At 42.5% G+C, this 57,671-nt stretch carries 49 protein-coding genes and 1 riboswitch (2 of these 50 only partly in view); of the genes, 22 read left to right on the top strand and 27 right to left on the bottom strand.

Annotation, left to right across the window (positions count from 1 at the left end):
• The 7 genes from rsxE to recG form a co-directional block, all read right to left on the bottom strand.
• Window positions 1–528 carry the 5' portion of an electron transport complex subunit RsxE gene (rsxE, locus tag BM156_RS09755; protein WP_093919669.1) on the bottom strand. 57 nt of this gene lie to the left of the window's left edge, so the window shows 528 of its 585 coding nt (coding positions 1–528); it begins with the start codon at window positions 526–528; the stop codon falls past the left edge of the window.
• Complete coding sequence (locus tag BM156_RS09750) at window positions 525–1,157, bottom strand: RnfABCDGE type electron transport complex subunit G (RefSeq protein WP_093919668.1); 633 nt, start codon at window positions 1,155–1,157, stop codon at window positions 525–527. The genes rsxE and BM156_RS09750 overlap by 4 nt, the downstream gene beginning before the upstream one ends.
• Window positions 1,157–2,140: an RnfABCDGE type electron transport complex subunit D gene (locus BM156_RS09745; RefSeq protein WP_093919667.1), complete on the bottom strand. Its 984-nt coding sequence runs from the start codon at window positions 2,138–2,140 to the stop codon at window positions 1,157–1,159. The genes BM156_RS09750 and BM156_RS09745 overlap by 1 nt, the downstream gene beginning before the upstream one ends.
• A 31-nt stretch (window positions 2,141–2,171) precedes the next feature.
• Entirely contained in the window at window positions 2,172–3,503 is a 1,332-nt protein-coding gene (gene rsxC / locus BM156_RS09740; protein WP_093919666.1) for an electron transport complex subunit RsxC, read from the bottom strand.
• A 9-nt stretch (window positions 3,504–3,512) separates the two neighbouring features.
• Window positions 3,513–4,445: a Fe-S cluster domain-containing protein gene (locus BM156_RS09735; protein ID WP_093919665.1), complete on the bottom strand. Its 933-nt coding sequence runs from the start codon at window positions 4,443–4,445 to the stop codon at window positions 3,513–3,515.
• 5 nt (window positions 4,446–4,450) lie between these two features.
• Complete coding sequence (locus BM156_RS09730) at window positions 4,451–4,882, bottom strand: SoxR reducing system RseC family protein (protein WP_093919664.1); 432 nt, start codon at window positions 4,880–4,882, stop codon at window positions 4,451–4,453.
• 297 nt (window positions 4,883–5,179) lie between these two features.
• On the bottom strand, window positions 5,180–7,279 hold the full coding sequence (gene recG / locus BM156_RS09725) for an ATP-dependent DNA helicase RecG (RefSeq protein ID WP_093919694.1): 2,100 nt from the start codon (window positions 7,277–7,279) through the stop codon (window positions 5,180–5,182).
• A 247-nt stretch (window positions 7,280–7,526) separates the two neighbouring features.
• Here recG and BM156_RS09720 point away from each other — a divergent pair, with 247 nt between their 5' ends.
• The 3 genes from BM156_RS09720 to BM156_RS09710 all read left to right on the top strand — a co-directional run bounded on the left by BM156_RS09720 (window position 7,527) and on the right by BM156_RS09710 (window position 9,101).
• Window positions 7,527–8,225 carry an ABC transporter ATP-binding protein gene (locus BM156_RS09720; RefSeq protein WP_170846919.1) on the top strand — a complete coding sequence of 233 codons (699 nt, stop codon included), beginning with the start codon at window positions 7,527–7,529 and terminating at the stop codon, window positions 8,223–8,225.
• Window positions 8,225–8,791 carry a cob(I)yrinic acid a,c-diamide adenosyltransferase gene (locus tag BM156_RS09715; RefSeq protein ID WP_093919662.1) on the top strand — a complete coding sequence of 189 codons (567 nt, stop codon included), beginning with the start codon at window positions 8,225–8,227 and terminating at the stop codon, window positions 8,789–8,791. Before BM156_RS09720 ends, BM156_RS09715 begins: the two co-directional genes overlap by 1 nt.
• An 88-nt stretch (window positions 8,792–8,879) precedes the next feature.
• Window positions 8,880–9,101 (top strand): DUF2795 domain-containing protein, encoded by a 222-nt coding sequence (locus BM156_RS09710; protein WP_073170646.1) that lies wholly within the window; start codon window positions 8,880–8,882, stop codon window positions 9,099–9,101.
• 40 nt (window positions 9,102–9,141) lie between these two features.
• Here the strand turns inward: BM156_RS09710 and BM156_RS09705 are convergent, their stop codons facing one another.
• The 6 genes from BM156_RS09705 to guaB all read right to left on the bottom strand — a co-directional run bounded on the left by BM156_RS09705 (window position 9,142) and on the right by guaB (window position 17,477).
• Complete coding sequence (locus tag BM156_RS09705; RefSeq protein ID WP_093919661.1) at window positions 9,142–10,674, bottom strand: OstA-like protein; 1,533 nt, start codon at window positions 10,672–10,674, stop codon at window positions 9,142–9,144.
• A gap of 10 nt (window positions 10,675–10,684) precedes the next feature.
• Window positions 10,685–11,647 carry an AAA family ATPase gene (locus tag BM156_RS09700; protein WP_093919660.1) on the bottom strand — a complete coding sequence of 321 codons (963 nt, stop codon included), beginning with the start codon at window positions 11,645–11,647 and terminating at the stop codon, window positions 10,685–10,687.
• A gap of 148 nt (window positions 11,648–11,795) precedes the next feature.
• Window positions 11,796–13,139 carry a peptidylprolyl isomerase gene (locus tag BM156_RS09695; RefSeq protein ID WP_093919659.1) on the bottom strand — a complete coding sequence of 448 codons (1,344 nt, stop codon included), beginning with the start codon at window positions 13,137–13,139 and terminating at the stop codon, window positions 11,796–11,798.
• Between the two features lie 6 nt (window positions 13,140–13,145).
• On the bottom strand, window positions 13,146–13,997 hold the full coding sequence (locus BM156_RS09690; protein WP_093919658.1) for a hypothetical protein: 852 nt from the start codon (window positions 13,995–13,997) through the stop codon (window positions 13,146–13,148).
• On the bottom strand, window positions 13,994–15,955 hold the full coding sequence (locus BM156_RS09685; RefSeq protein ID WP_093919657.1) for a peptidylprolyl isomerase: 1,962 nt from the start codon (window positions 15,953–15,955) through the stop codon (window positions 13,994–13,996). The genes BM156_RS09690 and BM156_RS09685 overlap by 4 nt, the downstream gene beginning before the upstream one ends.
• 49 nt (window positions 15,956–16,004) lie before the next feature.
• Window positions 16,005–17,477: an IMP dehydrogenase gene (gene guaB, locus BM156_RS09680; protein ID WP_093919656.1), complete on the bottom strand. Its 1,473-nt coding sequence runs from the start codon at window positions 17,475–17,477 to the stop codon at window positions 16,005–16,007.
• A 158-nt stretch (window positions 17,478–17,635) separates the two neighbouring features.
• Between guaB and BM156_RS09675 the strand changes: the two genes are divergently transcribed.
• The 5 genes from BM156_RS09675 to BM156_RS09655 all read left to right on the top strand — a co-directional run bounded on the left by BM156_RS09675 (window position 17,636) and on the right by BM156_RS09655 (window position 22,596).
• Entirely contained in the window at window positions 17,636–19,552 is a 1,917-nt protein-coding gene (locus BM156_RS09675; RefSeq protein ID WP_093919655.1) for a RecQ family ATP-dependent DNA helicase, read from the top strand.
• Window positions 19,553–19,608: 56 nt separating this feature from the next.
• A complete protein-coding gene (locus tag BM156_RS09670; protein ID WP_093919654.1) occupies window positions 19,609–20,235 on the top strand; it encodes a DUF5063 domain-containing protein in 627 nt (208 codons plus the stop codon).
• Between the two features lie 2 nt (window positions 20,236–20,237).
• Window positions 20,238–20,810 carry a 3'-5' exonuclease gene (locus tag BM156_RS09665; RefSeq protein ID WP_093919653.1) on the top strand — a complete coding sequence of 191 codons (573 nt, stop codon included), beginning with the start codon at window positions 20,238–20,240 and terminating at the stop codon, window positions 20,808–20,810.
• A gap of 2 nt (window positions 20,811–20,812) precedes the next feature.
• Window positions 20,813–21,997, top strand: a complete 1,185-nt coding sequence (locus tag BM156_RS09660) for a class I SAM-dependent rRNA methyltransferase (protein ID WP_093919652.1) — start codon at window positions 20,813–20,815, stop codon at window positions 21,995–21,997.
• A 326-nt stretch (window positions 21,998–22,323) separates the two neighbouring features.
• Window positions 22,324–22,596 carry an RNA recognition motif domain-containing protein gene (locus BM156_RS09655; protein WP_093919651.1) on the top strand — a complete coding sequence of 91 codons (273 nt, stop codon included), beginning with the start codon at window positions 22,324–22,326 and terminating at the stop codon, window positions 22,594–22,596.
• A gap of 100 nt (window positions 22,597–22,696) precedes the next feature.
• Here BM156_RS09655 and BM156_RS09650 read toward each other — a convergent pair whose 3' ends face one another.
• Complete coding sequence (locus BM156_RS09650; RefSeq protein WP_093919650.1) at window positions 22,697–23,458, bottom strand: glycosyltransferase family 2 protein; 762 nt, start codon at window positions 23,456–23,458, stop codon at window positions 22,697–22,699.
• A gap of 34 nt (window positions 23,459–23,492) precedes the next feature.
• Entirely contained in the window at window positions 23,493–25,475 is a 1,983-nt protein-coding gene (locus BM156_RS09645) for a tetratricopeptide repeat protein (RefSeq protein WP_093919649.1), read from the bottom strand.
• Between the two features lie 394 nt (window positions 25,476–25,869).
• Between BM156_RS09645 and BM156_RS09640 the strand changes: the two genes are divergently transcribed.
• On the top strand, window positions 25,870–26,907 hold the full coding sequence (locus BM156_RS09640) for an alpha/beta hydrolase (protein WP_093919648.1): 1,038 nt from the start codon (window positions 25,870–25,872) through the stop codon (window positions 26,905–26,907).
• A 98-nt stretch (window positions 26,908–27,005) separates the two neighbouring features.
• On the opposite strand, the gene BM156_RS09635 is transcribed toward BM156_RS09640, so the two are convergent.
• The 6 genes from BM156_RS09635 to BM156_RS09615 all read right to left on the bottom strand — a co-directional run bounded on the left by BM156_RS09635 (window position 27,006) and on the right by BM156_RS09615 (window position 33,821).
• Window positions 27,006–27,215, bottom strand: a complete 210-nt coding sequence (locus tag BM156_RS09635; RefSeq protein ID WP_093919647.1) for a cysteine-rich CWC family protein — start codon at window positions 27,213–27,215, stop codon at window positions 27,006–27,008.
• 36 nt (window positions 27,216–27,251) lie between these two features.
• Entirely contained in the window at window positions 27,252–27,944 is a 693-nt protein-coding gene (locus tag BM156_RS09630) for an anaerobic ribonucleoside-triphosphate reductase activating protein (protein WP_093919646.1), read from the bottom strand.
• Window positions 27,934–28,080, bottom strand: a complete 147-nt coding sequence (locus BM156_RS20690; RefSeq protein ID WP_170846918.1) for a hypothetical protein — start codon at window positions 28,078–28,080, stop codon at window positions 27,934–27,936. Before BM156_RS20690 ends, BM156_RS09630 begins: the two co-directional genes overlap by 11 nt.
• 126 nt (window positions 28,081–28,206) lie before the next feature.
• Entirely contained in the window at window positions 28,207–30,387 is a 2,181-nt protein-coding gene (locus tag BM156_RS09625; RefSeq protein ID WP_093919645.1) for a ribonucleoside triphosphate reductase, read from the bottom strand.
• A gap of 31 nt (window positions 30,388–30,418) precedes the next feature.
• Window positions 30,419–32,824, bottom strand: a complete 2,406-nt coding sequence (locus tag BM156_RS09620) for a ribonucleoside-diphosphate reductase subunit alpha (protein ID WP_093919644.1) — start codon at window positions 32,822–32,824, stop codon at window positions 30,419–30,421.
• 10 nt (window positions 32,825–32,834) lie between these two features.
• Window positions 32,835–33,821 carry a ribonucleotide-diphosphate reductase subunit beta gene (locus BM156_RS09615; RefSeq protein WP_093919643.1) on the bottom strand — a complete coding sequence of 329 codons (987 nt, stop codon included), beginning with the start codon at window positions 33,819–33,821 and terminating at the stop codon, window positions 32,835–32,837.
• Window positions 33,822–33,960: 139 nt separating this feature from the next.
• A riboswitch (cobalamin riboswitch) is annotated at window positions 33,961–34,165 on the bottom strand.
• A 119-nt stretch (window positions 34,166–34,284) separates the two neighbouring features.
• On the opposite strand from BM156_RS09615, the gene BM156_RS20880 reads away from it, so the two are divergent.
• Window positions 34,285–34,407: a hypothetical protein gene (locus BM156_RS20880; protein WP_262987307.1), complete on the top strand. Its 123-nt coding sequence runs from the start codon at window positions 34,285–34,287 to the stop codon at window positions 34,405–34,407.
• Here the strand turns inward: BM156_RS20880 and BM156_RS09610 are convergent.
• From BM156_RS09610 to BM156_RS09600, 3 genes are all read right to left on the bottom strand, one after another.
• Complete coding sequence (locus BM156_RS09610; protein ID WP_093919642.1) at window positions 34,401–36,644, bottom strand: TonB-dependent receptor; 2,244 nt, start codon at window positions 36,642–36,644, stop codon at window positions 34,401–34,403. The two genes, BM156_RS20880 and BM156_RS09610, sit on opposite strands and share 7 nt — an antisense overlap.
• A gap of 11 nt (window positions 36,645–36,655) precedes the next feature.
• On the bottom strand, window positions 36,656–37,018 hold the full coding sequence (locus BM156_RS09605; RefSeq protein WP_093919641.1) for a heavy-metal-associated domain-containing protein: 363 nt from the start codon (window positions 37,016–37,018) through the stop codon (window positions 36,656–36,658).
• A gap of 199 nt (window positions 37,019–37,217) precedes the next feature.
• Entirely contained in the window at window positions 37,218–37,604 is a 387-nt protein-coding gene (locus BM156_RS09600; RefSeq protein WP_139218252.1) for an HYC_CC_PP family protein, read from the bottom strand.
• Window positions 37,605–37,866: 262 nt separating this feature from the next.
• Here BM156_RS09600 and BM156_RS09595 point away from each other — a divergent pair, with 262 nt between their 5' ends.
• The 5 genes from BM156_RS09595 to cls all read left to right on the top strand — a co-directional run bounded on the left by BM156_RS09595 (window position 37,867) and on the right by cls (window position 43,303).
• The gene (locus BM156_RS09595; RefSeq protein ID WP_093919639.1) at window positions 37,867–38,826 is read left to right on the top strand and encodes a helix-turn-helix domain-containing protein; all 960 of its coding nucleotides are present in this window, start codon (window positions 37,867–37,869) and stop codon (window positions 38,824–38,826) included.
• A gap of 230 nt (window positions 38,827–39,056) precedes the next feature.
• Window positions 39,057–39,932, top strand: coding sequence for a glyoxalase III HchA (gene hchA / locus BM156_RS09590; protein ID WP_093919638.1), 876 nt, complete (start codon window positions 39,057–39,059; stop codon window positions 39,930–39,932).
• A 90-nt stretch (window positions 39,933–40,022) separates the two neighbouring features.
• A complete protein-coding gene (locus BM156_RS09585; RefSeq protein ID WP_093919637.1) occupies window positions 40,023–40,664 on the top strand; it encodes an NAD(P)H-dependent oxidoreductase in 642 nt (213 codons plus the stop codon).
• 10 nt (window positions 40,665–40,674) lie between these two features.
• Window positions 40,675–41,712, top strand: a complete 1,038-nt coding sequence (locus BM156_RS09580) for an MsnO8 family LLM class oxidoreductase (protein ID WP_139218251.1) — start codon at window positions 40,675–40,677, stop codon at window positions 41,710–41,712.
• Window positions 41,713–41,857: 145 nt separating this feature from the next.
• On the top strand, window positions 41,858–43,303 hold the full coding sequence (cls, locus tag BM156_RS09575; protein WP_093919635.1) for a cardiolipin synthase: 1,446 nt from the start codon (window positions 41,858–41,860) through the stop codon (window positions 43,301–43,303).
• Window positions 43,304–43,320: 17 nt separating this feature from the next.
• On the opposite strand, the gene ftsH is transcribed toward cls, so the two are convergent.
• Both ftsH and BM156_RS09560 read right to left on the bottom strand, forming a co-directional pair.
• A complete protein-coding gene (gene ftsH / locus BM156_RS09570; protein WP_093919634.1) occupies window positions 43,321–45,222 on the bottom strand; it encodes an ATP-dependent zinc metalloprotease FtsH in 1,902 nt (633 codons plus the stop codon).
• A gap of 465 nt (window positions 45,223–45,687) precedes the next feature.
• Window positions 45,688–46,377, bottom strand: coding sequence for a hypothetical protein (locus BM156_RS09560; protein ID WP_093919632.1), 690 nt, complete (start codon window positions 46,375–46,377; stop codon window positions 45,688–45,690).
• Between the two features lie 545 nt (window positions 46,378–46,922).
• Here BM156_RS09560 and BM156_RS09550 point away from each other — a divergent pair.
• The 4 genes from BM156_RS09550 (at window position 46,923) to BM156_RS09535 (ending at window position 50,999) form a co-directional block, all read left to right on the top strand.
• Complete coding sequence (locus tag BM156_RS09550; RefSeq protein ID WP_212733470.1) at window positions 46,923–47,762, top strand: ion transporter; 840 nt, start codon at window positions 46,923–46,925, stop codon at window positions 47,760–47,762.
• A gap of 104 nt (window positions 47,763–47,866) precedes the next feature.
• Window positions 47,867–48,088, top strand: a complete 222-nt coding sequence (locus BM156_RS09545; RefSeq protein WP_212733469.1) for a DUF5808 domain-containing protein — start codon at window positions 47,867–47,869, stop codon at window positions 48,086–48,088.
• 901 nt (window positions 48,089–48,989) lie between these two features.
• Window positions 48,990–49,976, top strand: coding sequence for a lipoate--protein ligase (locus tag BM156_RS09540; protein ID WP_093919630.1), 987 nt, complete (start codon window positions 48,990–48,992; stop codon window positions 49,974–49,976).
• A 222-nt stretch (window positions 49,977–50,198) separates the two neighbouring features.
• Window positions 50,199–50,999: an aspartate dehydrogenase domain-containing protein gene (locus BM156_RS09535; protein ID WP_093919629.1), complete on the top strand. Its 801-nt coding sequence runs from the start codon at window positions 50,199–50,201 to the stop codon at window positions 50,997–50,999.
• Here BM156_RS09535 and BM156_RS09530 read toward each other — a convergent pair.
• Entirely contained in the window at window positions 50,967–51,887 is a 921-nt protein-coding gene (locus tag BM156_RS09530) for an NAD(P)-dependent oxidoreductase (RefSeq protein WP_093919628.1), read from the bottom strand. The two genes, BM156_RS09535 and BM156_RS09530, sit on opposite strands and share 33 nt — an antisense overlap.
• A 520-nt stretch (window positions 51,888–52,407) precedes the next feature.
• Here BM156_RS09530 and BM156_RS09525 point away from each other — a divergent pair.
• The 3 genes from BM156_RS09525 to BM156_RS09515 all read left to right on the top strand — a co-directional run.
• Window positions 52,408–52,980: an RNA polymerase sigma factor gene (locus BM156_RS09525; RefSeq protein WP_093919627.1), complete on the top strand. Its 573-nt coding sequence runs from the start codon at window positions 52,408–52,410 to the stop codon at window positions 52,978–52,980.
• 105 nt (window positions 52,981–53,085) lie between these two features.
• Entirely contained in the window at window positions 53,086–54,261 is a 1,176-nt protein-coding gene (locus BM156_RS09520) for a FecR family protein (protein ID WP_093919626.1), read from the top strand.
• 97 nt (window positions 54,262–54,358) lie between these two features.
• On the top strand, window positions 54,359–57,671 hold the 5' portion of the coding sequence (locus BM156_RS09515) for a SusC/RagA family TonB-linked outer membrane protein (protein WP_093919625.1). It continues 236 nt past the right edge of the window; only the first 3,313 of its 3,549 coding nucleotides appear in the window; it begins with the start codon at window positions 54,359–54,361; its stop codon lies beyond the right edge, outside the window.

Below are 57,671 nucleotides of genomic sequence, written 5' to 3'. Positions count from 1 at the left end.
TCCAGGAGCAAGGACAAACAACAACATGCCATAATCTTCAGGGAAAATTGCGATGTCGAAGATTTTTCCGCTTCCCAGGAACTCGCGGGCTGCACCAAGTAGTGTTAGGGCAAATGAGAAACCAAGTCCCATACCTAAACCGTCAACCAAAGACGAAACCAAGTTGTTTTTTGACGCAAAAGCTTCTGCACGGCCCAGTACCAAACAGTTGACAACAATCAGGGGAATAAACAGCCCCAGACTCTCGAAGAGTGAAGGGAGGTAAGCCTGCATGGTTAACTCAACTACGGTCACAAATGCAGCAATAATTACAATGAAACTAGGAATACGAACTTTACTTGGGATGACATTTTTTACCAATGAAATTACCAAGTTTGACATGACCAAAACAAAGGTGGTGGCTAAGCCCATTCCTAAACCATTGAATGCGGAGGAAGTTACCCCCAAAGTGGGACACATTCCCAATAACAGTACGAACACCGGGTTTTCTTTGATAAAACCTTTGGTGAAGTTTTGCATTTGATTCATGATTGACCTCCTTTGCTTGTATGGTTGCTTGCTTGAGTTTGATCTTCGGCACTTGCCTGGTACGTTTTATAAGCCCGAACAACGGCATCCAGAAAAGCACGGCTGGTAATGGTTGATGCGGTAATGGCATCAACATCGCCACCATCTTTTGAAACCTGGAATTTTGTTGTTGAAGGATTTTTACCCAAAATGTTTTGCTTAGGTTTTGCTTCGTCCTTAAACCAAGCACCCATTTTTGAGCCTAATCCCGGGGTTTCTTTGTGCTCAAGCACCTCGTAGCCGGTAATGTCTCCTTCTGGCGATAACCCAGCCATAATGCTGATAAAACCGCTAAATCCATTCTTGGTGTAGGTTTTAACTGCAGTTCCTACCAGTTGTTGGTTGGCATCGTAAGCCGGAAAGAATTCCAGGCTGTCTGCACCATCTTCAGGTAGTAACTTATAAGCGTCTCCCAGTGAGTCAAAAGCTGGAAGAACACTTTCGATTGCTTTTTCCTGCGCCTTTTGTTTGGCCAGGGCAATGTCTTCTTTTGTTAAATCATGCACAAAACCCAATATGGTTGCAGCTACCAGAGTAACCACAAACAAGGTTAAGGTCATGCTTAGAAATGTAGATTCTTTTTGAGCCATTATTTCGTTCCTCCAAATCGTTTCGGTTTGATATAAACATTAAGGAGCGGAGTAAATCCGTTCATGATCAAAATCGCGAAAGAAATACCTTCCGGATATGCTCCAAAATTTCGGATTAAAACCGTTATTACTCCAATGCCAATACCGTAAATCAATTGTCCCTTCACAGTCATTGGTGAGGTTACCATATCGGTTGCCATATAGATTGCACCCAACATGGCACCACCCGTCAACAGGTGAAATACCGGCTCTATGAAATTTTCGGGGTTGAACATCCAAAGAATTCCCTGGAAAGCGAAGATGGTTCCCAAAATGAATACGGGGATGTGCCAGGTGATTACTTTTTTCCAAAGCATGTAAGCAAAACCCAGTAGCAGGAACAAGGCAGAAATCTCTCCAAGAGATCCGGGCATGTTACCATAGAGCAAATCCAGGTTGGCAGGCAATCCCTGCATCACTTCGCTTACTGGTTGACCTGCTTTTACACCTTCTTTTAAAAGAGCTAAAGGAGTGGCTGTGGTTAACGCATCAACAGTGGCGTGTTGCGTTACGGGCCAGCTAGTCATTTGAACAGGAAAAGAAATCAATAGAAATACACGTCCGACCAAGGCCGGGTTGAAAGGGTTATTTCCCAATCCGCCAAACGATAGTTTTCCAACGCCAATAGCAACCAATGCCCCAACAAGAATCATCCAGGTGGGCAAGCTTGCCGGAACGTTAAAGGCTAACAAAATACCGGTTAAGGCTGCAGAACCATCGGTTATTTGAGGTTCTGACTTCATGATGTATTTCTGAATTAAATATTCGAAGGCAACACAGGCTGCAACGGCAAGTAGTGTTACCCGGATGGCTTCGAAGCCAAACATGAAAACAGACCAGGCGAGAGCTGGCACTAAAGCCAGGATAACCCGGTACATGATCTTATTCACCGAATCACTGGTGTGTACGTGCGGTGAAGGTGATATGGTTAGAAGTTTACTCATTGCTTTTTAATCAGGATTATCATTTACAGTTTTATTTTTTCCGGGAACGAATAATGTTTCCAACCTTACCTTTTCCTAATCGGATATAATCGAGTAGGGGACGGTCGGCAGGACAGGTGTAGCTGCATGAACCACATTCAATGCAGTCCATAATCTTACTCGCTTCAGCCTTTTCCCAAATTTGCTTATCCGAAACAGTCATTAAAAAGTAAGGCTCCAGTCCCATGGGGCAAACGGTAACGCAACGAGTACAGCGAATACAGTTTTTCATTGGCTGCCTTTTGGCTTCGGCATCCTGCATCAATAGGATTCCTGAAGTTCCTTTGGTCACCGGAATATCGGTTGATGCAACAGCTTTTCCCATCATGGGGCCACCACTGATAATCTTACCGGTATCTTCGGGCAAACCGCCAGCAGCATCAATCAGGTATTGAATTGGCGTTCCAACGCGGACCAGAAAGTTAGCCGGATTTTTAACTGATTTACCGGTAATGGTAACTACGCGCTCCACTAAGGGCTTGTTCTTTTGAACAGCTTCGTATACAGCCAACGCTGTCCCGACATTGCTCACCACTGCGCCAACGGCAATTGGTAGAGCTCCTGAAGGAACTTCACGTCCCGTAACGGCTTTGATTAGTTGCTTCTCTCCACCTTGCGGATACTTCACCTTCAACGGAACGATTTCAATGCCACTTTCTTTGGCAGCGAGTTCTTTGAGGTGTTTAATCGCATCAGGCTTGTTATTTTCGATCCCGATATAGGCTTTATCAACTTCAAGGGCACACATTAACAAGCGAACGCCAACCAATAGCTCATCAGCTTTCTCGAGCATTACGCGATGGTCTGATGTTAGGTAGGGTTCACACTCCACACCATTAATAAGAAGCACTTCTGCTTTCATCCCTTGTGGTGGAACTAACTTAACATGTGTCGGGAAAGTTGCCCCTCCCAAACCTACAACTCCGGCCTCATTTATGCGGTCGATGATCTTTTTCGGATCGGTTTCAAAATTTTTTACCAGCGTAGAAGAGGTGTCAATTCCGGTTTCCCATTCGTCGCCTTCCACATCAATAAGAATTCCTTGCTTCGGATAACCGGAACTGTCCATGGCCAAATCGACCTTTTTTACGGTACCGGATACGGATGAATGGATATTGGCCGAGACAAAACCTCCTGATTTTGCTACTAACTGGCCAACTTTAACCTGATCGCCTTTTTTTACCAGGGCTTGAGCTGGTGCTCCAATATGCTGGGCTACGGGGATAAAAACACTTTTGGGTAAAGCCAGTTTTTCGATGGCTTTATCGGCCGAAAGCTTATTTTCAGCCGGATGTACCCCGCCGAGTTTGAATGTTTTTAACACGATGGCCTCCTATTTTTTTTCTATGTTATCGGTTTTATTTTCTTCTGTTGCCTTGACCTCCTTTTTCACCGGAGCTTCTTTTTTGACAGCTGGTTTGGGAGGTAAATCAGCCTTTATTTTGCGTGGTGGAAATCCAAGCTCAATAATCGCATTGGTCGGACACTCAACAACACACTTTCGGCACAGTTTACATTTATCCGAATCAATAAAGGCTAGGTTGTTTTTCATGGTAATGGCATCAAAAGGACAAACCTTGAAGCATTTTGAACAACCAATACAGGCCACTTCACATGATTTTTTGGCAATACCACCTTTGTCTTCATTCCGACACGAGACGTAAATCTTACGGTCTTTAGGACCACGCTTACGAAGCTCGATCAATGTTTTTGGGCAAGCTTCAACACAAGCTCCGCAAGCCACACATTTATCATCGATAACTTCGGGCAAGCCAGTTTCCGGATTCATGTGAATAGCATCAAAGTCACAGGCTGCAACGCAGTCACCATGTCCCAGACATCCGTATTGACATCCAGTATCACCGCTGTATAGCGAAGAGGCCACTGCACATGATGACGCACCATCAAACTGGTTGGTTTTGGGGCGGTGTTCACACGTTCCATTACATCGAACAACGGCAACTCTAGGATCTTTCGTAACAGCTTCAAGACCTAAAATGCCTGCCACATCAGTCATGCAATCGTTTCCACCCACTGGGCAAAACAATGCTGACAACTCATTTTCTTTCACACAGGCTTCGGCAAAAGCCCGACAACCTGCAAAGCCACAACCACCACAGTTGGCACCGGGCAGAGCGCTTTCTACTTCGTCGATCCGTGGATCTTCGTATACTTTAAACTTCTGTGCTACAAAGTATAAAATGACAGCTGCCAAAATACCTATAGCGCTTAAAGCAATCATCGTATAAACAATCGTAATACTCATAATATTTATGGTAAAGGCTTGATTTCAAATTCAAAACTCTTGCGTATCCGATTTCGGGTCAGGTACAAAATAAAATAGTAGGGAATAAGAACCGCGAGAGAGATTAGTCCACTGATTGCCTCGCTAAATTGCAGGCTGGTCAGTGTAATTAGAATGATCATGATTAATAGGAAGGGGAGGACGTAGCCATAAAACAAAGCTTTAAATCCTTGTGAGGTTTTGCCAATAACTTCGACGGGTTGGCCTACTCGAAAATCTCCATTGAAATGATTGATCTCAATTTCCTTGTCTTTCATGTCAGCCATTGAACATGCACCTTTGGCGTGGCAAGAGGAGCAGGCTGACTCATTGATAATCCCCACAATTATCTTTTGATCTGAAAGCTCTTTGATAATTCCTTTGTGTGAAATCTCTCCCGACATTTTTTCTTCTTCCAAGCTTTTAATATGAGTGCAAAACTAAAGATGTTTGGATAACTAGAATCCATTGAAATATCATTTTTAAAACATCTTGAGCTATTTATATTCGATTTAAATAATTTATTTTTAGGCGGTTTTGTAATTTGTTTATTTCTAGCTAGATACAGAGGTGGGTGATAAAACTCATTGTTTTCTCTCAATTTTTGCAATCTCTGGATTGCAGGATTATTTTCAAAAAACAATCTCTATTTGGCAAAAAAAGACGGATTTTAGTTTGTTTGCTGAACAGAAAATGGTGAAAAATGACAAGTATTCTTAACTAATCACACTCCAATTGAACTCTGTATTTTTCATTTTTTGGTAGTGATAAAGCAGCAATTTGTTCTCATCTTTTTCCAATCGAGGATCATCCGAAAGGATATCGGAGGCAACATTTCGGGCAATGCGAAGAATTTCTCCATCCTTTCCTAAATTGGCGATGTTCAGGTTAACTCCCAAGCCACTTTGTTGGGTTCCCTCAATATCTCCAGGCCCTCGAAGTTGTAGGTCAACCTCGGCAATTTCAAACCCATCATTTGTACGAACCATGGTTTCGAGTCGCTTTCTGCTTTCGTTGCTAATTTTATACGAGGACATCAGCAGGCAATACGATTGTTCGGCACCACGACCAACCCGGCCGCGAAGCTGATGGAGCTGGGAAAGACCAAATCGCTCCGAACTTTCAATAACCATTATCGACGCATTGGGTACATCTACGCCAACCTCAATGACGGTGGTGGCTACCATAATTTGAGTTTTCCCTTCTTTAAAGAGCTGCATCTCGGCGTCTTTTTCGGCCGGCTTCATTTTTCCGTGGACCATGCTTAATTGATAGCGCGGAAATACTTGCTTCATTAGTTCGTAGCCGTCTTCCAGGTTTTTGTAATCCATTTTTTCTGATTCGCTGATCAACGGATAAACAATGTAGGCCTGCCTTCCAACTTCTATTTGTCCCCGAATAAACTCGTACACTTGTTTCCGACGGTTCTCGAAATAATGCCGTGTATCGATTGGCTTCCGTCCCGGAGGGAGCTCATCAATGACCGAAACATCCAGATCGCCATAAAGTGTCATGGCTAAAGTTCGCGGAATTGGGGTGGCTGTCATCACCAGAATATGTGGTGGAATCAGCTTGTTCTTTTTCCATAGCTTGGCTCGCTGGGCAACGCCAAATCGATGCTGTTCATCAATAATTACCAGTCCTAAACGAGAAAAACTGACTGTATCTTCAATAAGCGCATGGGTGCCAATTAGCAGTTGCAGTTCGCCACTTTCTAATTGTTCGTGAATCTTTTTGCGTTCAGCTTTCTTGGTGGAACCGGTAAGTAGCGCAACTTTTACACCAAGGCCAGTCAGCATTTTAACAATGGTATTATAATGCTGGATCGCTAAAATTTCGGTTGGAGCCATCAAACTGGCCTGAAAGCCATTATCAAAAGCCAGTAGGGCTGTCATCAGGGCAACCAGTGTTTTTCCACTTCCAACATCGCCTTGCAACAGGCGATTCATTTGCTTGCCAGAGCCAAGATCTTTCCGGATTTCCTTGATCACTTTCTTTTGTGCTCCCGTGAGTTCAAACGGCAGGTTGTTGGCATAAAACTGGTTGAAGTTGTAGCCAACGTGAGAAAAAATAAATCCTTTAAAAGCCTCAAGTCGGCTATGCTTTAAACTCAGAATTTTTAGCTGAATGTAAAACAACTCCTCAAACTTAAGCCTGAAGGTTGCCTTTTGGAGATAATGGCTGCTTTCCGGAAAATGGATTTGCCGCAGTGCATCCTTTAGCGAGATCAACTTTAGCGGCTCTTTGATCTTTGAAGGTAACGTTTCATAGATTTTTCCCTGGAGTTGCTGTGCCAGATTGTATTGAATCTTGTTAATAGCTCGCGTATTCAGGAAGCGCTTTTTTAACTTTTCGGTCGTATTGTAAAAGGCTTGTAAAACCCCGGTTTTAAACTGCTCGCTGGCTTTATCTTCAACTTCTGGGTGAATAATGTTTACGCGTCCGTTAAAGACCGATGGTTTGCCAAATACAACGTAGGTTTTTCCTGGAACCAAATTCTCCCGGATATACTTTATTCCTTGAAACCAAACCAGGTCCATGCTCCCGGTCTCATCATAAAAAACAGCTGTTAAGCGTTGTTTTTGGCGTTCGCCAACCACTTCAAAAGCACGTATCTTTCCTTTTACCTGAATGTAGGTTTGGTTAGAACGAACCTCGGCAATGGCATGAAACTTTGTACGATCAATATATTTATATGGAAAATAGTACAGCAGATCTCGAAAGGTGCGAATACCCAACTCTTTCTTGAGTAATTCAGCCCGCTTGGGACCAACACCTGCCAAAAATTTAATGTCTTGATCCAAATACTCTGGCATGAAGCAAAGATAGAAAACAAAAGTCAGCAAAGGACGAGCAATAAAATCGAGTTATTAAGATTTTTTTGTTTGTAAATAGCGAAAATTGCATGGTTTTTGTTTAATTCGTATCAATCATTTCAAAAAAGAAAAATTTCGTATTGTAAAATTAACGATAATCAATCAACACCATATTTACTAACCCGGAAAATGGAAAGGTTTACCCCAAGTCTCTTTTCTGTCAATTACCAAAATCATGTCTAAACAAATGAAACAAGTAATCAACCTAACCGACATTGTTAAGAATTATAAGGTAGGAACCCAAGTTGTACGGGCACTTCGCTCAGTTTCTCTCCAAATTAACGAAGGAGAATATGTCGCCATTATGGGAGCTTCCGGTTCTGGTAAGTCAACATTAATGAATATCATCGGATGCTTGGATACGCCAACAAGTGGCAGGTATATTTTGAACAGTCATGATGCAAGTGATCTGACTGATGATCAACTGGCCGAAATTAGAAACCGGGAAATTGGTTTTGTTTTTCAAACCTTTAATCTTTTGCCTCGAAGCACAGCACTTGATAATGTCATGCTACCGTTGGTTTATTCGGGTATTAAAAAGCAAGAAAGAACAGAGCGGGCAATGGAAATCTTGACTAATGTTGGTTTGGCCGAGAGGGTAGACCATAAGCCTAATGAGCTTTCAGGAGGGCAGCGTCAGCGTGTTGCTGTAGCCCGGGCTTTGATTAACAAGCCAGCTATTTTATTGGCAGATGAGCCTACAGGAAACCTGGACTCAAAAATTTCGGAAGAAATTATGCAGCTATTTGCTGAGATTCATCAACAAGGAAATACCTTGATTGTTGTTACACACGAAGAAGACATTGCTCTGCATGCACACCGGATTATCCGGTTGAAGGATGGGCAAGTAGAATCAGATGAAATCAACCCAAATCCAGTGATTTAATGAAAGAAAAAGAAGCACGTATTTATACGAAGACAGGTGATGATGGAACGACTGGCTTAATCGGTGGAGCCCGTGTAAAGAAATACAATATTCGACTTGAAGCTTATGGCACCGTTGATGAACTCAATAGTCATATTGGGTTGATTGTAGCGATGAATGTTGATCAACATGTTCAGGACGTTTTAAAGCGAGTTCAATCCATTCTTTTTACCATTGGGGCCCAATTGGCGACTGATGATTCAATTGCAGACTTTAAAAAGCAAATTCCATGTAAGGTCGAAGACATTGAAATGTTGGAGAAAGAAATGGATCAAATGTTTAAAATACTTCCAAAACTCAACAGTTTTATTTTGCCGGGAGGAAGTCAGGCGGCAGCAAATGCCCAAATAGCACGAACCGTTTGTCGGAGATCGGAACGGCGGATTGTAGAATTAGCTGAGCAAACAGAAGTTAACAAAAATCTCATAAAATTTATAAATCGACTTTCAGACTACCTTTTTGTGCTTGGGCGGAAGCTGTCATATGATGATGGAATTGCTGAAAACATCTGGGAATCGGGAGTTTAAATGATAAAATATTTTTTTTAGGTTTTGCTTTATTTTTTTATATATTCGCAAAACTGAAAAAAGAATCAAACACTAAATTCCTTCGAATATGTACTGGACATTAGAATTAGCTTCAAAGTTAGAGGACGCTCCTTGGCCTGCGAGCAAGGATGAGTTGATTGATTATGCCATTCGATCAGGTGCTCCACTTGAAGTAATTGAAAACTTGCAGGAAATTGAAGACGAAGGGGAGGTATACGAGAGTATTGAAGATATCTGGCCGGATTATCCGAGCAAAGATGACTTCTTCTTCAATGAAGATGAGTATTAAAAAATGGCATGCAAGTAAAGAATATGAGTAGCAAGGTAGATTACCTTGCTATTTTTGTTTCCTGATGTTTCTTGAAAATATCTTCCATCCGTTTGGGGCGAATGGCATTCAGCCACTGAAATCCTGGAAGCTCCTTGTCTTCTTCCGGAATATCTAGAATTGGAAGAAGCTCTCCGTCGGGCGCTTTAATGAAAACAATCTTTTTCACCTTACTGCTATCCAAGTATATTTCAATATTGCTGCTTTGTGCTTTATTCAGGCCGATTAAGCCTTTACTGTCGCGTGCGTAGTACACCGACTGTCCATTTCCATCAACATTGATTTTATAGAGCTCGTTGTTGCGAATGTAGCCCAGCATATCGCGTCCTTTAATCTGATTGTAGCGACCGCTGTCTTCCATGGCTACGATGAATGCATTTTGCTCCATTCGCACCAAATCAGGGCCGTTGGCTTGGGTAATCATCTCAATGTATTCTGAGGTCATTTGGTTGTTCTCGGACCATACAACAGGCTCGTGGTATAATTGAATGGTTGAATCTTTGGACCAATACACCATGGAGTCGCATTTTCCTTGCATATCATCTCGGAAGAATTTGACTTGAAAATAGGCTAATACCAATTTTTCGTCTGGAACGGTGTCGGGTACTGACTTTAGGGTATCGGCATGCAGAAACAAGGTATCTTTTTCGGAATATAGCATGAAGAGGGCCGAGTCTGTAGCCATTGCAGTTTCCTGCAGGTCGTTGTAAACAATCCGGTTTCCTTTGACAATCATCCGGTTTCTAAAATCTTCGATACGGGCATTGCCAACAGCTTTCCCATCACCGGTGGGTTTATCATAGAAAATAGAGTCGGCATTGACTTTTTGTTCCTTCCCAATAATCTCTGGGTTTTCGAATAGCTCAGCACTTCCTGTTATGCTGTTATAAAAGCCACTCTCGGCATATAAGGCAGTTTCTTCATCACGAATACGAGTCGGGCCTACAATGGACACAATCTTTGTTTTCGTGTCGTAAATCAGCGTATCTGAGTCCAGGGTGTAGTCTTCGGAGAGCACTTCGACATCAGTCTTAAAATAGGCTTTATTGTCGTCTACATAGTATTCTCCAATTTTACTGTGCAAAGTACTTGTACTGTCAATGATGGTTCCATAGTCATTGTAATAACCAACATTACGGGTCATATCAAAGTCTAAGGTGTCAGAAGTAAGCGTGGTTGATTTATTCACCAATTTCACGTTCCCCGTGGCTCTGGCCCATTTTGTACCACTATTGTAGTTCAGATAATCTGAATACATGTGTAATGTGTCGTCTTTTAAGATATGAACATGCCCGAATGCATCAACCATATTGGTATCGGTATACGAATAGGCGCTATCGCACCACATGCGTACATTGTTATGGCTAATAATTACATTGCCAATTAAACGCTGGGCATTTTTGACAATGTGCTCGTTAAATTCAAGGAATTCGGCTTGTTCAATATTTACCTTTTTTCTGGTCTGCGACAGGCCAATAACAGGTAACAGGAGAAGGATCAGAACCAACTTAATATTGTTGCTTTTCAAACTCATTCAATTTTAATTACAACAGTTCCTGAATAATTTGATCAACAGAAATGTTTTCAGCTTCAGCTTTATAGTTTTTAATAACCCGGTGACGAAGAATTGTCTTGGCAACAGCTTTGACATCTTCAATATCCGGCGAGTACTTTCCGGAAAGAACTGCATGTGTTTTGGCTCCTAAAACCAAGTATTGCGAAGCCCTGGGGCCGGCTCCCCACTTCAAGTATTTATCAGTGATGCTCGCTGCCAGTTTAGTGCCCGGGCGTGTCTTTGATGACAGCTCAACAGCGTACTTTAATACGTTATCATTGATCGGGATTTTAAGAATCAGTTTTTGGAAAAATTTAATTTCCTCTGCAGTGATGACTTCTTTTAAATCTGTATTGTAATCTGATGTTGTGTTCCGGACGATGGTAAGCTCATCCTCAAACTCAGGATAGTCCAGCCAAATGGAAAACATGAAACGATCCAGCTGTGCTTCTGGCAGGGGATAGGTTCCTTCTTGCTCAATCGGGTTTTGTGTAGCCAGAACAAAGAAGGGTTTTTCCAGCTCGAAACGTTCTCCCGAGGCGGTTACTGCTCGTTCTTGCATGGCTTCAAGCAATGCCGCCTGCGTTTTAGGTGGAGTCCGGTTAATCTCGTCGGCCAAAATGATGTTGGCAAACAGTGGCCCCCGAATAAATTTAAACTCCCGGTTTTTATCCAGAATCTCGGTTCCGATGATGTCTGAAGGCATCAAATCCGGAGTGAACTGGATGCGGTTATATTTTAAGCCCAATACCTCTGCGATTGTGTTTACCAATAAGGTTTTTGCTAATCCTGGTACACCAATTAACAAGCAATGGCCGCGGCTAAAAAGCGAGATCAGCACCTGTTTGATGATTTCATCTTGGCCGTAAATTCGCTTTTTAATCTCGGATTGAAGTAAATCGATTTTTTGGTTTAACGCATCAACCGCTTCAACATCGTTTTTGAAATTCATTTTTGCTTTATTTCAATAGTTTGTCAAATTTTTACAACCGTGTTATCTCTCGTGTTCTGCAATTCAAGTGGGCATTTGATCGGCCATCCTGAATGAAGATCTCACAAAGGTCTGACAGTTTGAAATCTGGAAATCTAACGATCTATTGTTATTTAATCCAACCTTTAAATTTAAAGTTACAGTTGATGTAACTGTCATCAATACTGATGTAGGTTTTTGCTTGCTGTTCCGAAATCCATTCATCCAAGGCTTCTTCTTGCTTTTTCTGCAAGTAAATGTCGTTTAGCATTTGGTAATCCTCTTGCATATTGGCTCGGTGTTTTTCAGTCCGGTTGATCAGCTTCACGATTTTATAGACGGTGCGTTGTTTGTCATCAATGGTTTTAAATGGCTCGGAAATCTCATTGATCTTCAATTTATCCAATACCTTACTCACATCAGGATCCAATTCTTCTTTTCGCCATTTGGTTGACATGGTATTTGGGTTGATGACAACTCCACCGCTGTTTCTGGAGTTTTTGTCGAATGAATAGCGTAAAGCTGCATCAGAAAAGGAAAGATCTTCTTTACGAATAAAATTAGCCAAGCTGTCTAAGCGGTTATAAGCTTCCTCCATAGCCTCTGGAGTTGCTTTAGGTTTTAAAATGATGTGGCGGGAATTCACCTGTTCTCCTTTGCGGTCAACAAGTTGAATAATATGATAGCCAAACTCACTTTTAACAACATTTGAAATCCGGTCTCCTTTCAGGTTGAACGCAGAAGCCGCATAATTGGGGTCCAATTGTGCACGGCCCATATAGCCCAGTTCGCCACCATTTACGGCAGATGGACCTTCGGAATAAAGTACGGCTAAGGTTGCAAAGTTTTCACCATCTTCAACACGCTTTTTAAACTCACGCAAACGTGCTTTAATGCGGTTTTCTTCTTCCAGTGCAATCGGAGGGAAGAGGGTGATTTGTGCATACTCAACCTGAGGTTCGATCACCGGAATCTCCTCTTTCTTGAGGTTTCGGTAATGGTAACGAACTTCAGCAGGAGTTACCTGAACTTTGTCTACAATCTTTCCCTGCATTTGTCCTGTTAAGGATTGATTGCGGATGACTTCCTCCAAGTCGGCTTTTATCTGGGTAATTGGCTTTTTAAAGTAGTTTTCTACTGCTTTTTCTGACCCCAGGTGCTGTACGAAATATTGCATACGCTGATCCAGGTTTTGGTTAATCTGGCTGTCGCTTACAATAATATTCGTATCCAGTTCGGCTTCGGCTAACAATAGCTTTTCAACCAAAAAATCTTCCAGGATTTCGCATTTCATATCTCCATCTGAAACAATTCCTTGAGCTTGCTGCTGGATATACATGCTTTCGATATCCGATTTCAGGATAATGTTACTACCGACAACGGCTACAATTTGATCGATAATTTTATCCTGAGCCATGGTTGCCGTGCTGAAACAACTTAAGAACAGAATACCAATGAATACTTTTCTGAACATATTGGTCTAATTTTGAGTATTATAAAGTTTAAACTTATTCGATTCCAATCCTTCTTTATACACATCAGTCTCAATTTTCTTCAGGAAATTGATTTTACGCTGATTTAAAAGAATGTTTTTGATGGATGAGCTAACAAAGTCAATTGGTGCATATTCTCCTTCAAATCTGAAATCGCGGATACAAATAAAATAATAATAATCTGTATCATCACTTTCAATAAACTTGTTTCTGCGCAAAAAACGCTCCAAGTCATCAATTTCTCCGGGAATCTGCGCCAAAACCTGGCTGGCATCAATCCATTTATCATCAAAACGATCATATGATTTTGCATACCGAATACCGTATTCGTCCAGTTCCTGAAGCTTTTGTGGATCATTTTCGAAACACAAATTCTTAATCGTTTCTTCATTGGCTACTTCCAATGGAATTTTCAGGTAGATGGCTTTGACGATATCACTTTGTAAAACAAATTCTTTTTTATTCGCCTCGTAGTATTGGCTTATTTCATCATCATGGATTGTGGTGTCCATCTTCTGCTCCATAAGTGCTTTCTTATAGCGATAGGTAAGGAGCGAGTTCCGGTACTCTTGCAATTCATGACTAACGTCTTTTTGCTCCTGTGTCAGGTTTTTTTCAGCATTCAGGATCAATAGTTCTTTTTGTACCCATTTATGAATGAAGTCTTCCATCCACAGCGTACTGTCCGTATCTGAAATATTATCTGGTAAAACCTTTTGCACATCTTCCAGGTACAAGTATTTTGTTCCAACTTGGGCAAGTGGAACTTTGTCTTCAACTTGGGTACAAGCTGAAAACCAAAAAACAAGCAATAATAATGTCGTTTCTCTCAGTTTCATTTCAGTGACTCAACTTCGCGTAATACCTTCTTTTTTACTTTAACCCGATAAGCTTTTCTGAGCGACTTCAGCCATTCTTTTTCCAGATGGTTTTGATAGTCGGCTACATGCAGCCCTTTGGCTTCATTCAGAGACTTGGGTTGTGGTGCGATTTTATTTCCTCTCACATAATCTAAACCATCCTGATGGTCGTCCGGTTTTGGCTTGTTCCACACCAGGTAGTCGATGAGCGGATCTTGCCCTTTTTCAAAATAACCATGGGAAAGCGCAGCCTGGCCTTCTTCAAAGTGTGCTTTTAAAACATCATGCAACTCGTGATAGCGAATGTCTGGATCCTCATCAAAAACCGCATCAATAAAATCTCGAACCTCTTGGTTTTGACAACGAATTGACCATCCCTGAAAACGCTCGCCCCAATTGTGATTTTTTTTGTTTTTCTGATAAAATGACTGTAGCCCAATGGTGTCGTTAACAGCAGCTTGCCAGATTTTATCTTCAGAAATATTAAACAGCAAAATGCCATCGTGGTATTCCTGCAATAAATATTTAAAATCCGGGTGCTTTTCTTCTAAGTGTGCCTTTTCGTAATTGGTGAGCGACTGGGTAACAAAGGAGTTGTAATGATCTTCAATGTCCTGAATTGTTGGGTTTTTACTTTGAGATTTTGTTGACACTCGAAGCCATTTCCAAAAGTCGCTTTTACGCTGAGACTGATCAGCAAAGTGAAATAAAACTTGGTTAGGATGCTGCGGTGGCGTTAATTTCAACTGACCATTAGCAAATGCATTCGTTGCTTCTTTTAACGTTTGGGCTACAATCGAGTCGTTTGATTTAAGCTGGTACGTTTTTTTCAATTCTTTGATGAACTCTTCCTGACTATGACGGCTAATTTCTGGATTCTTCCTGATTTTGTCGACAATGAAATCGCGCATATCCTTCAAGGATGGAATGGGGCGATGGGAGATACGTTTGATCAAGTGCATGCCGTAAGGCGTTTTAATTACTGGTGAAATTGCACCATCTTTTGTTAAGGCAAAAGCAGCTTCTGCAAATTCCGCAGGCATCATTCCCGAGTAGCCAAACCATGGCAGTTCTCCTCCTTTAGCCGCAGAACGCTGATCATCCGAATATGTTTGAGCTAATTCCGCAAAATCAGCCCCGTCTTGAATGGCAATAGCTAAGCTATCGAGCTCCTGTTTTGCCCGTTTTATGTGCTCTTCGCTGGCATTTGGTCGCAAACGTTTCATAATATGGGCAACCTTAACTTCTCCTTTGGCTGGCCTTTTGTTCGAAACGAAAATCAGGTGATAGCCAAAGTTCGTTCGCACGGGCATGGATATCGCTCCAAGGTCCAAACGATAAGCAGCATCTTCAAAAGGATAGACCATCTGAAAAGCTGAAAAGTACCCTAAATCTCCTCGATTTTGTTTTGCCGAAGGATCTTGAGAGTTAGCTACAGCTAACTCGTTAAAATCAGCCCCATTTAAAACCTCATTTCGAACTTCAACTAATTTATTCCATGCTTTTATGGTATCTGCAGGTGAAGCATTCGGAGCAAGTTGAAGCAAAATATGGCTGGCCCTGACCTCTGTCAACATTCTTTTATAGGCTGTCTCCACCATTTGATTGCTATACTCAACGGCTGTGAGGTAAGGTTTGGCAAGCTCTTCGCGGTAATTGGCCATCTCGCGAATAAAGCCGGGTAGGGTATCGTAACCCAATCGTTCAGCCTCAAGTACCTTTAGTTTGAAATTGATGAAAAGCTCCATGTATTCTTCGGGATCCATCCTTTCTGAGTCTTCACGAACCTGCTTATTATTTTTATTATATAGGTAGCTGAATTCTTCTTTAAGGAAAGAACGGTCGCCAAGTTGAAGAATGACTTCCTCATCTGTTATTTGTGTGGAGGCTGAATAGCTTACCAACAGTAAAAAAAACAAGCAAAGGAAACGATTCATAAAATGGTAATCAGTTTTTATAGCATTGATAAAGACAAGCCAGGAAACGCTAACGCGTACTGTAATTGGGGGCTTCGCGGGTTACTGACACGTCGTGAGGATGGCTTTCCTGAATTCCGGAAGCCGTTATTCTGGTAAATTTAGCATGCATCAATTCTTCAATATTTTTTGCTCCACAGTAGCCCATTCCTGCACGTAATCCTCCGATTAGCTGATAGAGCACTTCGTATAAAGTACCTTTGTAAGGAACACGTGCGGTAATTCCTTCGGGTACCAATTTCTTTAAATCATCTTCTACATCCTGAAAGTAGCGGTCTTTTGATCCGGCCTGCATGGCTTCTACAGATCCCATTCCCCGGTACGACTTAAATTTGCGTCCCTGGAAAATGATCGTTTCACCGGGAGATTCCTCTACGCCGGCAAACAGGGAGCCAGCCATGATGGAGTTTGCTCCGGCAGCAATCGCTTTGACAATGTCGCCAGAATAACGAATTCCGCCATCAGCAATAACTGGGACATCACTGTCTTTTAAGCTTCGAGCGACTTCGTAGATTGCAGTAAGTTGGGGAATTCCAACACCGGCAACCACGCGGGTTGTGCAGATGGAGCCAGGCCCAATTCCAACTTTAACGGCATCCGCACCGGCTAAAACCATATCGGTTGCAGCCTCGGCAGTTGCAATATTGCCCGCTACAAAATCAATCTCAGGATACTTGGCTTTGGCTTGACGCAACATTTCGAGCACTCCTTTGGTGTGCCCATGAGCCGTATCAATAACGATGGCGTCGGCTTGTGCTTTTACCAACTCGTCAATTCGTTCCATGGTGTCAATTGTCACGCCAACACCGGCAGCTACCCGCAACCGTCCTTTCTCATCTTTACAGGCAAGAGGTTTATCCTTCGCCTTGGTAATATCTTTATAAGTTACCAGTCCAATCAGCTCTTTATTTTGATTGACAACCGGGAGCTTTTCGATTTTATGTTTTTGTAGAATTTCTGAAGCTTTTTCCAAATTGGTTGACTCGGTTGTATAAACCAGATTCTCCGAGGTCATCACTTCTGCAATTGGACGATCCAAATCAAGTTCAAATCGTAGATCCCGATTGGTGACAATGCCAACCAGTATGTTTTGAGAGTTGACAACTGGAATTCCTCCAATTTTATAGAGTTTCATTAACTCAAGGGCATCCCGAACCTGCTTTTCGCGCTCAATCGTAATTGGATCGAAGATCATACCGTTTTCCGCTCGTTTTACAGACATAACCTGGCGGGCCTGCTCTTCGATGCTCATGTTTTTATGAATCACGCCAATACCTCCTTCACGGGCAATGGCAATAGCCATTGTTGCTTCGGTAACCGTATCCATGGCCGCTGTAACAATGGGCGTATTTAGCTTGATTGAGCGAGTGAATGAAGACCTTAAGTCGACATTACGTGGTAATACATCAGAATAGGAGGGAATAAGCAGGACATCGTCAAAGGTTAATCCCTCTGAAACTACTTTTTCTGTGTAAAACGACATGGCGGAATTGTTTAGTTTATTTACTAGGCCAAAACTACAAAAAATAACCGGATTAAGCTTGAGGGCTTCCGTTGGATGTCTGCCCTAAAAAAATTAAATTTCATTAAAATTTGTTAAGTTGAAATGGATTTTATAATCATTGCAGAAAAATAGAGGAGTTGAGTGATTTCAGAGCCATATTGACGCGTTATTGGGGCTATTCCGAATTTCGTCCATTACAGGAGGAGATTATTGAGTCGGTAGCCAAAGGGAATGATACGCTTGGCTTGATGCCTACTGGTGGCGGAAAATCCATCACTTTTCAGGTGTATTCGTTGTCAAAGCCAGGGCTTTGTTTGGTTATTACACCGCTGATTTCGTTGATGAAAGATCAAGTGGAAAACCTGAATAAGAAAGGCATTAAAGCGTTGGCGATTCATTCCGGCTTGAGCCAGCAAGAGATTAAGATCACTCTGGATAAAGCTTGTTGGGGTGATTATAAGTTTCTCTATCTATCGCCTGAGCGGGTAAGTACTGAGCGCTTTCGGAATCATCTCCCTCAAATGGATATCAACCTGATTACGGTGGATGAAGCACACTGTATCTCGCAGTGGGGCTATGATTTCCGGCCTTCGTACCGACGGATTACCGAACTGCGGGAATTGCTTCCGAATGTGCCGGTGTTGGCATTGACAGCCACGGCTACGCGCGAAGTCGAAAAAGACATTCAGAAACAGCTTAATTTTAAAAAGGAGAACGTTCTGCGGAAAAGCTTTTTCAGGGAAAACCTGATTTACATTGTCCGTGAGCGTGAAGATAAATTACAATATCTGCTTCAATCGGTTCAGCGAGCGAAGGGTACAGGTATTATTTATGTCCGTAGCCGAAAGCTGACCAAGGAGATTAGTGAGTACTTGAGGCGCAACCAGATAACTTCAGACTATTATCATGCTGGCTTAAGCAGCATGGTGCGCGAACGTAAACAAGATGATTGGAAATCGGGGAAGACGCGGGTGATTGTAGCCACCAATGCTTTCGGAATGGGAATTGACAAAGCCAATGTTCGTTTTGTGATTCACTTTGGGCCGGCAGATTCGCCCGAAGCCTATTTTCAGGAAGCTGGCAGGGCTGGTCGGGATGGTAAAAGAGCTTATGCGGTACTAATCTACGGAAAGTCGGATATTTTGGCTTTGAAAAAAAATGTGACGAAGTCTTTTCCTGAAGTTGACGTAATCAAAAGAGTGTATCAAGCTATTTGCAATACCTTTCAACTTGCTGTTGGCTACGGTAAAAATCAAACTAAGGATTTTAAGTTGGGAGAGTTTGCGTCTAAATATTCGATGCAAATTCAGCAAGTCTATAATAGTATCAAAATTTTGCAACGTGAAGGCTACTTGGAATTAACCGAAGAAGCAGATAATCCGGCACGGGTGAATTTTATTGTTAATCGCGATGAACTGTATAAATTTCAGGTGGCTAATTCTAGCTTTGATGGTTTTACCAAGCTGCTGTTGCGGTCCTACTCGGGGCTGTTTACAGACTATGTGCCAATCAACGAAGAGGTTCTAGCCAAGCGAGCGAATTTGTCGGTCGCAGTGGTGTATCGTTTCCTTAATCACCTGAATGCCCATAAAGTCATTCACTACATTCCTCGAAAAACAACGCCCTACATTTATTTCCCAAAAGAACGGGTTGACATCAGCCGGCTAAAAATTACCAAAGAGAATTATGGCGATCGCAGACGGGAGTACCAGAAGCGGATTGATGCGATGATTTACTATTCAACTCAAAAGCTGAAATGTCACAGCCAGGTGTTGCTCGAGTATTTTGGTGAAACAGAATCAACCCGTTGTGGAAAATGTGACGTTTGTCGAGAGCGAAATGAACTAGATTTAAGTCAATTGGAGTTCGATCGTATTGCTGAGGATATCAAAAGTAGTTTAACTGAAGCATGTACGTTTGAGGAGCTTCTAATGAAGCTTAAGGGCAATGAAACGCAAAAAATCAAAGTGATTCGTTGGCTGATGGATAATGGAAAAATTGTCCATCGGATCGACTATAAGCTAGAATGGCGAAAGAAAGAAGCTACAAATTGATTGAAAAACGGTCAAAAAAGAAAATCTTATTACTTTTGCAGGATTAATCACATTTTATGACCGAAGAAAGTTTAAATCCGATTGTTTATTCGAAGAATGTTATTGAGTTTGTCACGGTTGCCAATGAGTTCTGTAATCTTGTTGAGCATGCAGGACAAGAGGCCACGCGTTCGTTTTTGAATAAAACACAAAAAATTTTACCGCTCCTTTACTTAAAAGTGTCCGTTTTAGAGGACCTTAATAGCTATGAAGAGTTGGGACTGGAGAAATTTGTTTCTGAAGTGGATTACAACTACCTGCAGCAAAAAATGATGAATTTGCTGGGGGAATTTGATGATTTTCAAGAGGTTTTTGATCCGGGAATGCAGTTTAGCGATGAACCCCTATCTGCTAGTATTTCTGAGTGTTTAGCCGATATTTACCAAGATTTAAAGGATTTTTTGATGACTTTCCGTACGGGGGATGAATTGGTCATGCAGGAAGCTTTGTGGGTTTGTCAGGATAATTTTAAAAATTATTGGGGACAGCGATTGGTCAATAGCTTGCGTGCTGTTCACAACTTGATGTATGGCGACTATGATTTAGATCAGGCGATGAATCAAGAAAGGAAAAGCGAAGATGTTGAAGCAGAAAGCAATAAGCCGGAGTGGTTAAATCAATTATTTAAGGACCAGGGAGAGTAGTTATGTTTGAAGAAAGTATCACAAAAGAAGCACTGGCGGAACTACCACTACATGCTTTTGACGGAAAGATCGTTTTAGTTGATCGGATTGATCAGCTAGAGGCAGCTGTAAATTACCTAAAAAAGCAAGATATTCTTGGATTTGATACCGAAACCAAACCTTCGTTTAAGCGAGGGCAAGTTAATAAAGTAGCCTTGCTGCAGTTGTCCACTAGCGAAAAAGCATTCATTTTCAGAATAAATAAATTAGGTCTCCCTGATGAATTAAAGGCGATTTTGGCTGATCCTGAAATAGGAAAGATAGGAGTGGCTATTCGCGACGATATCAAAGCTCTTCAAAAAATAAATCGCTTTGTCCCAGGCGGATTTGTTGAATTGCAAGACGAAGTTAAAGAATATGGAATTCAGGATTTTAGTTTAAAAAAGATCACGGGAATTGTGCTTGGTTTCCGTATTTCCAAGTCGCAAAGGCTGTCAAACTGGGAAGCAGAACACTTGACTGATGCTCAGTTGAGTTATGCCGCAACTGATGCTTGGGTTTCTTGTGAGATTTTCAATTCATTAACGACCGCATAATCATGACATTACCGATAGTAACGCTGAAACCAGGAAAAGAGCAATCACTTAACCGGTTTCATCCCTGGGTGTTTTCCGGAGCAATTAAACACATCAGCCAAGAGTTGGAAGAAGGAGAACTGGTGACAGTTGTTTCCAATAAAGATGAGTTTTTAGCGATTGGCCATTTTCAGATTGGTTCAATAGCTGTTCGCATCCTTTCGTTCGAAGAACTACCTGTCGATAATGTCTTTTGGGAGAATAAACTGGCAAGTGCCATTCAGCTTCGTCGGGATTTAGGCCTGCTAGGGAGCGAACAAACCAATGTATTTCGCTTGGTGCATGGAGAAGGTGATGGACTTCCCGGATTGATTATTGATTTTTATAATGGAACGGCAGTTTACCAAGCCCACTCGGTCGGGATGTATCATGTTCGTCATCAGTTGGCCAAACTTCTGAAGAAACTCCTTGGCGACCAATTAATAGCTGTGTACGATAAAAGCGATAAAACGCTACCTTATAAAGCAGATATTTCACCAGAGAATGGTTATTTATTGGGCGAGTCAGCTCCTTGTGTTGTGAAGGAGTACGGGCTATCGTTTCAGGTTGATTGGATTCAGGGGCAAAAAACAGGCTTTTTTATCGACCAACGCGAGAACAGAAAGCTTGTTGAGCAATTTTCAGCCGAACGCGATGTGTTGAACATGTTCTGTTACAGCGGAGGCTTTTCGTTTTTTGCGATGCAAGGAGGGGCTAAAACGGTACACTCAGTGGATGCATCGGCTAAAGCCATTGAACTGACTCGTCAAAATGTTGCGCTTAACTTTGTTGATGACAAACGCCATGAAGCTTTTGTTGCTGATGCATTTGACTTTATGCGAGACATTAAAGATCGATACAATCTAATTATTCTGGATCCACCAGCATTTGCAAAACACCGCGGAGCTTTGCGCCAAGCATTACAGGCCTATAAAAGGCTTAATGCAAAAGCGTTTGAACAAGTTCGCCCTGGAGGAATTATCTTTACTTTTAGCTGCTCACAAGTGGTTACCAAAGATCAATTTCGTGAAGCCGTATTCTCGGGAGCCGCCATTTCCAAGCGTAAAGTTCGAATCTTACACCAGTTGCATCAGCCAGCTGATCATCCAATCAATATTTACCATCCCGAAGGAGAATATCTAAAAGGCTTGGTACTACAAGTTGATTAACTGGAAGATAACAATCCAAAAACTTAACTTTCTGCTGACGTAAAAAAAGCGTGTAAAAGATTTGCAGATTCAAAACAATATTTATTTTTGTAGGTAAGTATGGTTGTGATTTAGCAGCTTGCTACACAGTAAGCCAACTATTTCTCGCAAAATGAATGGATATTCATCCCCAACTGAAGCGTTATTTTTATGTATTTTAAGGTGGGGGCAAACTTGCTCGGTTTCTGTGATTATTTCATTCTCCAATTAAATTTTCCGGTCCACATTTTTACACTTCACCTTTTTAATGTTTTTTATTTTATTTCAAATTTTTTATTCTTTTTATTATGAACATTTACGTAGGTAACCTGGACTACAATCTGGGAGAAGACGAACTAGGTGAAATCTTTGCTGAATACGGAGAGGTTGTTTCCGTAAAAATTGTTAAGGATCGTGAAACAGGCAGAGCTAAAGGATTTGGCTTTGTTGAAATGGCTGTTGAAGCAGAAGGCGACAAAGCCGTAGAAGAATTGGATGGAGCAGAAGTGAACGGAAGAAATATAAAAGTGAACAAAGCCCGGCCAAGACCGGAAAGACCTCCTCGTAGAGATCGTTACTAAACACATCACTTTTAGACGACATTAGAAAGGCTTGTACCAGAAGGTGCGAGCCTTTTTTTGACGGTTTATTTTTAGAAATAAACGATCTAATTGAACGTGATTATTCTTTTTTTGACGGCTGGAGTTTGAAGTAATTTGACTTTTTTAAACGCCATTTGTGGAGCCGATATTGGATTGAAGTTCTTAGAACTCCGAAGGCATACATCGTACTGTTCCTTAAATTGATACTTGAAGCGTCGTCAAAATACTTAGTGGGGCAGGTGATTTCCGCAATTTCGTATCCGGCATACCAAATCTGAGCCAGCATTTGGTTGTCGAAAACAAAATTATCAGAGTTCGCATTGAAGTTGACCTTTTCCAGAACCTCACGCGAAAAAGCACGGTAGCCGGTGTGGTATTCCGATAAATGCGCATGCATAAGTAGATTCTGAAACATGGTCAATCCACGATTAGCTAGGAATTTTATCAGTGGCATGCCTCCTTTTAATGCTCCACGTCCTAATATTCGCGATCCTAGTACGGCATGGTACAGTCCACTGCCAATAAGATGGCTCATCGCCGGAATTAGCATGGGCGTGTATTGGTAGTCGGGGTGAAGCATAATGACAATATCAGCCCCTAATTCGAGTGCTTTGTTGTAGCAACTTTTCTGATTTCCCCCATAACCTTTGTTCTTATCGTGGCGGACAATATGTTTGATCCCCAGTTGCCGACCAACCTTAATGGTATCGTCATTACTGTGGTCATCAACAAGAATGACATCATCGACAATTGAAAAATCAATTTCGTCGTAGGTGATTTTTAGTGTCTTTGATGCGTTGTAAGCAGGAAGAACAACAATGACTTTTTGATTTGCTATCATAGGCTTAGTAAAAAATCATAATTGAATTGTTCGATTACAATTTATTGTTATTTTTTAATTGATTGACTGTTTTTAGGTATTTTCTTGCCTCTGGTAAGTCTAATTTTTGGGCACAAGCTGTTAGATTATTCCAGTAAATGATATTCTCAGGCTGCTGTTTTACTAAAAGCTTAAAATCATTCATCGCTTCAGAATAGGCTTGTCTTTCCCAGTTAATTGTAGCTCGTAACTCGATGTAAAGCCGTTCTTTGGCTTCTATTTTTAAAGCTTTGTTGATCCATTTTATACCATTCTTGTAATCTTTGGATCCGGCATAGAGCCGGGCAAGCAGAAACATCGCATAGCTATTTCTTGGAGCAACGTATAAGCCTGCTTTTAATCGGTTGATTAGTTGATCTACAGGAAGCTGCTCTTCTTCTGGATGAATTTTGAATAAAACAGCATGCTCCGAATGCCCGATTTGATAGATCGGTTCAAGAATGTAGGGATACTTATGCAGAAGAATCTGGAGCGTGTGACGAACCGTTGTTATTACAGCTCCTGTGTTTTTGCTGGGAATCCGTCTTAAGCTTCCCACGATAATATAGTCGATATTTCGTTGTTGGAAGAATTGAAGAACGCTATCCGGGGTATGGTGCGGAATTTTATAAATTCCAGCAAAATTCCCTTTCCCATAAATTGAAGCGATATTGGGCTTTCTACAAGCAATTTTGGTTTTTTCGGGTAAGTTTGAACTTGCCCAACGGCACATTTTTAAGTAATTATTCCAATCAGGAGTGTAGGCAGAAAATGGGTCTTTGGAGAAATTCCGTTTGATGGTTGCCAATTCCAGTTTTGAGGTGGTATGAATCGCATTGATGCTCATGGAACCAATCGCTAGAACGAAAAGGAATATGGTGAGTTTTGGAGCTTTCAGGTTCTTGTCAATCAAATCATAAAGGAAGGTTCCAATTAAAACGGTTATCAGTGGAAGGTAGATTAGAACAAGCCTTTCCTGATCCCAGGCAGTTTGCTGGGTAATAAATGTTCCGCCCATGGATATTCCCAAATAGAATGCGATAAAAAGCAAGTGTTTCCGAGTTTTGAATCCTTGCCAAAGTGCTCCGAAAAAGAGCAGGTACAAGAGGATGGTTGTTAACGCAGATGTTTTAGTGCTCATCAAAGATTTAAACCCATAAAATTTCAATAAGTGTTTTGAAATGTATAATTCTGAATTTTCCCAGAAACGTTTTAATAGGCCAATAAAGCTTTCATTGCCTTTTGACGGATGGTAAAAATCTTTATAAAGAACATGATTTAATTGACCTTCAACTCCTAAACTATCAACTTGCCAGACTAATTTTTTATAGATGAAGAAACTAACTGTGAGCACAAGGAAGAACAAGAAGATTAAAACTGATTTTTTGAATTGTCCTTTTACCAAAAAATAAAACAACCCGGCTAGAATTGCGGCATAACCAATATTACGGGTAATGGACAACAAAAAGCAGCAGAAACTAAAGAAGAACAGTTTCAGAAGTATTTCTCGAGAAGGAGTTTGGTTGATGTCTAATTGATCAACTTGGTAAAATGAAAAGAAGACCAAAGCTTGAATCAGGAGGAAAAATGGTTCACTATAGGTTGTGCTCGAGTAGTGAATCATTTGAAAACTGAGGGCTGCTAAACCAATTGTAAAGAACCAAATAAAAGGAGGTATTCGTTTCCGCCAAATTGCAGCGAGCAGAAGAATCTCCAAAGCAATAAAAAATACAGAAAGCAACTTGAAAGCTGGGACATTGATGCCCATAATCGCTACAAGTGGACTTAATACAATGGGGTATAAACTGCCATGCCAAGTGGGGAATGAAATTCCATCTAAAAATTTTTTAGCGGCTAGAAGGTACCAGGAGTCGTCGCCTCCTGTACTTAGTTTAGTGTCGAAACTTAAAAGAGCTAAAATGAGATAAAGCAATAAAAAAACAAGTAAAATAACTTTTGATCTGCTTTTTATCCATTGCTCGATGGGTAGGTTGTTCATGTTTAATTTGTGTCATGTATATGTTATGTAGCCAGTACGACTGAAATGGACAAAATGCTGCATCTTAACCGATAAATTTCAGAAAAATTACTTAAAATAAATAGTTGCGGATCTTATTATTTTATTTTATCTTTTTTTTGAATCTGTGCTCTCATCTTTTGTAAGATGCTCTGCTTATTGCTACTACGCTAAAGCTGCAATCCTTCATTTTAGGATAAAACAGGCAGCTGAACGCTGTTATTCTATTTATCTCCCTTAATTAAAATTTGGCCTGATATGCCATTTTTTTAAATGCAATTATCATCCTTCAAAGACAAGCTGCACCTAGACATTGCTGCTTTCAACTCCACTTTTAACGACTTCTAAATTCATTATACAAAACCTAAATTGAAAAATGATGCAACAGTTTATCTTCACAAACAGGACAATTATTAAAAAACGGGGTGTTGAGCAAATTGACACCAGTGATTCATGTGGGAATACCCAAAATCTGCGATTTGGCTACTTGGATGTTAGCAAAAAGAAAGTGGCTCTTATTCCTGATCCGGATATTGTGCAGGAGCATGGGATCAAGACCTATGAACCGATTGATTACAAAGATTCCAAACAGAAGGGATCTTCGGAGTGGTTTAACCGTATTTATGCTGAAATGAAAGAAGACAAAGAGAAAAACGATACGCTTGTTTTTATTCATGGCTTCTACTGCGGGTTCAAGTGTTTTATTAGCAATATGGAGCATCTGGTAACCAATTATGTAGATAATCCGGAGTCTTCCATCGGACGTGTTGTTGGCTTTTGCTGGCCTTCGAACAACAACTTGCTTCAATATAAAAACGATCGGGAAGATGCACATTATGCCGGGGCAGCTTTAGCACGGGGATGGATTAAACTGATGCAGTTTTTTAGTGAGTTTGTTGGTGTGGATAAGCAGTGTGGAAAAAATATTCACCTGCTGGCGCACAGCCTTGGCAATGCGGTTTTCGAAAAGATGATTGCAAGTGTGTTGAGCTCACGTTATTCCAGCTTCGGACAGGTTTTCAAGGAGGTTGTTCTTGCTGCGCCGGATATTCAGCACGATGCATTTGAGAAAGGCAATCCTTTGTACCATATCAATGATTTTTGCGAGCGGGTTCATGTGTATACCCACAAAAGTGATGATGCCTTGCGAATTTCGAAGTACACCAAAAACTTTGAAAGCCGCTTGGGAAAGAATGGGCCAGTACGGCCTTTTCATATTCCTTCTAATGTAAGCATTGTCGATTGTTCGCTTATAAAGGACCAGCGTTCAATCAAAGAGAAGTTATTTGATCATTGGTACTACAAAAATAGCCAAACGGTAATTGATGACATCGGCCTCGTACTCAATGGCGCTGACTCTTTTGAAAACAGAAGCTATAGCACAAATCAAAACAAATTTATCTTAAAACCTTAACTCATGGAACGTATTATCGACCTTCATTGCCACCTCACATTAAAGGCTTTTGGCGATAGTTTTAAGAAATATTATATTGTACTTTCGTATGTCCTACTTTATATCTCCTTCAAGCCAGAGTAGTTTTTCATCTTTTCAATCATTTCAGCAATGCAGTTTCGGCATAGGCAACCATCGAAACTAGCAGCAATAAAATCCTGCACTTCTTCAGGAATCGTTAGTTCTAAACACCAACAATTAACACTTCCGGTGCATTCCATTAAGCAGCCACAATTGGCACATTCGTGTTCTTCGTATTTATTGTTCATTTTGTAATTTGCTTGTCATTAAATCAACTATTCGAATCAATCGCGAATGGCGACGTCTAATTGCTGGTTGGCTATAGCTAACCAGCCAGCTATTTCCTCATTTGAATAGGCCGAAAAGCGCATCGTTGTCTGCTTCTCAGCTGGTCGGTAATGTTGAATGAAATAGCGCTTAGCACCAGTCATTTCAGCTAAAATTCTATGCAAATTTTCCATCGAGATCAATTCTCTACAAACAGTTGTTCTAAATTCATGTTCAACGCCTGAACGAATAAGTAGCTGTATTGATCGGCGAATTTCATTTAAGCATGGAGTACTAACAGGAATTCCTGAGTTTTTGGAATAGTCTGCTGGACATAGCTCTGACTTGATGTCCATTGCGATATAATCAACTAAGCCTTCAGCTAATAATTGCTCCAAACGGTTCGATTGACTGCCATTGGTGTCCAATTTAACAGCTAAGCCCAGGCTTTTAATCTCACGAATGAAATCCGTCAGATCGCTTTGCATGGTTGGCTCTCCACCGCTAATGACAATGCCATCGAGCAGCATCTGGGTTTTGCGCAGGTGGGCCAACACTTCGTTTTCATCAATCCTGCCTTTTCCCTTTGGAATAAGTTCTGGATTATGACAGTAGGGGCAACGAAAATTACATCCTTGGGTAAAGATTACCGAAGCGATCTTCCCAGGATAATCCATCAGGCTTTGTTTAATCCATCCACTAATGTTCATGTGATGACTGGTTTTTAGGTGTTTCCTTTTGTTTTTGCTCTTGTTCCATACGAATTAGGTATTGTTGGTAGATGTCCCACGAAAGGAGTGGAGGGTAGCGTTTCTTGGACTTTTTACGGTCAGGATTGATGCGCATAATGAAAATTGTTTAAGCTTGATTGATCAGTTCAACTAAAAAGAACCGGCTACCTCCCCGAATTGGAGAAGCATAGATTCTTGGTGAAACTATCCGACAGAAAATGCCGGATAGTTTGCTGCTCAATTATGAAACAGGAACTTCTTCGGGAAGCTGAATTAGTTCCAGGGGCTTTTCTCGTCCATGAGATTGGTGATCGAATAATTTGCGTTCATCAAATTCCTGTCGCTTACCGTCGTTCCATTGATCGACCGGTCGCAAATAGCCCACAATGCGGGAAAATACCGTACAAGCTTGTTCAACACCATCTGCTTGGCATTTGGGGCACTGATGGTGTTCGCCATACAAATAACCGTGGCTGGGGCAAATGCTGAAGGTTGGGGACAGTGTGATGTAAGGCAACTTAAAGTTATTCATTACTATAACTAGCAGTCGTTTAATGGCATCACTGCTTAACTGGCGTTCGCCAACAAACGTATGGAAAACTGTACCTCCGGTGTAGCGAACCTGAAAGTCATCCTGCAGGCGCAAAGCTTCAAACAAATCGTCGGTGTAGGCAACCGGCAGCTGGGTAGAGTTGGTGTAATATGGTTCAGCTCCTTGGGCTACATGCTGCTCATTGGCAACAATGATGTCTGCATACTGCATTTTATCGATGCGTGCCAATCGATACGAAGTTCCTTCAGCTGGCGTGGCTTCCAGGTTGTAGATATGCCCGGTTTCAGCTTGGAAATCCTGCAAGCGTTCGCGCATGAAATCCATGATCTTCACGGCAAAGGCATGCCCTTTCTCTGAAATCATTTCCTTGCCCAGAAAATTCAGGCAACATTCGTTCATGCCAACCAAGCCAATGGTTGAGAAGTGGTTGTCCCAATAGCTGCCATTTTTCTGGTACAAGTGACGCAGGTAGAATTTCGAATACGGGTAAAGCCCTTGATGAGTCAGTTGTTCGATAACCTTCCGTTTGATTTCCAGGCTGCTTTTCCCCAATTCCATCAGGTGCGATAGCCGTTGAAAGAAATCTTCTTCGGAAGCCGATTCGTATCCTAAACGAGGCAAGTTGATGGTAACCACACCAACTGATCCAGTTAGCGGATTGGCGCCAAATAAGCCACCACCACGGCTTTTCAATTCGCGCTTATCTAAGCGCAAACGACAGCACATGGAGCGAACATCGTCCGGGCTCATGTCTGAATTCACGAAGTTTGAAAAATAGGGAATCCCATATTTTGCAGTCATTTCCCAAATCTTTTCATAGGCCGGATTGTCCCAATCAAATTCTTTGGTGATGTTGTAAGTTGGGATTGGAAAAGAGAATACACTGCCATTCGCATCGCCTTCAAGCATCACCTCGGCAAAAGCCTGATTGAAAACCTTCATTTCTTCCTGGTAATCGCCATAAACCGATGTTTGCAACTCACCACCAATAATAACCGGTTGCTGTAGCATGTGTCCCGGAATTTCCAAGTCGAGCGTTACGTTGGTGAATGGTGTTTGAAAGCCTACACGTGTAGGTACATTCACATTAAACATGAATTCTTGCAGGCACTGCTTTACGCCGGCATAGTCCAGTTTGTCGTGGCGAATAAACGGTGCCAAATAAGTGTCGAAGCTGGATAATGCCTGGGCTCCGGCAGCTTCTCCCTGCATGGTGTAAAAGAAGTTGACAAGCTGTCCCAAAGCGGTTCGCAGATGTTTGGGGGGCTTGCTTTGTGTTTTTCCTTCAACACCGCGGAATCCACTTAATAACAAGTCTTCCAGGTCCCAGCCTACACAGTAAACACTCAGAAAGCCCAAGTCGTGGATGTGGAAACGCCCGCTTTTATGGGCTTGTGCAATTTCCTCGGGGTAAATCTGGCTCAACCAATACTGCGAGCTGATGATGGTGGAAATATGCTGATTCAACCCTTGCAGCGAATAGGTTGAGTTGGCACTTTCTTTCACCCGCCAATCCTGAAGATTGATGTAATCTTCGATGAGGTCAATATTGGAAAAAATGTTTTTGGCCTCCCGAATATTTTGATGCTGATAACGGTAAATGATGTAGGCTTTAGCTGCATCAAACTCCTGATTATCCAGGAGCACTCGTTCAACAACATCCTGAATGTTTTCAACGGTTGGCGTCTCTTCTTGCAATTGCTCTAATTGCTGAATGACTTGAGAGCAATAGGTATTGGCATTTTCCCGGCTGGGCTTGCCGGTAGCTCGTAAAGCCTTAAAAATTGCAAATGCAATCTTTTCGGTATCAAAAGCTGCCGAACGGCCGTCACGTTTAACAACCGTTTGAATTTTGGTTTTTGTATTCATTTATAAAAAAGTTAGTTGATGTTTTGTTTTTTTATTCGCAGCTGGGGCAGAGCTTGGCCAGCAACGGATCAGTTGGGCAAGTCTCCTGGTTGCCTTTCTTTACCTCATCGACAAGTTCATCGCCAAACTTGGCTCGAGCCTCCAGTTCTATCGTCTTTAGCCCGTCGGGTGAATCATTTTTCAATCTTGAATCAGGCGTGGCAAGCTTTTGACGTCCGAAGCCTTTTCGGCTGCCTCGCTTGTTAACTTCTGAAGTATATTTTTCGCCTTTAATGACCTTGTCGATAAAACAATAATAGGTTGATTTTAATTGCTTTTTCCAGGCATACAGGTAGATATCTTCCATTTCAGCGCGTAGTTGCTCATCTATGTAAATTGATTTTGAAACAGCTTGATCCACGGTTTCCTGAAATGCCGCAGCCAGGTCAATCTGCCGTTTGGGGTGCACTTCGTAGGTGGTTTTATACAGGTTCACATCAATCTTGCCACGCAAAGCCTCAATGGTTTGCACCGAGCCGTTGTTGCTCTTAATTGCATCGGCAATTTCATCATTCCATAGTCCTTTGATCTCCAAATCCTCAATGAGTCGTTTGTTGATGACGATGTATTTTCCGGAAAGGGTATCGCGTGAGTACAGGTTGCTGAAATACGAGTCAATGGAGGAAGTGGTTCCGGCAATGATGGATATGGTTGCGGTGGGTGCAATTGCAAGCAATACCGCATTGCGTCGGGCAGGGTAGGCGTAAGCTTTCCCTGCTTTGCGAACCGCTTCGTAGTGTGGAAAGGCTCCTTTCTCCTTGGCTAATTGCTCTGACGTTCCGTAAGCTTTCTCCCGGAAAAATTGCCCCAGCTTTTGAGCCACTTCTACGGCTTGGCTGGAATCATAGGCAATTTTCAGTTGAACCAAGGCTTCAGCAAAACCCATCATGCCAATACCGAGTGGCCGTAGGTCCATTGTGTTCCGTTTACTGGCTTCGGATGGATAGTAATTTTTATCCAGCACATTGTCCAAGGCGCGGACAATAATTTGAATGGTGCTTTCCAGTTGCGTCCAGTTAAAGTCCGTTTTATCCGCATTGATGTGACGCGCCAAGTTAACGGAGGCCAGGGTGCAGACTGCCGTCGATTCTGGATTGTTTGGAATCGCAATCTCGGTACAAAGATTTGAGCTGTTGATGATTCCATATTGAGGGCAAGGGTTGTGCCGGTTGTGCGCATCCTTAAAGGTCAACCAAGGATGCCCGGTCTTCGCAAGCTTAAAGAGGTATTTCTTGTAGAAATCGCGGCCTGAAAGTTTCTTGAAAAGTTTGAGTTCACCCGCTTCAGCCTGCTGAATGCGTTTGTGGTATTTGTTCGAGAAATCATCACCAACAGCCTCTACCAACTCAGGGCATTCTCCCGGATCAAATAAATAGACTGGCTCATCTTTCTCAATGCGCTTCATCATTTCATCCGGCATCCAGAGCTTTGTATTTAAAGATGGTGTTCGGAAGTAAGCATTCCCGGTTGTTTCCCGTAATTCCAGGAAGGTTTCAATATCGTAATGCCAAGGTTGGATGGAAATGACCTGCGAACTCCGGCGTCGTCCACCTTGCTGGATGGAGTTCACCATGGTATCGAAAACCTTGATGAATGGGATAACGCCTGATGATTTGGCATTTAGTGAGTGGATGTGCGATCCCGTAGCTCGAACCCGGCTGATGTCGGTCCCTACGCCGCCTGCATATTTGGCTAAAAAAGCGGTCTCGGTTAGCTTGTCGGTAATGGATTGCAGAGAATCGTCTACGACATTGACATAGCAAGACGAGTACTGAGAGACATTGGTTCCAGAGTTGAATAAGGTTGGGGTTGAATGTAGGTATTCCAAGCGCGACATCTTGTTGTAAATGGCGATTACTTCGTCTTCGGTCGTTCCAATTCCCAAGGCTACCCGCATGAAAAACCACTGTGGCTTTTCAATCACTTCCTGTTCTCTGTCTTTCGATAGGTAACGATCTCGAAGCGTGGTCAATCCAAAATAGTCGAGCAGGCGATCATTGTCATAGTCAATCGCTTTTTCGATGGTTTTCAGATCGAACTGAACCAAGTCTTCTTTTAGATAGCCGGTTTCAATATTGAATTTCAGGTATTGCGAGAAGGAACTAAATTGGCGACCAACCCGCTTATTGATCAGTTTTAGCAACTGTAAGGTGGCGAGGGTATCGTATACCGGATGCTTAGGAATGAGGTGCTCAATGGCCTTCAAAACCAAGACATCCAATTCTTCTGTTGTTACTCGCTCCGGGACTTTTAGGTCCAGTTCCTTGATGATCCGGAAAACCAGCTCATAATCATCTTCAACCGCCATGCCTTTAATGATTTCAAAAATGGCGTTGATAATTTCCTGGGTGCGAAAGCGCTCTTCGCTACCGTCTCTTTTGATTACTGTTCGTTGCATGTTACTGGCTTTAGTAGTTGGTGTATTCGGTAGATGAAACTTCAAAAAAGTTGATCAGCTTTTTTACATCTTCTTTTTGCAAAAAGCGTAAGGGGTTTTCGTGGATGTTAAACTCCGGATCGAAACCAAGTTCCACCAAACGCCTGTCAGTAATGTATTTCAGGTATTTCTCCAGTTCGGGATAGGACATGCCTAGCAGGCTTCGCTGACCAAATTTTGAGCGAATGTAGTCGAGCTCAAGCTGCAAGCCTTTCAGTATGATACTGCGCATTTCTTCCACAAAAGCTTCATCCTCGACAATGTCAGGGCTTTCATCCAGAATGATGAGAATGGCCTCAATGCCGTTTTGCAAATGGAGTGATTCATCGATTAAAATCAATTCCACACCCGATGCCACATTCTTCATTTTGCCCATCTCTTTCATGGCGAAAAAGTGTGCAAAGCTGGAGTAGAAGAAGATTCCTTCCAATACAATGTTATTCAGAAGAATAGCCCGAAGTACCTGTTTTTGTCCTTCAAGTGTTTCCGGATCAATTTTTCCATAGCTGATTTTATCGATCTCTTCGACAATGAGCGATTGCTTTTTACGCAGAAACGGATCGCTGAAAGCTACATCGTACATTGCAGCATGATCCATTCCAAACGACTGCAGCACACTTTCGAAAAAGTCGCTGTGAATGTTCTCCATGAAAAGCTGGGTGCTAAAGCTCATCTTGGCATGCGGATCGGTTAATAAAGGGAAAAAAGCATTGACCAAAACATTCTGCACCAATAATTCCGAAGAAGAAAAGTACCCAACAGCTGTGTCAAACAGGTCTTTCTCTTCAACTGAAAGATGGTGGTAGTCGAGTGCATCTTGCTGAATATTGAGCTCTTCGGGGAACCAAATGGCCTTTTTTTGTTTCTCGTAAAGCTCACGAAAAACAGGATACGAGGGATTCTCGCTGAGTTTGATGTTGTCGCGCACCGATGTACGCCCAATTAATTTTGCATTCATTATTCGTTGTATTTTGATGTTGTAAATCAAGCCATCGGGAGGAATAATGGTGCAAAGACAGAAAGCGGCACAAATCAGAACAAAAAGGGTATACGGATGCCATTCGACCTCTGAACCAGACCTTTACTCCCGAAAGTCTAATTGTAAACAGATTATGGCAGGTCTTCTGGCTCATCCGGTTTCCGAAAGCCTTCCCATCCGCGAATTGGCGGACAGTGGCAAAAGAACATCAGAAACATCGTAAGGACTTACAGCTGCGGGGACAGCTCCTGATTTTCACAGGATTCCCTTTTTATTCCCAGTCAACGGTGGTTGGCGGGGAAACCAATAATCGATAACAAGTTTAAGCCATTTAGCTGAAATTTGTTCTATGGAGTTTTTAACAAACCAGCAAGAGAATCCTATTAAAAGCCTTTTATTCCAGACCTGTTTATCTTGTTAATAACTCCCAAAAATGAAAATCATGGAGGGGATTTCAGTTCCGCTCGTCAGTGCCAGCTTAAGTGGAGGTGCGAGTATGAAAAGTGCTGGTTTAAAAGAAAAAAGGATGCCAGCTAAAACGGCTGGCATCCTCTGGGATTATTGAAGTTTATATCGTAGTCCAAAATAAGTCTTTCGTCCAAAGATTGGTCCCCAGACGAGTGAACTATCAAAATAAGGGCTGAAGGGTTGATCGCTTGCCAAAATAGGGTTGGGCTGTTTATAGTTGGCTAAGTTTTCCATGCCAACGTATAGTTCAAAACGTTCATTCCAGGTCTTGCTAATCTGAGCATTCATCAGGAAAAAATCCGGCGAATAGTCCTCTAACTGGTACTGTTCAGGATTCGAGCTTGTTGATGGAATTCGCTTTTTACCCTGCCAATTCAAGGTGTAGTCGAACTTCCAATGGCTATGCGATTCGTAGCCTAAGTTAAGGAAAGCCCGGTGTGCTGCTTGCAAAGGTTTTTGAAGCAGTTGATCGCCATAAGTTGTTTTGACATCGTACCAACGGTAAGCCAGACGAGCATCGAGGCGTGTTAGTACTTCATAGTCAAATTGAGCTTGAAAACTGTTTGAATAAGAGTCGCCATTCAGCTCGTAAAACAAGGCTTGCTGAGGGCTTTGTTCTAAATCAAGAATAACCTGTTTGCTGAAATCCGTTCGGTAAAAGTCAAAGCTGACACTTCCTTCACGATAATCCAGCAGAAATTTTTGGGTAAGGTTAAGCCCCAGGTTCCAAGCGACTTCCGGCCCAAAGCCGTAGGGATTACCATTGTCCTGTCCCTGAATAATGAGCTGACGAGAGCTTGCCAGTACGCCACTGTTCTCCGAAATAATGCTTGCGGTGCGTTGCCCGCGACCTGCGGCCAAACGAATGACTGTTTGCTCAAATGGAGCATAACGAAGGTGCAAGCGTGGGGTTATAAAGGCTCCGAACAAATTGTGATAATCGGCTCTTAGCCCAGCAACCAAAGACAATTTTTCGGATGGGAGATAGGTGTATTCAAAATAGGCTCCAGGAACGGCTTCTTCGCGGTTGAAGGTGGTATCATTTAGCTGCTCATTATAATGATCGTATTGAAACGAGATTCCAGTTTTAAACTCATGCCGGGTATTACTTAAAATACTTTGATAGACGAAGTTGGCATAGCCTGATTCCTGTTTGGCATTGTAACTGTTTAGGCCAAAGTAGCTGTCTTGCTTATGCGTATTTCCCGCTAATTGTAAGCCAACTGATCGCCATGGAAAATCTTCAAAAACCTTTCCCAGTTTTGTCCAGCCTTCCAGCCTGCGAATTTGCAGGTCCATTCCCCAAGCGTTGGTGGTCAAGGCATCTTCCGGACGAAAGTTGATTTGCCCTCCTTGGTTGTTCATGGTTGTTCCTTTCACTCCGGCTTGAAACCGCAATCCATCATCCCCAAAATACTTCCATCGGTTCAGAAGGGTATAGGTGTCGCCGATGGGCATATCCATAAAACCATCGTGGTTATGATCCAGTTTGCTGGAGTTGTCTTTGCCATGCAGCAATAAGGCCGTTGACCACTTCCCGTTTTTGAAGCGGTGAGCCAGGTTCAGGTTGGCTTCAAGGCGACTTTCGGTATTGGCAAACAGGTTTAAATACAAGCGTTCAGCCTCTTCTGGTTTACGTAGCTCCACGTTGATTTGTCCTGCGATACTCTCGTAGCCATTGGCAACCGATCCGGTACCTTTGTTTAGCTGGATACTTTCAATCCAAGTACCAGGAATAAACAGCAAGCCATAGAGAGAGGATAACCCCCTTATGTCCGGGATATTCTCACGGGTCATTTGGACGTAAGGGCCCGCGAGTCCTAACATCTGAATTTGGCGTGTTCCGGTTACGGCATCGGTAAACGAAACATCAATGCTGGGATTGGTCTCAAAGCTCTCGCTGAGGTTACAACAAGCAGCTTTTAGCAGCTCTTTTTCTCCAACTTGCTCAACTTTGATTGAGTTAAGCATGGAAACAGTTGTAGTCTTTTGTCGTTTCACGACCTCAATATCGGCCAGTTCAACGGAGGCACTAAGCACAACTTTGGGCAATGCTCCCGAATTTACCTCTAGTGTATCATTTCTGTAGCCAACATAGCTAAATACCAACTGATTCGTTTGCTGGTTTCGTTCCAGCTGGAAGCGCCCCTGCTCGTCAGAACTGGTTCCTATTGTTGTGCCAGCCCAATAGACATTCACACCTACGAGAGGTTCACTTTTTCCGTCTTCACCATTCTCCACTACCTGTCCATTTACCCAATTGGGAGCAGCTTGTCCCCAGCTTAAGCAAGGTGTCACAAGTAGCAGAAGAATCATCCATTTTATCTGCATCATGTTTATGTCATTTAATGAATCTCTTGTCCTTCGCGATATTTACAGCAGTTATGCAACTTCTGATAAGCTTTATCGCTTGCTTTTACTTTTTCGGTGTCGTGTCCCACTTTGGCAATGGCTTTCTGAATAGTTAATTCATCGGTTTTGTCGGGACGATAAATGACCTTTATTTTTTGTTTTTCTTTATCCCAGTCAGCGAGTTTTACGCCTTTTATTAAAGCTGCATCTTCAATGCGTTTCTCACACATTTTACAGACGCCTGATACTTTAAACTCTGCAGTTGCTACCTTTTTCTCAGTCGTCGCGCTAGCGTGTAGCGAGAAAGATATAAGTAGGGCAACCATCAATAATGATGTTTTTATGGTCGATTTCATTTGTTTTGATTTTAAACCTGAAGCAAGAAGTAAACTTGTGGCTTCTTTTATATGCTTCTCGTCACTTAAGCAATCTGCATAAATGAAAAAAGGCAAAGCCAAGTTTATTAAATCTTTTGCCCAAGTTGTTTGTAAACTATTTATTTGAAGGAGTACAGCCTCCTGTAAAGGCTGAAGCGGTATCGTATTTTATCACGAGCTACCCGTAGAAAATTAGGGAACAAAAGAGCAGCCAGGAAGGCTCCTCCAAAGGTGGTCGAGTGTCTGTTGACCAAATAGAACCATTGAAGGGGAGTTCATCCAAGGTTTGGTTTGCCGTTTCAGAAGGCAATAAGTCGATTTCCCAAACTTGCGTATTTAGCCGATGGCTCGGGGTAAGCGTAGGCTCAATATCAAGTTTTAAAAGTTGCGTGTGGTCATCACAACAGCTCGTTATCGAGGCTTGATCCGAACAACAACAACTGGCTTCTTCTTCGTACAACTGCACCGAAGCTAATTCTCCCTGGCAATAATGCATATTGACTACTAAACCAATGGTTAGCGTCAAATAGAATATGGAGAATAGTATGGATAGCAGTTTTTTCATACAAAATCGTTCAGTTTCTATAACAAGAACTGGTGTTTTATGTTTGCCAAAAATACAAAAAATGTCTTGTATTACAAGCTCCTCAGAAACAGCGTAACAGCCGTTGGCATACAGTTGGAGAACCCGAGAGGCGTTTGCGTTGTTATAGTCTCTGGAAAATATAAAAGCACCCATTCTTGGTTTGCCGTGCGGTTTGATTTGCTTTTATAGCTTTGAGTGGAGTTGGATAGGGTGCATATAATTAGATTGAAAGAGACGATTAATGAGAAATATATATTATCAGTTATCAGATCCCAAAGAGTGGTATGAGCTTTTAGCTCAGAAACTTCCTTCGGTTATTCAGGAGAATCAGATTACCTTGGATCCGAAGATGGGCGATGGCCAATCAACTTACCTTAAGGTGCAAGAGGGCTTATGGGCACAGCAGATGGATTTTAAATTGAATGAAGATCTGGAGTTACACCGAATTCCTCATCAGAAAAACGAATTGTTTCTGGTTGATTTTTACCTGTCAAACTCACAAATACAGCATAAATCGAAAGAGCATAACTTCACCTTGGGCTTTGATAACATGAATGTGTTGCTGACTTCGGCAACGACAAAATCGCAAACGATCGTAAAAGCGCATGAATCAGTTCGGATTTTCAATTTACTGTTCACCCACACATGGTTGGATGAGAATGTATTGGTCGATGAATCGGGGATGTGCAATTTCTTTGAATGTAACAGCCCCATTTACATCTCCGAAAACCTGGATTACCGTTTTTCAGACCTGATTAAGTCGATCGACTTGCGGCATTCGGATCGTTTAACTTCAATTTCTGTCATTCTCCAAATTTTGGATTACCTGTTTGTGAAGTTGAAGCGAAGACGTTTAAACACCCCGCCAAAGGCAAACATTCATCACAAGGATTTGGAGCAACTGATGAAAGTGCGTGAGTCGATTGATGCCAACCCGATTACGGAAGTGTCGTTGGAGCGACTTTCGGAGCAAGCCGGCATGAGCCTGACAAAGTTCAAGCGGCTGTTTAAAGAGGTGTTTGGCACTTCGCCGTATCAATACCACCTGCAAAACAAAATGGCCAAGGCGATGGAAATTCTAACCAAAGGGACCTACACGGTTTCGGAGACCGGTTTCATCTTAGGCTATGCTAACTTGAGTCAGTTTTCTAAAGCGTTTAAGAATCATTTTGGCATTCTGCCAAGTCAGGTTGAACCCTAGCACAAGCTTAATCAACTTTAGCGGGTCATCATTGTTAAACTTCTTTTTAAACAAGGGATATTCGATGATCTTGTCCCTTTCAGCGAGGAGGAATACTTCAGGATATAGGCTGGTTTATTCACTTCATTTGAGCTTTTAGGAGTAGCAAGTGGTCTTTCAGGAGTAACAGGATGCCCAACCAATGCGGTATTTTTGTTGGGTCAATGAAAGTTCAATTAATTCGTTAAGCAATGAAAACAATTCGAAAACTATTAGGAACAGCTCCGACAAGCCGCGGAGTTAACCGTTACGCGCCATCCAGCTTAGTCATGAAGCTGTCGGTTAAGCGTACGACGGATTATAAACCGGTGAGGTATAAAAACCGGAATGAGGATCAAAATCGGAAGATACTGGTGATCGGAACAGAAGAGGGGCTTCTGTCCATGCAGAACGGGAAGCAGTTTGAAACCGGAAATCATCCGGTTGAATTATTTGTCCCTTTGTTGCACTGGGAGCAAGCTGGCTTTGGTTTCGACTTGGCGACGCCAACGGGAAAGCCGTTGCAGTTGGAACACTGGGCGATGCCCGAAGAAGATGAGGATGTGATGCGTATCTATCGGCAAAACAAGGCCCAATTGGCTCGTCCGCTTGATTTGCGTGATGTAGTTGAGTCTGGCTTGTTCGAAGATTCGCCCTACCTGGGCGTATTTATTCCCGGAGGACATGGAGCTATTTTGGGATTGCCACAAAACACAGATGTAAAACGTGTCATTGAGTGGGCTTTGGCAGAAGATAAATACTTAGTCTCCATTTGCCATGGTCCGGCGGCCTTGCTGGCAGCCAGCATGCAGGAACCGCAGGGAAACTTTCCCCTAAAGGGCTACCAATTGGCAGCGTTCCCTGATTCGATGGATAAGCTGTTGCCTGCTTTAGGTTACTTGCCGGGGAAAATGCCCTGGTTGTTTGGCGAAAAATTGAAGGAGCGAGGGATGAAGATTGTCAATAGTACGGCTAGCGGAAAAGTCTGTCAGGATCGGAAGCTGCTGACTGGCGATAGCCCGATGGCTGCGAATAAGCTGGGAAAACTGACAGCTGAAGTATTCCTTCAGGAAATTCATTCGAAGTAATTCATTTTAAAATAAAAAAAGCGTGCTGATAGCGTTTGAATCTCTTGCTGTAGCACGAAATAGTTAGAAACAATCGCAATAAATAAAACGATGAAGAATACAGATTTTTTAGACCAATTAAGTACTCGTTATGCAACCAAAGCCATGAACGGGGAGAAAGTAGCAGAAGATAAAATCGAACGCATTTTGGAAGCCGCTCGGTTGGCGCCAACTTCCAGCGGATTACAACCCTTTGAAATACTGGTGATCACCAATGAGGAAATGAAACAGAAGATTCGGGCCATTGCCTTTGATCAGCCTCAAATTACCTCGGGCTCACACCTGTTGGTTTTTGCCGCTTGGGACAGCTATACACCAGAGCGTATCAACCATATGTTTGACCTGACGAATGAGGTTCGTGGAATGCGCAATGAAGGCTGGGAAAACTATCGCCAATTTTTGCTGAATATGTACGGACAGCAGACCGAAGAGCAGCATTTTACGCACACGGCTCGTCAAACGTACATTGCCTTTATGGCTGCCATTACCCAGGCTAGCTACGAACAGGTTGACCACACGCCGATGGAAGGTTTTGATCCGGCAGCCTTGGATGAACTGCTGGGCTTGCGCGAAAAAGGCTTGCGAAGCACGCTTATGTTGCCGCTTGGCTATCGCGATGTAGAAAAAGATTGGCTGGTTAACCTGGTGAAGGTGAGAAAACCGCTAACGGAATTGGTAACAGTTATTGATTAAGGAGCTAAACATGAAGCTTTCAGTATTGGATTTATCTGTTGTTCCACGATCAGGCGATCGGCAACAGGCCTTAATGAATACGTTGGACACGGCAAAGAAGGTGGATGAATGGGGATACACCCGCTTTTGGATGGCTGAGCACCATGCCACCGGCGCAGCAGCCGGAAGAAGTCCGGAAGTGCTGATTCCGCTTGTTGCGTCACAAACCAGCCAGCTTAAGGTTGGCTCGGGAGCGGTGCTGTTGAATCATTACAGCCCCTTTAAAGTGGCTGAGGTGTTCAATACTTTGGAGGACTTGTTTCCCGGGCGCATTGACATGGGAATTGGCCGGGCAACCACTGGCCCGGTGAGCGATTTGGCCTTGCAGCGACGTCGGTCCGTGTATCGTCCGAGTGCGGACGACTCAGCGGAGCAACTTCAGGAGTTGGTGCAATGGATGAACAACAGTTTTGAAGCCGATAGTCCGTTTGCTCAAATTCAATCGTACAACAACGGGAGTAGCCCGAACTTTTGGCTGCTGGGCTCAAGTTCGTGGAGCGCTATGGCCGCTGCGAAACTGGGTTTGCGCTATGCCTTTTCGGGTTTCATCAACCCCATGCAGTCCTACGGTATTTCGCAGATCTATCATCAGCAGTTTACTCCGGCAAAACAGGCTTCAGGCTTGCAAAAACCAACGTTAATGTTGGCACTCAATGTGTTTGTAGCTGAAACGGCAGAAGAGGCCAACCGCTTGTCGGCTCCTTTTCAGTTGTTTGAGCGTCGCCTGCGCAGTTCGGGCGATATTCAGAGCTTGTTGAAGGATGAAGATACGGCCATTCGCCTGCTTGGCGGACTTCGCGAACCGGAAATGCTGACTGATCCACAACAACCGCCACGTGTTTTGATTGGAACGCCGGATCAGGTGCGCGATTGGTTGATGCAGATCGGTGAAGCGTATGAAACGGACGAGATTATGGTACACACCTTAAGCTCGAATCACGAAGCACGGCTGCGTTCTTACCAGTTGCTGGCGGATGCATTTGAGCTTAGAAAGACGGACTCGTGTTAAATCAGGTGTAGGTTTGTGTTAACGCTATACCTGAAATGATGAATCGTTAAACAGTTCACTAGAGCAGAACAATTTTTTGTTTTTTTACCGATCTTTATCGAAGCAATGTTGTATTTTGCTATGATTCATCGTTGAAAGAAGCCTTGTGGAAAGTTTAGATATTTTAATCATTGCCTATTACCTTATAGTACTGGGAGTATGTGTTGAGATTTTGATCAACACATACACCCCCAGTAAAACTTTAGCCTATATTTTCTTAGTGCTTTTTGTGCCTGTGGGAGGAATTTTATTTTACCTTTCCGTTGGGGTAAATTACCGTAAACGGTCGCTGTACAATAAAAAGCTCAAGTTTGATAAAGCCGCTTTCCCTGAGTTTGAAAGGCAAATTCATGAGTTTTCGAAGGAGGTATTGGCTCGCAAGCAAAATGAAATTGACTACTATTACCCGCTGGCAACACATATAGCAGCGGAAAACCTGTCGAGTTTGAAGAATGAGTTGGTCCCACTCATCAATGGGGAAAACAAGTTTCCCGAGCTGATTCGTAGTCTAAAGTCGGCTAAGCATCACATTCACATTGAGTATTATATTTACGAAGATGATTCGATTGGAACTGAGATTGCTGATATTTTAATGGATAAAGCCCGGGAAGGAGTCGAGGTTCGGTTTATTTATGATGACTTTGGAAGCTCAAGCATTCGGAAATTATTTATAAAACGCTTGCAAGCTGCGGGTGTGCAAGCCTTTCCTTTTTATAAGATACGCTCCATTTGGTTTGCCAATCGGATGAATTATCGCAATCACCGGAAGATTGTCATTGTAGATGGAGTTTGTGGCTATGTTGGCGGAATCAATGTATCTGATCGGTACATTAACTCCGGCAATAATCAGCTATACTGGAGGGATACTCACCTGAAGATAACGGGTCAGGCTGTGATGCATCTTCAGTATGTTTTCCTGACGGATTGGAATTTCTGTTCCAAGCAAAAAATCGAATTTTCCCCGGCCTATTTCCCCGTTATTATACCATCAGAATTGAAGGGCGATAAACTCGTCCAAATGGTGGCAGCCGGTCCCGATTCCGATCATTCAAGTATCTTATACACGATGGTTCAAGCCATCGCTTTGTCGCGGAAAGAGGTGTTATTGACAACTCCCTATTTTATTCCGGACAAGTCCTTGCTTGACATGCTAAAAATTGCAGCCTTTAGCGGTGTGAGGATTCGCCTATTGGTACCTGGCGTATCCGATTCAATCTTCGTTAATGCTGCTTCCAGCTCATATTACGAGGAATTGCTGGAAGCCGGTGTCGAAATTTACCGATACAATAAAGGTTTTGTTCATGCCAAAACCATTGTATGCGATAAGTACCTGTCTTTTGTGGGAACAACCAACCTGGACCACCGCAGTTTCGACCTGAACTTCGAGATCAATGCTCTTGCTTACGATCATGAAATTGCGGCAAGCCTGGCGAGTAGCTTTGAGGAGGACCTGGATAATTCGGAACAGGTGACACTTGCCAACTGGCAACGCCGTCCTGTCTACATCAAGTTGTTTGAGCGATTGATGCGTTTGTTTTCGTCATTGATGTAGTTTGAGAATGCCCGCTTTTACGCCTTCTTCCCCAAAATACGGACAACATCCTGTTCATCCAAGACTTCTTTATCGAGCAGAATACCGGCCAGTTTATTGAGCTGTTCGCGATGCGCTTCCAAAAACTGCTTGGTTTCTGTATAACACTGGGCTACCAGTTCTTTGGCCTCCTGATCCAGGCTTTTTCTCAGTTCTTCCGACATGGGATAGACATTGTCAGTAACTCCCAGGTAGCTATTCTGTCCCGGCATTTTCAATGAAAGGTTAGGGGCATTCTTGCTCATTCCGTATTCAACAAACATGGCTTTAACAATGGATGACACCTTTTCAAGGTCGTTGGATGCACCTGTAGAGACCTCTCCAAACACGAGGTCTTCAGCAGCACGACCTCCCAGTAACCCTTTTATTTTGCCAATCAGCTCGTTTTGTCCCATTAGGAAACGCTGCTCCGACGGTGCTTGCAACACATAGCCTAAAGCTCCCGAACCCCGGGGGACGATGGATATCTTTCGTACCGGATCGGCCCCTTTGGTGTAGTAGCCAACAATTGCGTGCCCCGACTCATGGTAAGCTACCACCTTCTTTTCGTTAACATTGATGATGGTTGATTTCTTTTCCAGGCCTGCAATAACTCGCTCAAAAGCATCCAGAAAGTCTTTGTGGTGTACTTCCTGTTTGTTTCCCCGAGCGGCGAATAAGGCCGCTTCGTTACACAGGTTGGCCAGGTCGGCCCCTACAAAACCGGCTGTTTGAGCTGCAATTTCTCTTAACTCAACGTCTTTCGCCAGTTTGATCTTTTTCACATGGACGTTCAAAATCATTTGTCGGCCTTCCAAGTCGGGACGATCCACGGTTACCTGCCGGTCGAAACGGCCAGGACGTAGCAACGCTTTGTCCAGTGTTTCGGGGCGGTTGGTGGCTGCCAGCACAATGACGGCTGAGTCATCTTCAAAACCATTCATTTCAACCAACAGCTGGTTGAGTGTATTTTCCCGCTCATCATTTCCCCCCATACCATTTGATGAGCGTGCTTTACCAATGGCATCAATCTCATCAATGAAAATAATGCATGGAGCTTTGGCCTTGGCCTCGGTAAATAGGTCGCGAACCCTTGCGGCACCTACACCTACAAACATCTCAACAAAGTCGGAGCCCGACATGGCATAAAACAAAACGCCAGCTTCGCCTGCAACAGCCTTAGCCAGTAGGGTTTTACCGGTTCCTGGAGGTCCCACCAACAAAATGCCCTTGGGAATCTTAGCCCCCAGATTGGTATATTTTTCGGGATTTTTCAGAAAGTCAACAACCTCGGCCAGCTCTTGCTTGGCTTCATCGCATCCGGCCACATCTTTAAAGTGGGTGAGGTGTTGGGTATCTGCCGGATAGATTTTGGCTTTCTTTTCACCAACATTCAAAAATTGGCCTCCCATCTTCGATGAGTTGCTCATGCGTCGCATCACAAATCCCCAAATGATGGAAATGATGATAAAGGGCAATATCCAATTAGCAAAGAAGTTAGCCAACCAATTGTTTTCAATGATTCCCTTAAAATTCACCTTGCCCAGCTCAAGTGTTGCCACCAAGTTGGGATCTTCAATTTTTATAACATAAAACTGTCGACTAAGCTCTTCTTTTCGCTTTTTATAGTCGAAACGCCAGGGAGCCGGCTTACCCTCTGTTTGAATCGCCTCTTCGTCTTTGATCGTACTTGTTGTTTGTCCTTCCGGTAGGTAGTTGCCATAGATTTTATCCTGGGTGATAAAGGCATTTTCAATTTTACCGCTCTTAACGTCGGCAATAAACGTACTGTAAGGAATCTCTTTGGTTGTTGAGCCAGAAAAGAAGATGGCCTCCACTAAAATCATGACCAGGAAAATACTCAGAAAGTAGGATAGTGAGAATTTCGTTTTTTTGTTCATACCGATTGATTAAGGGTTTTTATTAGCACCAATAGCAGCTAATCTCATAGGCAGGTTACCGTTGCAATTAACTATCGCTTGTTGGCCGTTTATGCAATCTCAACTTTTTGTTCGTTGAATGTAAGCTTAGTGCTTCTCGCGGTTGGCTTTTATTCGACAGGTCGGAAATACCTTCTTCCGATGATCCCGTTTGCATATAATCGTGTTTTTGTATTTTCCTGTTTTTCAGAAAGTTAAAAAGCGCAACAAGCAAAAAAGAACCAAGCCATCCATGTCATTCATTTGAACTCCTATTAAATTAGGGCTTTTTCCTGAATAAATTGAGAAAAAATTGTTGCGGCATTTCGCTTTTTTAATTTTTTGTTCGCAATAAAAAGGAGGAGAGTATTTGCGTTGAACCAATTCCGGGGCATAAAAAAAAGCCCCGTTTCCGGAGCTTTTTAGCATGAGTTATCTCAACCCGAGCTATTCTGCCGATTCTTCGGCTTGAGTTTCTTCTTCTTCAGTAACAGCTTCTTTCGATCCGTAAATCACATAGTCGTTGTAATAGGCCTCGTTCTTTTCTTCCCAAATCTTTTTGCCGACCTCGCATATTTCAGCAATCTGTGTGTAAATGGCGTTGGCCTTCTCTTCACGCTCAAACGACTTGGCTTCGCGGGTCGAAATCATTTTCTTTTGTTCGTCAATGGCATCATCCAGTTGCTGGGTGGTTACATCCAAATCCTCGAGCATGGATTCGGTGATGTTACGCTGGGCCAGTTTTTCCAGCATTTCACGACAGGTGGTACTCACATGGTTGGCAAAAATAATGAGGTCTTGCTCCTTCATTGTTTGTATTTTACCAAACCGAAGCGCCCGATATTCAACCGATTGTTCGCCTAAGGCCATCTTAGCCCGAAAGCGCAGGTTAATCAGTTGATCTTCCAGACTTTGTTGAAATCTTTTCTTGTCTTCTGTTTTGAGCATCTGTTGGCCCAACCAGTAGTCGTCAGATGGTAACTGACGAAAGACTTCGACATCTGCTTTTAAGCGATTCCGATAGCTGTCATCGTAGCCCATGTGTTCAAACTCAGCGGAATCGCGTTGCAGTAAACTGTCAATTCGATCCGCACGCTGAGTTAGTGTCCCAAAGCTAAAATTAAAATTTGTTGACATGATTATTTGTTTTAGAGATTTTATCAAACCAATAATTATGATACAAATTACAGCGATTGAACTTAAAATGAAAGACCATTTGGTAGGTCTTTTTAATGTTATCGAACATATTGTTATGGGGTGATTATTCGTTGATTGGTTGATCTTTAGATGGTGTATTCGTGCAAAAATGGAGGGTAGCCTCAGGAAAATGCCTGGTTAAGTCCCAAAATGATCTGTTTTTGCTGCTTTTTGCTCTTTTATGCTTAAAAACGACCTTTTTAGGCAAGTTTAGTTGGTAAATGAGTCTACCAGAGAGGTAAATGACCTTACCAGAGAGGTAAACGTGCTTACCAGAAAGGTAAATGACCCTACCAGAGAGGTAAACGTGTTTACCAGAGAGGTCAGTCCCCTCCAAAACGAAGTTGATGCCCTTACCGAAGAAGTTGACATGCCAACCAACAAAGTCGATGACCCAACCAAGCGATTTTGCCTCTCGAACAATGAACTAGTGTTAATAACTGACGAATAGAAAAACCACTTAACAGAAATTTTATTCAAGGGATTTGGGTAGATTTATTGGTCAAAACCTGACTAAAGAAGCGATGCTAAAGGAAAAAATCTATCGTGTTGTTAACAAGGGAGCTCATGGATCAAAATACAACCTAGTTTTTGATTATGGGATTATGCTCCTCATTATACTCAATGTCGTTGCATTAGCTATAGGAACAGTTCCAGAGATTAGAATAAAGGCAGGGGGTTTCTTAAGAATATTTGAGCTAATCTCAATAATCATTTTCACCATTGAGTACCTGATGCGGTTGTATGTAGCTGACCTGACACATCCTAGTTCCAGTCAGGTAAAATCAATTTTTAAGTTTGTATTTTCTGGCTATGGAATGATTGATTTGGTGGCAATTCTACCATTCTATTTACCATTCCTTATTGCGGTGGATATGAGGTTTCTTCGTCTTTTTAGGTTAATGCGTTTTTTCCGATTGATGAAGTTAAACCGCTACAATAGCTCTTTGAATTTAATTTGGTCAGTAGTGAAAGAAAAAAGATCAGAACTAGCTGTAACGGGCTTTGTCTCTGTTCTGATATTACTGATTTCATCTTTTTTAATGTATGATGTTGAAAGCAAGATACAGCCAGATAAGTTCCCAAATATTTTTGCTACATTTTGGTGGGCCATTGCTACATTAACAACAGTCGGGTATGGAGATGTTTATCCAATTACTGCCGTTGGAAAAGTAATTAGTTCATTGATTGCGATCTTGGGAATTGGTATTGTAGCACTTCCCACAGGCATCATTAGTGCTGGCTTTATGAATAAGATCGATAAGAAGGAGGCAAGCGAAGATGCATGTCCGCATTGTGGGAAGGAAATTAACCGAAAACTATAAAATAAAGCTCAACAGAAACCTAAGAATAACCCGCAACTTGTGTGTAAACTAAAAACCAATTAGGCCCGGAAAGGGCAGAAGCTAATCATTAAATCAATGAACGAATGAAAAGAAGGAAGTTGGAAAAAGAACTACTGGATGCGATGAGTCGGGATCTCAACAACTGGAAAGGTCCTTTTTACGTTAACCGCAAAGATCCGCGACTGATTGTTCCCAAATACAGCCGTTGGATGGGATGGACCTTCAATTTCGGCAACCCGTACGCCTGGCCGGCACTGATCGCCTTAATTGTCATTATTATTTTGCTCGGAACTTATACAGGTTAGGCTCACGCCCCTTCAGGGCTGTAGGATTGGCGGGTACTCATACAACAGGGTGATGCCCTGTCCTAATGCGAATGCACCTTTGGTGCGGAAAAAAGGACAGTAAATTGAATGAGTGCAATATAAAAGCCCAACGGGCTTATAGCATGAGCATAGGGCATCCGCCCTATGAATATAGGTTACACTATGAAATAACGCCCTGAAAGGGCAACAGCGATTGTCTCACCAAAACGAGTAAACTATGCCACAATCATTATCCAAAGTGTATCTAAACATCACCTTCAGCACTAAACAACGCGAGAAGCTAATTGATAAAGACATCCCAGACAAGATAGCGTTTCCCTGGCCTGTTTGTGGATGCACCTTTGGTGCGGGTGGAAAAGGGATTTGTCTAAATATTGTATAACTTTAAAAAGCCCAACGAGCTGATCGCGTTGACCTAGGAGATTGACCAATGAATATGGAGTATCCATTAGGCTCACGCCCTTTCAGGGCTACTGGTCTGGCGAATACTCTGACCACAGGGCGTTGCCCTGTCCTGTTTGCGAATGCACCTTTGGTGCGGAAAAAAGGACAGTAAATTGAATGAGTGCAATATAAAAGCCCAACGGATTCATCGCATGAAGATGGGGTATCGATTTATGAACACGGAGTGCCCATTGAGTCCACGACCCTATAGGTCTGTAGGTCTGGCGGGTGCTCTGGCAATAGGGCGAGGTTCTGCCTTTATGTAAACGCACCTTTGGTGCGAGATGAAGGAGGAGCATTTGAATGAATGTAATCTTAAAAGCCCAACGAGCTGAGGGGGATCGCCCTATGAATAGAAATTAAACCAAGTTATTCCTTCGCTGTTATTGAGTGTTTATCCTTTAAAAACTGCTATTTTTGGCAAAAAAAAAGAACCATGCTGATTATTGACTCGCCATCGAACAACGCTTATTTCAATATTGCTACTGAAGAATACCTGCTGAACAAGTACCCTAAGGAGGAGCTGTTTTTGCTGTACATCAATGCACCATCCATTATTGTAGGAAGGTTTCAGAATACCTTGGCAGAGATCAATCTCGACTATGTCACCGAGAACCAAATTAAGGTAGTTCGACGACTTACGGGAGGAGGAGCGGTTTACCATGATTTGGGAAACCTGAATTTTTCGTTCCATACGCCACTGGGAGACGAGGATTTTTCGGATTTCTCAAAGTTCACACAGCCCGTGGTTGACCTGCTGAATGGATTGGATGTACCGGCTAAATTGGAAGGCCGCAACGACTTACTGGTGGATGGTAAGAAGTTTAGCGGAAATGCCAAGCTGGCCCGTAATGGCAAGATGATTCAGCATGGCACCATCCTTTTGAACTCGGAAATGCAGGTTTTGAGCGAAGCCCTGAAAATTAATCCGCTCAAGTTTAAGGACAAAGCCGTGAAGTCGGCCCGTGCTCGTGTAACCAATTTGATTGACTATTTCCCGGGAGGAATAACGATCGATAAGTTCAAGCAATTGCTGATCGATCAAATCATTCGCGAAAATGCGGAACCTAGCCGCATTCATGAACTTAATCCCCAGGAGGTCGCTGAAATAGAGCAGCTGGCTCAAGAAAAATACAGTACCTGGGATTGGAACTTTGGAGGTTCGCCTGCTTATAATTTCAAGAAAGCGATTAAGGTTCCTGCCGGATTTATTGAGTTGCACCTCGATGTCAAGAAGGGGGTGATTCGACAAGCTCGGATCTTCGGAGATTTCTTTGCTTCACAGCCCATTGAGGAGCTGGAAGAACAGCTGGCTGGACAACTACACGAAACAGAACATATCCGGCGCGTACTGTCATCGGTTAACTTAACGGACTATTTTGGGAAAGTTAGCCTGGATGAACTCATTGACTTGTTTCAGTAAAACTTTCCAGGCAATACTTAGGGGGAAATGGTGCTGATTTAAGCAGCGCTTTTTTCTTTTAGCTAAACAACACTATTTTATCGTTTTTTAACTAGAAGAAACATCATGGAAGAAGGTGTAAGACTTGCTATTCGCCTTATTCAATAAACTTTTGATACCTTTGCTTTTCTTCAATTCGATGATTTTTACTGCAAAAAATGACATAATAGATTACCAATTACTATGAATACAAAAAGACTTGTTATTGTAGGCTGTGGAAAGCTGGCCGAGATTGTTGCAGATGCTCTAATCAATGGGATTTTGCCCGACTACCAGCTTGTTGGAGTGCTGTCTCGCACGAAAGAGAAAGCCGAAGCAATTGCCAATAAAATAGAGAAAGCTGATTCTGATTATACTTGTCAAGTTTGTTCTTCGCTGGATGAACTGTTGGCACTGAAGCCCGATTACCTGGTAGAATCAGCATCGCCAGCAGCCTTGAGAGAGTTGGCTTTACCGGCATTGAAAAATGGCACATCGCTGGTGGTTTTGTCCATTGGAGCTTTAGCCAATCGTGCGTTTTATCAGGACGTGGAGCAAACGGCACGGGAAAACAGCCAACGTGTGCATATCGTATCAGGAGCAACAGGTGGCTTTGATGTGTTGCGTACCGCTTCGCTGATGGGCAAAACAAGGGTATCGTTTGACACCGAGAAGGGGCCAAATTCTCTGAAGGGAACTTCAGTGTATGACGAAGCTTTGCAAACTGAAAAGCGAAAAGTGTTTGAAGGAAATGCCCAGGAGGCCATTGCACTTTTCCCAACCAAGGTGAATGTTGCAGTAGCTGCTTCGCTGGCTTCAGTGGGGCCCGAAGACATTCAGGTGTCGGTAACATCAACCCCAGACTTTGTTGGCGACGATCACCGCATTGAAGTCCGGAATGAACAGGTTCATGCAGTGATCGATGTGTATAGTCAAACAGCCCAAATTGCAGGCTGGTCGGTGGTTAATACGCTACGCAATATCAGTTTGCCCATCGTATTCTGATAAGTTGGCCAATACTTTTTCGCTCAGGCGCACAAAGGCCTGGCGGGTACGGCCAGTTGACACCTGCATGCAACGCACATTCGGATGAGCCAGGAACTTTTCATCTCCCAAAGCTCCGAGGGTATCGCAATAGCAACGATTGTCAGCATCAATCCAGCGGGCAAAAGGAGCTTCATCCCAGGCAGGAGAAAGTCCGGTGTTGAATAGAATCTTCCGGTTGCCCAGTTGGGTAAACTCATTTTCGTGAAGCAGAATGGTATTTTTGTTTAAACAGCAAAATACCACTTCGCTTTGCGAGAGTAATTCATTCAACGGCAGAAAGCGATAGCCCTTCTTTTCAGCTTCTTCTTTTTTGCTTCGGGCAAAGTAGGTGATGTCGGCACCAAAGAAATGGAGCGCGTCTGCAATCATACCTCCCGATTTTCCTAAACCCACAATTCCAACTTTAAGGCCGGTAATTTCCCGAGCCATGCCATCCCAAGGTTTTGCCGAGCTTCCATCGGGATTGGTTCCAAAACCGTGCAGGCAGCGAACAAGCTCACTCACCACATATTCTACCACGCCTTCGTCGCCATAATCGCGAATGCCGGTAACGGTGATCCCTTTTTCGTTGGCGTATTTAATATCGACATTGGCACTCTCAGGAGAATAAAGCGAGCAGCACATGCCAATGTATTTTACTTCGGAGCATTGCTCCAGTACCGTCTGGTTAATGGATGACGTATAGCTCAGCAATACCGCGTCAGCATTACCTATCCGCTTGATTATTTCATCATCATCCGAAGGAATATCCTGGTGCATGACCACTTCTTTTGCATACTGATTTAACGCTTTCTCTGCAGATGGAATTAAACTAACCGGTTCAATTGCCACAAGTTTCTTAAACATGATACTAGTTCTATTTTATTCTTCATACTTAGTTTCTGATACTGATTCATTAGACGTTTTAAGCTTATTCCATATGCACTCAAACACCTCCTCAAAAGAGAATGCGTAGTACAAAAACAGGGATGACTTGCTTAAACTGGCTATGGTGGCAGTATCAGAATTTGCTGTAAATAGCAACAGTGGCTAAAAATAGCCAAAGCAAAGTGCTTAATCAAATGTTCGGAGAGGAATAAGCTGGTTATTGATGTACGAAATGTTGTTTGCCGAAACCGGACATGAAGCTAAGGGAGAATTCAATTCTGGCCTAAGAAATTCTTACACGATAGGCTTTCAGCTACTTCGTGTAACTGAATGTGAATAGTAAAGCCTAATTCCCACATTGATTCTTTATCCGAAATGTTTTGCTCTATTGAAATGAAAGGTTCGAAAGGCAGGACCTAATCAAACCTTTTTGAATGGAAGAATAGCTTATTGTTAAGTTTCTGTTTTTTTACTGTTAAGATATCTATATTTGTACTTGATGGAAAAGGGCGCTAATATATTAGAACTAATTAACCAAAAACGAATTGATGGCTACAAGTATTTGTATGCTAATTTTTACCCCTCATTGTGCAGCTTCGCTTCCAGTTTTTTCAAGCAGAACGACCTTGTCGAAGATATTGTTCAGGATGTCTTCATCCGACTATGGCGAAGCGACTCGAAGTTTAATTCGACCAGAGCGCTTAAATCATATTTGTATTTCTCCGTCAAAAATGCCTGTCTGAATAGCATTCGTGATAATTCAAAATTGTCAGATATTGATTTTTCATCCGATAAAGAGATCCAGACTATAGTTCTGGAGGATAAATCGATTGAGCAACTATTGATTGAAGAAGAGTTTTATCGTCAAATTCATGTTGCCATAGAAAAGCTTTCGCCTGAAAGAAAAAGAATCATTTTATTAAGCCTTGAAGGTTTCTCCAATAAAGAAATCGCTGAAGAACTGGACATCTCAATCAACACGGTCAAGTCGCTAAAACTTCGGGCATACAGCGTGTTGCGTAAAGAATTGAGTTGGTCCGTTTTGCTGTTCCTAATCAAAATGATGAAATAAAGCCAGCATGCTTTCTTTTGCAAATTCAAATCTTTTCGAAAAAATATTTCATAACCGTCACCCCTGTTTTTCATATCCGTGTTATAGTAATAAGTGTTGTAAACAATGGATCGATTTAAGCAAATAGATAAGATTGTAAAGCTTTTGCTAATTAAGCGAGAAAGAGCTTTAACAGAGCATGAGCAAGAAACCCTTAATGACTGGGTCAACGAAAGTGAGGGAAATCATGCCTTGTATGATGATTTGATGGATGAAACGAAGATTCCCAGGAAGCTGGATGATTTGGTGCAATTTGATCAACAAAAGGCCTTCAGGGAGTTTGAACGAGTAGCGAAACAAACGAAAGTAAGAAAGCTTTATCGGAATGCTTTCAAGTATGCTGCAATTCTAATTCCCTTTGTTATTGCCAGCTGGCTAATCATTCAGCAAAATCGGGAAGTAAAAGAAACGCCTATAGCAACTGTGGTCAGTGAAATTGGCCCGGGATCAAGTAAGGCCATACTAAAACTTGCTGATGGGAGTGTGGTTGACCTGGAAGTAAAAAAGGATTTGATCGCAGATTTGGATGGTATCGTTGTTCAAAATGGCCCCAAAGAAATTTTGTACAGCTCACAGGAAACTCCACAAAAGCATGAAGAAATACAGTACAACGAAATTCAAATTCCACGCGGTGGAGAATACCTGTTAATCCTTTCCGATAGTACCAAAGTGTGGTTAAACTCTGAGACTTCAATTAAATACCCTGTTGCTTTTGCGTCGAATGTACGAGAGGTTTATCTCCAAAATGGAGAAGCGTTTTTTGACGTAAAGAAGAATAAGAACAGTCCTTTTATTGTGCATACATCAAAGATGGCGATCAATGTGCTTGGGACCTCCTTTAACATTCGTGCCTATTCGGATGAACCGGAACTTACCACCACGCTGATTACCGGAAAAGTATCAATAAAACAGCTTGATTCAGATCAAAGTTCCAACTTATTGCCAAATCAGCAAGCCTCTTTGTCGGCCACTGGTATCGCAATAAAAAATGTGGATGTCAATAAATACATCGCTTGGAAGAATGGACGCATATTGTTTGAAGACAACACCTTGGAAGAAATTTTTAAAGATCTGAGTCGATGGTATGACATTGATGTGGAATTCAAAAAACCAGCAAGCCGTCAGCTAAGATTCTCGGTTGATGTTGAGCGGTACGAAAACTTGAGCCAAGTACTGGATATCCTGGAACTAACTAAAAAAGCAGATTTTAATATTGTTGAGAATACGATAATAGTTAACTAGAAGTAAGCGGAAAATGTTCCCCCATTTCCCGCTTTGATCGAGTCAATACAATCCTTCTTCACCGGATTATAAGTATTAACCAAAACATGTCAAATTTATGAAAAAAAAATGGATGAATGGAAGTGGCGCTATTCAATGGCCGCTTCGAAGACTTTTGCTAATTATGCGATTATCTTTTGTAATTATTTTATGCAGTTTACTTCAGGTATCGGCAAGTACATTTTCGCAGAACACAAGGTTCAATGTCAACCTAGAAGATGCTAGCATAACCGAACTCTTTAAAGACATCAAAAGTCAGAGCGAGTTCACCTTTGTTTACAATGTTGATGACATCGAAGAACTGGGAACAATTAATTGTCATTTTACAGAGTTTACAGTAGAGCAAATTCTTGATAATTGCCTGCAAGGCACCAATATGACCTATAAAATACGCGACAAGGTCATCATTTTGGTTCCAAGAGAAGCAGGGGATACAGTACTCCCACTTCTAGCGGATCAAGCAGAAACAAAAACAATTGAAGGTACCGTAACCGATTCGAAAGGAGAGCCCCTTCCCGGAGTGTCGATTGTTGTAAAAGGAACAACGATTGGAATCACCACAGATTTTGATGGTAATTACTCGTTAAAGGTTCCGGCTGAAACTCAGGTTTTGGTCTTCTCTTTTGTTGGGATGCAATCCGAGGAAGTCGCGCTTGGAGATCGGACACAAATTTCGGTTGTTCTAAAAGAAGAAAACTTTGGTGTTGAAGAAGTTGTCGTTACGGCTCTTGGTATAAAAAGAGAGAAAAAAGCGCTGGGCTACGCAGTTACCGAAGTTAAAAGCGATGATATTGCGAATAACAAAACAATCAATGTTATATCTGCTTTACAGGGGAAAGTAGCAGGTTTGGATATCAGCTCAGTTAGTGGGGGACCAGGAGCTTCGTCACGAATTGTGTTAAGGGGAATATCTGATTTATCAGGAAATAACCAACCTCTGGTTGTTGTCGATGGCGTTCCGATTGATAATGGAACATTAGGCTCGGCCGGATCGGGACAGTATGCCTCAGGGCCGGATCTTGGAGATGGAATTTCCAGTTTAAACCCAGATGATGTTGAAAGTGTCTCGGTACTAAAAGGGCCTGCAGCTTCGGCTTTATACGGGAGCCGGGCAACAAATGGAGTGCTGATGATTACCACCAAGCAAGGAGCTAAAAACTCTCGCATTGGCGTGGAAATATCGTCCCAAACAAACCTTGAACTGTTAAACAAGTTTGAAGACCGACAAACGGAATATGGACAGGGACGAAATGGACTCCCTCCACTTGACCTTTCTCAAGCCCGGGGAACAGCTCAAATCTCGTGGGGAGGCAAGTTAAATCCTGACCTGCAAGTTCTTGGTTTCGATGGAAAACGATATTCATATGGACTAGCCAATGACGGTCACAACATCGAAGATTTTTTCAGAACTGGTCTTTCTTCCCAAAACACCGTTTCTCTTAATGGAGGTAATGATAAAGGGACTTTCCGCTTGTCGTACGGAAGAACCGATGTGGCAGACATCGTGCCTCATAGCGGTTTGCAAAGAAATAACTTCAACTTTAGAGGTTCGTGGAACTTCACCCCAAAATTCAAGGCTGATGCCAAAATAACCTACTTTACGTCGAAGGTTGAAAACAGGCCCGAGCTGGCGGATTCTCCAAGTAACATCGGCAACACCATTCTGGGACTTGCTCCCAATGTGGACCAATCGATGCTTAAAGAAAATTACCAGGATGCGGCGGGAAACTATGTTGATTGGAACGGCAATGAATATCGCATTAATCCGTATTGGGTAATCAACCGAATGAAGAATGAATCGACCAAAGACCGGGTAACAGGTTTTGCTCATCTAAACTATGCCCTTACTGACTGGTTGAATGTTGATTTCTTGTCAGGGACAGATTTATATAGTTTTGAATACCAAAACTATGCTCCCAAAACAACTCCTCGATTGCTTACTGGTGCTTTAACTCAAAGCCGGATTATTACCCAGGAAACAAATCACCAATTGCTCTTGAATTTTGACAAGCAGATCAACAAAGATGTCCGAGTATCAGGGAATATTGGAGGTAACATCAGGTTATACAACAATACAACTGAAGTAATCAGTGCAACAAACGCCAATACCGGAGCAATCGTATCAATCAACGATTTCAAAGACCGAATTCCTGTAGTTTCTCACCCCAAAAAGGAAGTTAACTCGTTGTATGGAGTGGCTCGGTTTTCCTATAAATCCTGGTTGTATTTAGATGCCAGCCTTCGGAATGACTGGTCGTCAACTCTTCCAGCTTCCAGCAGGTCTTACATGTATCCCTCTGTATCAGGAAGTGTTATTTTTTCGGAACTGATGAGCTCATCCACCATCGATTTTCTTAAGGTACGAGGATCCTGGGCACAGGTAGGTGGCGACACCGATCCTTATGTGTTAGATAAAACCTACAGCAACTACCCAATAGCTATTAATGGACAAAACTTGATGAGAATAACCTCTGACGGAGTACCTAACAGAAACCTGAAGCCTACATCTACTGATGCGATCGAATTCGGGGTTAATATCGCAGTTTTTGAAAACAGGTTAAACCTGGATGCTTCCTACTATAATCAAAAAACGTCTAACCAAATTATGAATCTTCCATTGGCTGCAACATCCGGCTATAACTATGCGGTGATCAATGCTGGAGAAGTACAAAACCGGGGAATTGAAATTAGCATCAATGGAACTCCAATAAAAACAACCGACTTTTCGTGGAACTTAACCGCCACTTTCGCCAAAAACGAAAACCTGATTAAAAAGCTTCACAAAGATGTTAATACGCTGACTTTATCTACAGCCCGATGGGCCGGAGCTGAAATAAGGGCCATTGAAAATCAAGGGTACGGAACAATCGTAGGGAAGAAGCAGCTAAGACACAATGGTCAAAAAGTATTTAACAGTAATGGATACCCAATATTTGGAACTGAGCTGGAAGTGCTTGGCAATGGAGTATACGACTGGCTAGGAAGCTTAAACTCAAGCTTTAATTATAAAAACCTGACATTCAAAATGTTGTTTGATGTCAAGTGGGGAGCCGAACTATTCTCAATGACCAATCAATCGGCTTACATCAATGGAGCCTCCACTGCGAGCCTTGAGGGACGCGAAGGTTGGTATCGTTCAGAAGAGGAGCGAAGAGCAGCCGGTGCAACAGAAGAAGAATGGACAGCGACCGGAGGTTACTTAGGCGATGGTGTCATTCTTAAATACACGGATAATGGTGTTGAGAAAATAGCCAATCAGGTAGATCAAAATGTTGAATACACTGCTGTGAAAAATGACATCTATGTTAATCCTCAAGTCTATTGGAGCCGGTTTCAGGATGGCTCTCCAGAACCATTTATTTATGATGCAA

It is taken from the genome of Sunxiuqinia elliptica (assembly GCF_900113005.1).
Classification (GTDB): domain Bacteria; phylum Bacteroidota; class Bacteroidia; order Bacteroidales; family Prolixibacteraceae; genus Sunxiuqinia; species Sunxiuqinia elliptica.
The sequence above is the reverse complement of the archived record's forward strand: the minus strand, read 5'-3'. Positions and strand labels throughout refer to the sequence as shown.

Coding starts and splice junctions, on each gene's coding strand:
- BM156_RS09750 (WP_093919668.1), bottom strand. CDS start 1,157: ATGGCTCAAAAAGAATCTACATTTCTAAGCATGACCTTAACCTTGTTT.
- BM156_RS09745 (WP_093919667.1), bottom strand. CDS start 2,140: ATGAGTAAACTTCTAACCATATCACCTTCACCGCACGTACACACCAGT.
- BM156_RS09735 (WP_093919665.1), bottom strand. CDS start 4,445: ATGAGTATTACGATTGTTTATACGATGATTGCTTTAAGCGCTATAGGT.
- recG (WP_093919694.1), bottom strand. CDS start 7,279: ATGCCAGAGTATTTGGATCAAGACATTAAATTTTTGGCAGGTGTTGGT.
- BM156_RS09720 (WP_170846919.1), top strand. CDS start 7,527: ATGAAACAAGTAATCAACCTAACCGACATTGTTAAGAATTATAAGGTA.
- BM156_RS09715 (WP_093919662.1), top strand. CDS start 8,225: ATGAAAGAAAAAGAAGCACGTATTTATACGAAGACAGGTGATGATGGA.
- BM156_RS09710 (WP_073170646.1), top strand. CDS start 8,880: ATGTACTGGACATTAGAATTAGCTTCAAAGTTAGAGGACGCTCCTTGG.
- BM156_RS09705 (WP_093919661.1), bottom strand. CDS start 10,674: ATGAGTTTGAAAAGCAACAATATTAAGTTGGTTCTGATCCTTCTCCTG.
- BM156_RS09700 (WP_093919660.1), bottom strand. CDS start 11,647: ATGAATTTCAAAAACGATGTTGAAGCGGTTGATGCGTTAAACCAAAAA.
- BM156_RS09695 (WP_093919659.1), bottom strand. CDS start 13,139: ATGTTCAGAAAAGTATTCATTGGTATTCTGTTCTTAAGTTGTTTCAGC.
- BM156_RS09690 (WP_093919658.1), bottom strand. CDS start 13,997: ATGAAACTGAGAGAAACGACATTATTATTGCTTGTTTTTTGGTTTTCA.
- BM156_RS09685 (WP_093919657.1), bottom strand. CDS start 15,955: ATGAATCGTTTCCTTTGCTTGTTTTTTTTACTGTTGGTAAGCTATTCA.
- guaB (WP_093919656.1), bottom strand. CDS start 17,477: ATGTCGTTTTACACAGAAAAAGTAGTTTCAGAGGGATTAACCTTTGAC.
- BM156_RS09670 (WP_093919654.1), top strand. CDS start 19,609: ATGACCGAAGAAAGTTTAAATCCGATTGTTTATTCGAAGAATGTTATT.
- BM156_RS09665 (WP_093919653.1), top strand. CDS start 20,238: ATGTTTGAAGAAAGTATCACAAAAGAAGCACTGGCGGAACTACCACTA.
- BM156_RS09660 (WP_093919652.1), top strand. CDS start 20,813: ATGACATTACCGATAGTAACGCTGAAACCAGGAAAAGAGCAATCACTT.
- BM156_RS09655 (WP_093919651.1), top strand. CDS start 22,324: ATGAACATTTACGTAGGTAACCTGGACTACAATCTGGGAGAAGACGAA.
- BM156_RS09650 (WP_093919650.1), bottom strand. CDS start 23,458: ATGATAGCAAATCAAAAAGTCATTGTTGTTCTTCCTGCTTACAACGCA.
- BM156_RS09645 (WP_093919649.1), bottom strand. CDS start 25,475: ATGAACAACCTACCCATCGAGCAATGGATAAAAAGCAGATCAAAAGTT.
- BM156_RS09640 (WP_093919648.1), top strand. CDS start 25,870: ATGATGCAACAGTTTATCTTCACAAACAGGACAATTATTAAAAAACGG.
- BM156_RS09635 (WP_093919647.1), bottom strand. CDS start 27,215: ATGAACAATAAATACGAAGAACACGAATGTGCCAATTGTGGCTGCTTA.
- BM156_RS09630 (WP_093919646.1), bottom strand. CDS start 27,944: ATGAACATTAGTGGATGGATTAAACAAAGCCTGATGGATTATCCTGGG.
- BM156_RS20690 (WP_170846918.1), bottom strand. CDS start 28,080: ATGCGCATCAATCCTGACCGTAAAAAGTCCAAGAAACGCTACCCTCCA.
- BM156_RS09625 (WP_093919645.1), bottom strand. CDS start 30,387: ATGAATACAAAAACCAAAATTCAAACGGTTGTTAAACGTGACGGCCGT.
- BM156_RS09620 (WP_093919644.1), bottom strand. CDS start 32,824: ATGCAACGAACAGTAATCAAAAGAGACGGTAGCGAAGAGCGCTTTCGC.
- BM156_RS09615 (WP_093919643.1), bottom strand. CDS start 33,821: ATGAATGCAAAATTAATTGGGCGTACATCGGTGCGCGACAACATCAAA.
- BM156_RS20880 (WP_262987307.1), top strand. CDS start 34,285: ATGGAGGGGATTTCAGTTCCGCTCGTCAGTGCCAGCTTAAGTGGAGGT.
- BM156_RS09610 (WP_093919642.1), bottom strand. CDS start 36,644: ATGATGCAGATAAAATGGATGATTCTTCTGCTACTTGTGACACCTTGC.
- BM156_RS09605 (WP_093919641.1), bottom strand. CDS start 37,018: ATGAAATCGACCATAAAAACATCATTATTGATGGTTGCCCTACTTATA.
- BM156_RS09600 (WP_139218252.1), bottom strand. CDS start 37,604: ATGAAAAAACTGCTATCCATACTATTCTCCATATTCTATTTGACGCTA.
- BM156_RS09595 (WP_093919639.1), top strand. CDS start 37,867: ATGAGAAATATATATTATCAGTTATCAGATCCCAAAGAGTGGTATGAG.
- hchA (WP_093919638.1), top strand. CDS start 39,057: ATGAAAACAATTCGAAAACTATTAGGAACAGCTCCGACAAGCCGCGGA.
- BM156_RS09585 (WP_093919637.1), top strand. CDS start 40,023: ATGAAGAATACAGATTTTTTAGACCAATTAAGTACTCGTTATGCAACC.
- BM156_RS09580 (WP_139218251.1), top strand. CDS start 40,675: ATGAAGCTTTCAGTATTGGATTTATCTGTTGTTCCACGATCAGGCGAT.
- ftsH (WP_093919634.1), bottom strand. CDS start 45,222: ATGAACAAAAAAACGAAATTCTCACTATCCTACTTTCTGAGTATTTTC.
- BM156_RS09560 (WP_093919632.1), bottom strand. CDS start 46,377: ATGTCAACAAATTTTAATTTTAGCTTTGGGACACTAACTCAGCGTGCG.
- BM156_RS09545 (WP_212733469.1), top strand. CDS start 47,867: ATGAAAAGAAGGAAGTTGGAAAAAGAACTACTGGATGCGATGAGTCGG.
- BM156_RS09540 (WP_093919630.1), top strand. CDS start 48,990: ATGCTGATTATTGACTCGCCATCGAACAACGCTTATTTCAATATTGCT.
- BM156_RS09535 (WP_093919629.1), top strand. CDS start 50,199: ATGAATACAAAAAGACTTGTTATTGTAGGCTGTGGAAAGCTGGCCGAG.
- BM156_RS09530 (WP_093919628.1), bottom strand. CDS start 51,887: ATGTTTAAGAAACTTGTGGCAATTGAACCGGTTAGTTTAATTCCATCT.
- BM156_RS09525 (WP_093919627.1), top strand. CDS start 52,408: ATGGAAAAGGGCGCTAATATATTAGAACTAATTAACCAAAAACGAATT.
- BM156_RS09520 (WP_093919626.1), top strand. CDS start 53,086: ATGGATCGATTTAAGCAAATAGATAAGATTGTAAAGCTTTTGCTAATT.